Source organism: Steroidobacter sp. (assembly GCF_036406195.1).
GTDB lineage: Bacteria > Pseudomonadota > Gammaproteobacteria > Steroidobacterales > Steroidobacteraceae > Steroidobacter.
In genome coordinates, this window is the sequence record NZ_DASWVW010000001.1 from 1 (window position 1) to 57,671 (window position 57,671).

A 57,671-nucleotide genomic window follows, 5' to 3' on the forward strand; every position below is an offset into this window, starting at 1 on the left:
CCTTTTACTTTAAGAAGACCTTTGGCAATGACTACGCCGCGCAGCAGAAGTATTTGAAGGATGTTCTGTCAACGCAGAAGATATCATCAACAATCGGGCATCGCGCGCTTGCGGCACTGCTGCACATGGATCGCGCTCGGCTAGTCTTTACGACAAACTTTGACGAAGTCGTCGAGACTGCATATTCCGCAATGGCTGGAAAAAATCTGACGACCTTTCATCTTGAAGGTTCTTATGCCGCTCTTGCGGCTCTGAATGGAGATCAGTTTCCATTCTATGCAAAAGTGCATGGCGATTTCCGATTTCAAAGCGTTAAAAACCTTAGCGAAGACTTGCTAAGCAATGACCAGGAGATTCAGAAGTGCCTCGTCGCTGCCGCCACCCGATTTGGACTGATCGTGGCTGGATATAGCGGGCGTGATGGCAATGTGATGTCGATGCTCAAGCTCGCCATAGACCAGAACAATGCTTTACCTCACGGCCTGTTTTGGACGGCACCAAAGATCTCCGGAGTTGCGCAGAACGTCCGTGAACTGATGGATTACGCACACAGCAGAGGAATCAAATGCGGCTTAGTGCAAACAGGCACTTTCGACGAGATGCTATCGAAGATTTGGAAGAATACCGAGAACAGACCCAAGGAGCTTGATGGGAAAGTCCAAAGCGCAATCGCAAAGCCAGTCTCGATCCCCTTGCCAGCCCCAGGAAATCGCTACCCGATGCTGCGCACCAATGCGTTGCGAGTATCGGGGCTTCCTGAATCATGCGGTACTATCGAATACGGTGGCGAAATAGTCATGGGGGACGTGAGATCCGCGGCCTTCACCGCCAAACCGAACTGCACACTTGCCTATACCGACCGCTTGCTGTTCTGGGGAGGAACTGGCGAACTCGCAAAGGTTCTCAATGCAGAGAAAATTCGTCAAGCAGAGAAGCATGACCTCGAAGATCTAATAGCATCGATTGACGACTCAGGGACAATGAAGTCCTTTGTCGAAGAAACCATCGCCGTAGCCGCCGTTGGTGACAAGCCAATACTCCTGCGCAAAAGTGACCGCACGTGGCACGCCGTCGTTAAACATGACGCGGTAACTCAGGACATCTATAAGCCCTTGCGACAAGCCCTCGGATACAGAGGATCACTTGCTCCAATATCCGGCAAGGTCTTCGGCCTTCAAGATGTCTATTGGGCCGAATCGGTTTCCATGCGCATTGAGGAAAGAAACGGAACTCTCTGGCTGATGTTGCGGCCTGACGTTTGGATCTCTCCGCTTAAGGAGCGTGAGAACGCAGAAGATTTCCTGCGCGCACGAAAGCTCAAAAGGTACAACTCTCAAGCATTCCAGGTGCTTAGCGCTTGGATACAGATCTTGCTTGGTAACATAGGCCAGGGTCAGTCCGTAACCATTACCGCTTTCCCTGCATCCGACTACAGCGCGAAGTTTGAGATCAGCACGCGCACGGCTTACAGCAGACGGAGGGCCGCGCATGGCTGATAACCCAAACGAACTTCCCGGCAACTTCTCGCTTCCAGAGCCCGATCTACTCTTCTCCAATGGCAAGACGCACAAGCACCCGCTGCGTGGTCTTAGTGACCTCGGCCCGTACAGCGCCAGTCTGGGCATCGTTTCTCAGGTCCGGCTTGCCTACCTCGCTCCCACTGACCTGCTTGGAAAGATCGACTCGATCGTGGACGAGCTTCGGAAAAAGCAGGAGCCGAAGGATGCTGTGAACTACTACATAGCATATGAAGGTTTCGACAAAGTGTTTAGAAGCACCCTTGTACCCGCAACGGCTGCGTTACGTGTGGCAACGCCGCCGGAGTGCAATGCGCTTGCAGCTGCGGGCAATGGCAATGGTCTTGTGAACGCAATCCTTCAGGCGCTTGGCGCTCTCATGCGTGTCAAGCACACGTTCGACGTGCTAATAGTCTACCTTCCAGAGGCTTGGAAGGCTTCCTATCAATACGAGGGATTCGATCTACATGATCGCATAAAAGCCAAGCTCGCCCCGCTCAACATACCGATTCAGATCGTGAACGAAACCGCATTCACGCGAGAATGTCGTGCGAACGTCATGTGGGGAATCAGCGTGGCGCTGTATGCGAAGGCTGGCGGTATCCCGTGGAAGCTGGCCGACTGGGACAAGGACGAGGCCTATATCGGGCTAAGCTATGCGATCAAGAAACAGCCGGGTGGTGTCGAGTACAGCACCTGTTGCAGTCAAGTGTTCGATCCGGACGGAACGGGATTCGAGTTCATCGCGTACGATACACGCGAATATGTTACCGACAAAAAGGGGAACCCCTATCTCAGCTATCAGGAGATGCAGTCGATCATGTCCAAGAGCTTGCTGCTCTACCAGAACGGGCATGGCGGACGCATGCCCAAAAAGATCTATGTGCACAAGACCACGCACTTCACAGACGACGAAATCCAAGGAGCCTTCGACGCCTTCGGGTCAAAAACCGATATTGAACTTATCCAGGTCGTCAGAACCAACAATTGGTACGGTCTGAAGGTCGATGCACCGTCGCGTCAAGGTGACCCTCCGGGGCCGGCAATGTACCCCGTTGGTCGCGGCCTCTATCAGCCGATATCAAAAGATGAGTGCTTACTGTGGACGCAAGGGAGTGTTGATGGCGTTAATCAGCAGCGGTCTAACCAGCCAGTGTTCAAGGAGGCGGCACTGAAGCCACTCCCTAGCCCGATCATGCTTCGCAGATTCACAGGCGAAGGCGGATGGCATGCCACGTGCTCCAGCGTACTCTCTTTAACCAAGGTCAACTGGAACAACAATACGCTGTACAGCACTTTGCCGGTGACAATACATTTTTCGCAGGTCTTTTCCCAAGTCGTCAAACAATCACCGGAAATCATCAATGATATCTACGATTACCGCTTCTTCATGTAGAGGATTGAGCGAAGAAGGACGTTGAATTTTGATGTCAGTTTCGCCCCGCTCGTGCAGCCCAAGACTGGTGATCGATACTTTTAGCGAGCCCTCGGCTGGTGTAGAGCCGACGTTCTCAACCGACGCATGATGTCAGCCGCTATCCATTCACGATCGACGTAAGCCGGCTGCATCTCCTTTGTGAACTGCCGTACCTGATTCGCGAGATCCGAGTCGCCATCGCGCCTTAGCAGCTCGCTTACGTAGCTCCATCCTCGCTCTACATCACACCTAGTCCTAAGCAGCTTTTGCTTGCCATCGCCCGGGTCGACTCGCCCACTCCGCAGCTCGCTCGCCACAGATTGCACTCGCTCCTCGAAGCGTGTCGACGCCCCTCGAAGTATCGCTCGGTAGATCCCATCTCTCTGGTGCGTTCTGGTTACTCCTCGCACCGCCCGCTCCGTCGCGTTGGCCGCGACACCCTGAGCTCGCAGCGCCTCCGCGAAGTCACGCCGCCACTGGCGCAACGTTTCCTTTCGTATGTTGAGACGCGTACCTTGCTCGCTCACAGCCTTCAGGACGAGATGCACGTGGGGATGATCCTGATCCGTGTGTAGAACCATCGCGTAACGGTGCTGAAGTGCGAAGGTCTCCTGCGCAAAGTGACGAACCGCGGCCAACAGCTTGTGTGGTGGCGTTCCCTTCGGCATCGAGAACATCAAGTTGTGTACCAACTTGGTCGGCTTTCTCCCCGGTAGACCGCTATAGCGGGCCTTACCTTCACGCTCCTGCAAAGCGAGCTCCCAATCCTCAAGCAGCGCCCTCTCGGCCCCCTTCGCCTGGAGTCGCTGTCCATCGTCCGTCTCAAGCTCGAGGCCACCACGGCGGTCGATGTAACGCAGGTGCCTCCAAACGGCGCCGACGCTTCGCCCACCGCCGGTCACCTTGATCATGACCTCGGGAACACGCGTCACCGTACGGCGGATTTGGTCCCGCTCAGTCGGAGTAAAAGTCCGCCCGTGTCCCGGCGCACGCCGTCCGTAGCTCGCGATATCGAGCAGCGGTTTCTGTTCACGAAGATCGACGATGCGTCTACCCATGACCCGCCTCCCAGCTGCGGAGATTAGCGTCCACAATCTGCCGGACGTGATTCCTCAGAGCTTCGCATGCGCGCAACAGTGCCCTCAGATCCTCTCGGCTCGGCCCAACATCCTTTCTGCCCTGGTTTGCCAGGCGAGCAAGCTGGTTGAGGTTTCGACCAATGGCGCCGAGTTGCCCGATAGCCTGGTTGAGTAGCGCGCGTTCCTCCGTAGGCAACGGAGCTACGCCTCGCAGATGACTCCGAATTACCACCGATGCATACGTCGCCATCGGCATTCCCCGCGCCCTAGCCCGTGCATGGAGTAGCGCCTGATCGTCCGCAAGCAGTCGGATCGTCAGTCTCGCCTGGCGTGGTGGCTCATCGTTCGAGCCGGCCTGGATCACGACACCCGAGGACTGAAGCGTCGTCTCGATCAGGCGCCTCAGCCACGCCGACTCTGTGAGCTGCTGCTGACGCGCGATCGCTTCGACGACAGCATGTGTCGTCGCCGGCAGGCGTGTGCGAAGGATGCGCGTGTTACTCATGGGACATGAATGTGGCCCATGAGCAGCCGAAAGGCTATCCTGCCTATTTCACCTCTTTGTGCAAAAAGGCCCGTGTGTTTTTGTCATCGTCGTCGTGTTGTTGTTGTCGTCGGCGTTCTGAGTTTCGGATATTCGGTTCCGAATTTGGATATTGGCGCCGAATTCAGATACCAGCGAATATACACTTCGACAGCGCGAATTTGCAGGGGGGTATCAGGAGGCAAGCGACGCCCTCGTTCCTCAATCCTGGGCTGCGATAAGCCCCCACATGAGGCGCGCGCCGACCGAAAGGAGCGTCCGTGCTCCCTTCGGTCGCCGCGACAGGCTACGGCCGGATTAGGGCCATCGCCTCCTGCCAGAGCGCGACATTGATACGGATGTCCTCGTCGACAGAGTTGATGCGTCGGTTGGTCGAGCGCCGCCCCGTCGCCGTGCGACCAGCGATGCCGCCACAGATGACGTTCTCCTGAACCTTGTTGTAGACGGTCCACAAGTCGTTGCCGCGATCTGCTTCCCGACGCGCTTCCAGCAACCGTCCGGCGTCGAACGGGAAGTGCTTTTGCCCTCGATACCGAAGTTCGAGTGCTCGTTGCGCCAACTGGCGTTGCGCGTGCCACTCGAGCTCCGTTCGCGCCATACGTTCGATAACCTGGCCGATCCCGTCCATGTGCTGGCTGATCTGCTGTGCACCCTCGACCACCCTGGCCAGCACATTGCCCCGGTGAGGCACCCGGATCATGCCGAAGTCCGCCAGGCTCAATATCAACCCGTTCTCACAGACGAACCGATACAGGCCACCGCGCAACTGGTAGGCGCTGGTCGCATCGTGCGAATTGATGAGGATGATCTCCGGCATACAGTCGACGACTCGCAGGGACTCGCCCACTTGCCGGAAACGGATCATGTGTCGGGCGTAGCCCCTACGCTCGCCCCGCGAGGACCGTTGCCGAGCTTCCGTCGGATGAAAGCCGGCATCCATCAGGGCCTCGACCAGTTGCTGGGTTGAGATGAAGACGTAGCTGTCGCGGGTACGCTCAAAGCGATGGGAAGCGAAAACCGCTGGCGCGCGATGTCGCAAATCGTCGAGAGACAGACCAAGACGTGTACTGGAGCCGATGATTTCTATTGCGGCAGACATGTGCGTGTCCTCGGAAGGATCTCGGGCGGGATTGCCCGCGACCTCCGCTGCACAGCGCGCGCAGCCGTCAAGAGCGGAGCCGCCGTCCCCGGCGGACGCGCGTCCGCGCGACTCTTGATCGTGAGCCCGCTGTGCTACTGTCGAGCGACTCAGGCAAGCCCGCCCTCTTTCTGTTTCGCTGGCGTGTCGGCGCGGCTGTGTCGCACTGGCGCGATTTTTTTGAGAGATTGTAGTTGACGCCACCTGCGAGGCCTCCCGATGTCTAGGCGTCGGAACGTTGGTTTGTCCCGAAGCCATGGGCCATTCGCCAGGATGGCCTGCATACCAACCCTGGCAGCATCGCTGCCGCCAGGGTGGCGTATGGACTCGTCAGTTCAGAGTTGGCTCAACCATGCGCCCGTCCTCGAAGTGCTGCACATAGCGGTTGCCTACACGGTAGAAGGCATCAGCGGCCACCTCACGAAACACCGTGCTTGGCACCTTGATACCGTACTTCGCGAGCACGCCGGCGAAGTAGCTCAGCTTCGTCGTATCCGCGCTGGGATCGTTGATCGAGGCATAGAGCATCGTGTTCTCATCATCCGCACCCGAGTCCCTGAACTCGATGTGGAGGAAGTATTCATCCAGCGGCCGGTCATACCCCAGTCGGACTCGCACTGAACGTCCCTCGTGTTCGCAATCGAAGAAATGTCGGCTCATGGCACGCATCCACGGTACACAGGCGGATTGCCTGCGCTCGCGTTGCTTCACGTCGTTGCGGGACAGTCCAGACTCGCGGCTTTGCGCGACTCGGCGCAGCGTCTGGACTGGTCCGCGACGACGTGGCCCGATCGGCACGCGGGCAATCGCAACCCTGCGCGAACCGTCCAGCATGGGAAATTCGGGGAGCGCATCGAGGCTCATAAGCCCCGAAACGCTCCCGCGTAGAGGCTACCCAACAAGCAACTTGCGCATGGTCCCGTCGCTGAGGTGTCGAATCACACGACATCCCTGCTTGGCGGTGGCGTCGTAGGCGACTTCGGTCCACACGGATGCCGGAGCGGTGACACCTAACTTGTCGAGGAAGCGGCGGATGGATCGCCAGTCGCTCTGGTCATAGGCTAGGTGCAAGTCGGACGCGTAGGCAAAGACATTGTCGGTCTTGGAATCGACCCAACCGATGATGAGAAAGAAATGGCTGGTCGACCTGTCGTAGCCCACCGTGACACGAATTGGGTTATTGCCCAGGACAGCATCAAATACATGGCGGCTCATGACACACTCCGTGATATGCAGGCGGGATTGCCTGCGGGAGTGCGCCGGCCGGATCGTGCGTCTGGAGTCCAGGCCGCTTGCGCCTTGCGAGCCCGTCTGGACTCGGCCTGGACTCCGGACGCGCGATCTGGTTCGATGAGATAAGCAGGCATCCTCCGTTCTCATGTACTTCGATTTTCTCAGTCGGGCGCACCGAGCCTGGTGGCTGGCATCCGTCATTCCGTCACCTACCCCATCTGTCCCTCCCAACGAATCATGAAAAGCGAGAGGACGCGGAGCCGTCCTCTCATAGTGGCCACAGCGTGCGTTACTAGGCATGCTGTGTGATCTGCTGCAGCTTCTGAACGAACCCGGGCGCAACGCACATGCACGGCTGATTTGGCGCCACAGGCTTATGGAAGATCGCCGAAGCCCGCTCCCGTTTCAGATACGCCACCGGCTCCGTACTATGTACGTTCTCGGGCCGGACCGCGGCGCCAGTATCAGGATTACCGCTCTCCGTATCACATTCGACCAGCGCCACATAGCCTTGTCGGTAGAGCATTAGGTGCTGAGGACAAAGTCCCCAGGCCGTTATGGCTTGGCGCTCCATCGACTTACGTAAAATCGGGACATGCAACAGGATGGTGCCAGTGTCGTATGGATGGCCGCACACAATGCATACGCCTTGCTCCACTGAGACATCAGGTTTGTCACTCATGGCCCTTCTCCCCTGGATCTACGGGCGGGATTGCCCGAAGGGCTGTCATCGCGCCGCGCTCGCTAGTCAGGGATCGAAGACCGCCGCAGGCGGCGAGTGCGTCTCCGCACTCGTCCTTGACGGCGAGCGCCGCGCGATAAAATAGGATGAATCCGCAACCCGCCATCTCCTGTCTCTCGAAGGAAAGCCTGAGAGCCGGGGCAACTCTCAGGCCAGTCGCGAGATCACCACGAATCCGGCGACTCGTCGCTGAATCCAGTGTGCCGCGTCATGTCGTACTGCGTTGCGCGGTACCGATGACGATGTACGTGCACAACGCTACCGAACTTGAAATCAATCCCGAAGTCGCCGCAGGCGCCCATGCCAACGGTCCAGTCACCATAGCGGGCCTCCAACAGCTCACCGAAGAACGCTGTGAGTTGCACCACGAAATCATCCTTGAGGCTCGCGGTGATTTCACGGAACTCGTTGTCCATCAAACGGGGGGGGCAGGAACTCTCCCGCGCCGTCGCGGCCGTCATACTCCAGACGCATCATTCGGACGCCGAGTGCGTTCATCGACATGCGAAGCAGTCTCAGCTCTGCTGGCCATCGGTCCCGGCATCTGCCGGGTCTGGGATTGCAGTAGACGAGATGTGGTCCGCGTGTGCTCTCGCTCCTCATGATCTGACTCCCGTCTTGGGCTGGATTGCCCAAGGGGGCACCATCACGTCGCGCGCAGCACTCAAGACTCGTGGGCCCTGTCGGGGAGTAGTGGGAGGGCCCCAAGTGCTGTCGATTACGTCTCGAATGCAGCACCCACGAGTCTTGAATGCGAGCACGATGTGATCAACTAGTTGGGGGCAATCTCCCTATTCCTTCGTTCCGCGTCCTCGGGTCTCCACTTCAGGAAGTTTGCAAACAGGCGCCGGAGAGCATCGGCAAGCGCCGGCGCCCGCATACATCAGTCAATTGCTGCACTGATCAAGGATTGCTCCGGATGCAACCAGGAGTATTCACGTAGCCACGTGTAGTGACGAGCGCAAGTCTCTCCGGCATGACCAGTGAGAACGAATGAGCCATGGCTGAATGCGAACAGGCAGACCGTTATTCCGATGGCATCGGCGGTTAGCTCGCCCTCAAAGCCGTTGCCCTCTACGCACACGCGGGCAGACGCCATCTCGGGGGCCATGTAGAAGCCGCCATTGCTCAACTCGTAGAATCTCCAGTAGCCTCCTCGGTAGGTAGGCACTAGCGTCCGAGCGAAGACGAAGACCAGGTTCTCGACGTATAAATGATGGGCACCGAAGTGCTTCGGAAGTATCTGCAAACGCGCATTGTCCGCGACAAGTTGAGACGCAATAACGCTGTTCGCAGCGGAGTCGTTGTGGTTCATGAGAGTCGACCTCGATGTCCGGGCGAGATTGCCCGAGCCTTGGCCGGCACGCCGCAGCGCAGGGGTCGAGATTCGCGCGTCCGCGCGACTTGCCGAGCACGCGTCTTCGCGCGCGCAGGATCTCGACACCGAGCACGGCGTGGCAAACTGATCGGCAGGCAATCCGTCCCTCTCGTTCTCGTTGCTCCTTCAATCGTTCGGTCGAACGAGCCAGCCTTCATTTGCGAGGAAAAATCGGGAAGGATGCCACTTGCATCCCTCCCGACCGGCATCACGCCATTTCGAGCATCGCGCGTTCCCATAACGCGCTATTGATCCTCACGTCCTCGCGAATCGCACGAACGCCGCGCATTCTCACCTGGCGTTTCGTTGCGGTAACGCGTGGAGCGCCGCCCTGGAGGAGATACTCCTGCACAACATTGAGGGTACGCCACAAGTCGGCGCCAGCATCCTCCGGCCGTCGAGCTTTGAGTAGCTCAGCCGGCGAAACCGCCTGGCCTGCGAGCTCGTTGGGATATCGGATCGCCAATGCGTCGCTAGCGAACGTGAGACGCTGTGCTTCGGTGAGATAGATGTGCCGCATACGCTCGATCACAGCGCCCACCTCACCAAACTGCTGCGCAAGGCGTAGCGCGGCCTCGAGCACCTCGACCGCCGCACTGCCCCTGTGCGGCACGCGCCAGCTCGGAAAGGCAGTGTCGCTCACGATCATGCCGTTGGAGCAGATCGCCCGAAACAACGCGATCCTGACGTGGTACGCACTCGTGCCGTCGTGCGAGTTGAGCACCAGGATCTCCGGTACGACCTCACCGACAAACACCTCGGACTTGACCTTGCGAAATCGCAGCGCATGGCGTGCAAAGGCGGGAAGCTGCTTACGCGAGCGAGATTGAACGGCTTGCACCACGTTGAACCCAGCCCTTCGCATCGTGTCGATCACAGCCGACGTAGGTACAAAGGCATAGCGCTGGGTAAGCTTCTCGTGCGGCTCCGTCGCGTATGCAGCTGGCGTAAGCTTCTCCAGTTGAACTCGATCGAGGCCGTCGACAAAAGCGCTGTCGGTATCGATATTGCCCAGCAGTGTCTGGATCGTATCCATGATGGATTCTCTTTGATGGTTTGGGCGGGATTGCCCACAGGCAAACCATCACGGCGCATCCCGTAGTCAAGGATGAAACCGCCGCAGGCGGCGAGTGCGTCTGCGCGCTCGTCCTTGACGGAGGGATCGCCGTGATAGCCTGGATCTTGGCAATCCCCCCTCGTGCGCTTCTCTAGTTGGAGCCAACACGCCGCTTACATGAAGCCCAGTTCTCTCATGGAAACAACCTCGCCGGCTCCCACGATCAGATGATCCAGGAGCTTTACATCAATCAGGTGCAGCGTCGCGCGGAGCCGAGAAGTAATCGACCAATCCTCCTTGCTTGGTTCCGTGCCGCCGCTCGGATGGTTGTGAGCAACGATCAACGCCGCGGCGTTGTAGCGAAGCGCCTGCTTCGCGACCTCTCGGGGATAGACATCGGCTCCGTCCAGCGAGCCCCTGAACAAATCTTCACAAGCGATTGCACGGTGCCCCGCGTCGAGATACAAACAACAGAATACCTCGTGCTCGATGGCTCCGAGGCGAACGGAAAGATACTCGCGGACTAATCTGCGGCCGGTGAGCTTTGGCCCACACGCCATCTTCCCTGCGAGCAGTTGTAGGGCGGTGCTGATGACGCGATCATCCTCGATTCGACGGTAGCGTCCGTTTACCTTCCGATACATCTCTGACGTAAATGTTCGGGCGCGTGGCATTACTGAGCCCGACGGCGGGCGAGCACTGAGTCGTTTGGCGAGATTCTTGTTTGTGCGCACGGCGGCGTCTCCACTGTCCCAGGCGGGATTGCCTGTGCGCCGGGTACAGCACGCGAAGGAACATCGCCAAGAGCATAGCCGCCGTCCGCGGCGGTCGTGCTCGGCACGACTCTTGGCGATGTTCCTTCGTGTGCTAGGCTTGCTAGGCTACGGCAATCTCTTCAAAACGTTCCGTGACGTTGCATTAACCTCATGCGAAAGACACGACTTTCCTTCGCGTCTCACTGGATTGATGACAGACGATTTCGAGCAGCGTGGCCGCGCGAGATACGTGGTGTGAATCGCGCGAGTGATTCAGCTGATCGGCCGAGGGTGCAGCTCACCGCGTCCGGTCAGGATCGCGAGATCGCCGAGCCCTAGACGCGTCCGATGGCGTATGGTTCTGGGATTGAGAGCGCAGCATCGAATCCGATGCGGGATGTTGCTGTGGCTCTGTTCGCGTGAGACGCGCCGCCACGCCCGCAATGAATTGCAATCGTTGCTTCGGATCGCTAAGGCGCCTTTGGGCGAGAGCCTTGGCCGCCTTCAACGGGAGCATTGCTCGCGCGAGTTCCGGATCGTCGCGGGCAGCGCGCTGCGCGGCGATCTGTTCGTCACGACGCCGCAAGGCGTCCTTGTCTTGAGCTGCAAACCATTCCGGCTTTTCGGCGCGCCATAGCACGCGGCCAGTTCTAGGATCGTGCTCCAAACGGCGAAAGGCCACGCGATCGCCGACGCGGACGTGCGTTGTAGAACGCTCAATGGCTTGCTCAATGCCGCGTCCCCACAGGTTGACTATTCCACCCGCGGTGAGGAGTCGCGCGAAGTAACTGATCCCTTCCGTTATCTGAAAGCGATAACGAGCCGGACCATGGGCAAGAAGCTTTCCTTCGAAGGTCTCCGTGCTGATGCGTTGATCACGGCGCGCAATGGTGCGTTCGGCTGCAATTTGTCGCGGGCCTGGCGCAGGTTCATTGGCACGTGCATCTACATCGGGAGCGCCAAGTTGCGCACGGCGCCTCTCATTCTTGTTGTGGGTGGCCCGTGGCGCCACTGGAGCGGCAGGCCAAACGTCCGCGAGCGTCGCCCCGGTGCGCCGACGGGTCGGTCCCTGACTCATGGAATGTCCTTCGCCACTGACTCGGCGCTCACGGTCACGACTCTTCGACTTCGAAGAACATGCCGTACGCGCGATCGAAATACTCCTGTGCAAGCCGGCGCTCGTCGCTGCCGAGTGAGCAATATCCGTCCTCGCGTGGACACCTCGCCAGGTTCCGGAGAGAGCACACATCCGCAATGAACGCACGCAACACGTCAGCGGGCTGTAGTCGATACACTCGACACAGCTCGCGAAACTCTCTCGGTAGATCAATCGCGACGGTCTCCGCATGCTGCGGGACGAAGGCGCCGTTGGCGCCCGGGATCACACCGACCTTTGTGAGAAGGTATTCATCGGTACATCCGGCGTCGTTGCGAATGAGTCGCCACGCCCAGCGGCCACTCGCTGGATCATCGCGCTCAGCCGCGCGACGCAATCGCTGATCGGGGTACGGTCGCCAGCCCCACCCATCGGGCGTTACGCCAAGGCGTAGAACGCCGATCTCTCCGACGTGCCACCACCGCAGTTCTTCACGTCCCGCGAGCGTGAGCAAGTGACCGCCGGCGAAGTACAGCGTGCCGCTGTGAGCATCGATGCGTAGCAACTCGATATCATAGAGATCATGCGTGACATGAGAGTCTGTGGGCATCGGCGGATCCTCAGCTCAAGACGCGCGCCGGTGTCCGTGCACGTTCCACCGCTCGCCCTCGCACCTGTGGCGCCGGCGGTGTTGCATCGTTCTCCAGCACCTGCGCCAAGTGCGCGCGCACGCCTTCGACGAACTGGGCGCGCTGATCGGCATCGGGAATCCGGGCCTCTGCCAGCAATTCGGCGGCGCGGAGCGCCGCCAATGCATTCGTGAGCGCCGGACTCGCGCGCGCTGACTCCCGAGCCAAGGCGGACGGCTCATGCAGTGCTTGGCTGCGTGAGGTGTCGTTCGTGCGCGAGCGGCCATTCGCGCCGCGTTCTTGCTGTCGCACGTCCCACTCATTACGGTGAGCAGGCACTTCCTCTTCGCCGAGTACACGTCCCTGCGCATCGCGTGCTGGGCGTTTCACGGCAACGCTTTTGCGCCCCGTGAGCTTCACTTCAATGAGGTCGCCCTCCTTCACTCCGGCTTGGTTTAAAGCGCGGGGAAAATCCACGCCCCAGAGATCCTTCGGTCCATCGGCCGTCTCGATGCGAACGAAATAGGACAGTTCCTTGTCGTCGCGGAACTTGTAACGTGCCTCGCCATGCTCGATCAGGCGACCGGCGTAGACACGCGCACGCTGAGATCCAGCGCGCTTCCCTCTGCGCGCCTCGCTGCGTCCTCCCTCTGCCTCCGGCAGCGAGAGCGCAGGCGTCGGATCGTCGCGGTGTGCTCGGACGCTGCGGCGATCCGATGCCACAACTGGCCGCTCGCGCTCGGAATCCGCTGCACGTTCGAACTCCATCTGCGATTGCCGGGGCGCCCCACGCGCTGCTTCACGAGCAGCGGCCGGCGCCGGCATTTCTCGATACGGTCGCGCGATCACCGGCCGCGGTGGATCAATCAGCGGTTCGGGCGTCTCCTGCGGAGCGCGCGCTTTAGCGAGGTCGCGCACGAACTGCCGCTTATCCTGTTCAGTGGGCTGATAGCCGCGCACGATGAGACCGGCATAAGTCGCCTGTCGCCACGCCTCGCGCCTGAAGCGTTCGGTGCCGGAGACGGTGATGTCCTGCCAGCCGCGCGCCTGAGCAATCTCGACGAGACTGCCCACGACCTCAGTGTTCTCGGACCGCGTAACCACCTTCTTGCCTTTGTCCTCGAACGCAACGTTGCCACCTGGAAAGTAGTAGTAGCGGCCCATGCGAACAAAGCGCTCACGCACATCCTCCGGGACCGAGCGCGTATCAAGCGGCGCCGTGCGCGGCAGCGAGGTTCCTGATGACGCTGCCTGTGACTGCGACGCTGCTCGTGGTGCGAATCCTTCCTGCTCCAGCTCGGACTCTGGCAAGCGCTGCGCGTCCATGCGCGACGCAGCTGGCGAGTCCGCTTGGTAGGTCCACGGGGGGGCCGAGGTAATGCGTTGAACAGCGCGATCGATCCAGCTCACGAGGGCGGGTGACGGTCGCAGCTCATTGATCGTTGCCGCGCCGCGTGCACGTTTGCTCGAAGGCGCCGCAGGGGATGACGGCGATGTTGGAGGCGTGACGTCTACCATGGGAATCTCCTTTGCGGCTAACGGGTGCGCGCACTCGGACGCGTGGTCACGCGGGGACCGACGGCCGTGGGATGCTGTGAGTTCGGCGAGGATGGCGACGGTGGAGAATTGCGCACCGGTGCGGCGGCAGACGCCGTCTGTGGTCCCTCCGCCAATCGCTTCTCCAAGGCTGGCAGCGGCATCCCCCGCTCAACGGCGTGCGCCAAGGTCTCGCGGACCAGCGAGACGAAGCGTTGTCGCTGCGTCGGGGAGACTCGTTCTTGAGCGACGCGGCGAGCTGAGTCGAGCGCGAGATAGGCAGGTAGTAATTGTGGATACGTCTTGACTGCCTCACGCGGATGCAACCGCTCGTTGCGCAAGGCTTCCGCAGCGAGCAGCGCCTCGTCGTAGAACGCGCGCTTTTCAATTGCCCAGTGGGTGCGCGGCGAATCGAAGCGACGTTGCTCGATCACCTTTCCGGCGCTGTCGCGCGTGCTGTAGAGCACCGTCGCCGGGAGAATGCTGTTCTCGCGCAAACCAACCTGCTCACCGAGCCTTGGCTGCGTGCGCGACTGCGCAAGTGCAGTTTTCAACGCCGGAGACCAGAACACGCGCACACCGCGCTCGGTCGCAATCTCCACGTAGTACGACGGCGGTGCGCCCGGCTTGTTCTCGTGCCGGCCGGGGCCATAAGCGATGAAGCGACCGAAGGTCACGCGATCGACCTCCGGCCGCGGCGGATCAAGCGCCGCGGCCGCACCGTCCGCCCCGTGTCGCCGTGCACCGAGGCCGCCGCCTGATGCGGCGGATGGCGAGCGGTCGCGCGGATCCGCCATGGTAGTTCACCTCGTTTCGAGCGCGGCCATGAAGCTGTCAACTGCGGTTTGCATCTCCGCGTCGCTCCACGGCCCATCGTGTGTGGGGAACTCCACCTGCGAGAAGTCACAGGCGAAATCTTCCAGCGTGAGTTCATCGAGCCGGTCGAGGTCGGCAGCCGAGGCCGGCCGTACGTTCGTATCGGCCGCTTCCGCGGAAAGAACGACGGATGCCTCCATAGGAGCACTCTCTGGTTGGGGATCAGAGAAACGACGCTGTGTCTCGCTTGACGATTGCGAAGCGGAGCTCGCGGGCACAGGCAGGGTCGGAGGTGGCAATAGCCGGGGTACAAAGCGCGGATCACACCAGTAGCGGATCTTTCGTGCGCGAATCGGTCGTAGTCCCTCGCAGAATACGATTTCCTCATCGCCGCCCAGTTCCTTCACTTCCTGCGGCAACAGCAGCGGCCGTTTCTGCTCGCTCACCGAGATCGTCGCACCACGCGACGACAAGCCCCATCCACCGAACTGTGGGCGCGAGCGCGAGCGAACGCGCACGGTCGTATTGCCGAGATCCTCCGGGGGTGAACCCGCCGAGCGCCATGTTGGGACGTTCGTTGTTGTACGTCCACAGCCAACGGGTGGCAGCTTCTTGGACTTCAGTGATGGAGTCGAAGATGTGCTGCGCAAGCCAGTCGTAGCGAACCGTACGATTGTATCGCTCGACGTACGCGTTCTGCTGCGGTTTCCCGGGTTGGATGTACTCGATGCGGATCTGCCGCTCGGCGGCCCACTGCAGCAGCGTGCCACTGATGTATTCCGGACCATTGTCACAGCGAATCACCCGCGGCCTGCCGCGCCAGTCGATGATTTGCTGCAGCGTGCGGATCACACGTGCCGAGGGTAGCGACAGGTCGGCCTCGATCGCCAGGCCCTCGCGGTTGAAGTCGTCCAGCACGTTGAACAATCGGAAGCTGCGACCATCGCCAAGAGCGTCGTGCATGAAGTCCATCGACCAGACTTCGTTCTTGGACGCAGGGATCGTCAGCGGCTGAGGTGCTTCGCGCAGCAGCCGCTTCTTCGGCCGAATCCGAAGGTTCAGCTCCAACTCGCGATAAATGCGGTATACGCGCTTGTGATTCCAGCCGTAGCCCTTCACATTGCGCAGGTACAGAAAGCACAGTCCGAAGCCCCAGTTGCGCTGGTTGTCGGTCAGGCGCGTTAGCCACTCGGCGATTTGATCGTTCTCGCTGGAGCGCTTCGCCCTGTAGCGGTAACAGGTCTCGCTGATCTGGAAATCCGCGCAGGCCCGTCGAATGCTCTGGCCCTTGCTGACGACCGCCCATCGGGCCATCTCTCGACGCTGAGATGGCCTCACCATTTTTTTGAGAGCGCCTCCTTCATGATGTCGGCGCTCATCTGCGCCTCGGCATACATCTTCTTCAAGCGCCGGTTCTCTTCCTCCAGCTCTTTCATGCGCGAGACCATGGAGGCCTCCATGCCGCCATACTTCGCGCGCCACTTGTAGAAGGTCGCCGAGCTGATGCCATGTTCGCGGCACAGCTCCGGCACTGGCGTGCCGGCCTCGGCTTGTTTGAGGATCGCAATGATCTGGCTGTCGGTAAATCGTGATTTCTTCAAGGGAATCTCCTCGGTTAAGGTTACGAGAAAATTCCACTTCTGGCCTCACCTAATTCCCGGGAGGATTACCGAATAAATCCTCGAACCCGCCCGGCTTCGGGACTCGTTGAGCATGTTTCTATAAAAATGTCAGGAGCTAAGTTCGCGATTTCTCCGATCGTTTACCCTGACTCTTAATCAGATACTCTACTGCTATCGCGTGGCGTCGACCCGCTGGGCGTCGCAAACTGTCGCATTCCGCTGCAATTGCTCGCATCCGATATTGGGACGTAGGGTACGGAGTTCATTCTGATGCTTACTTGATGTTTGTTTCGCTTGCCCCCCGATCGTCCCCACGCCTCTTTCAGCACGCGTAAGTGCACGTCACATCAAAACTAATTCAACTTACCGATCCCATCCATCATAGGCGCAATCGATATCTTCCTTGAGATCGACAGCTTCTGTCTATCAAACATCGTCATCAAGCCTCGAGCCCTTCTACCCAGTCTTTCACATGCATGATCCGGCCCTTGCTCTGTGCCGCGCGCAAGTAACGCTCGTCGGCCGTCACCAGCATCGCATCCGAGTTCTCTAGAGCGATGGCGTGGCAGAACGTATCGAACAGATGCTGCTTGAGCTCAACGGCAAGTTCCGTTCCCCGTCTAACGATCAGGGGATCATCTGTCGCAGGAAGTTCTAAAGCGGCCAGCAACGTCACATCGTCTAACGCAGTCTCTGGACTCACCCTGGCCAACACTGCTCCGACCTCCAAAATCCAGTGCCCCGGCTGAATGACGGGTTGCTCGCCATTCGTGACCTTTTCCATCAGGTCAGTCGCCTTTTCGGTGTCTGCTTCGCGCTCTGGGTCCTGCAGCAACCACTTGACCACCACGCTGGCATCGACCACTGCAATCACGGACGCCCCGCAGTGCGTGCCGCTCGAACTTCTTCATTGGACACAGCCGGCCGCTGCGCACGACGCTGCGTCAACTTGCGGAAGATCTCTTGCCGCTGCTTTCGTCGACTAGCATCAGCCACCGCCTTGCGCATCAAGTCGGCGATGATTGCACTTTTGTTCTGATCCCCAAACGTGCGATCGAACGCGACCTTAACGTCGTCGGGAACACTGAAATTGACGGTCGCCATGTGGGATCTCTCGGTTGTTGAAGGTTTCAACAACTGGAATGATAGGGGCATTCCGCGCATCGTCAAGTCCGGCGCCACGCCGAGGCTGTTGGGGGTGATGCCGCGAGATCAAGCGCTTGATTTCCCAGGACATGTCTCCGGGAATCGAGACGATTCTCATCCAATTGCTCGCCTGTTCATTAATCGAACAACCGGTTCTCCGCCTTCATGACGAGATCGTCCGCGTCCAAGCTGCCGAGAAATCTCCTGGCGCCAAATGCCGGAGCGCGTGCTTGCGAATGTTGAGCCGCGCGCCCCTGGTCTTGCACTCGTGGAACACATGCCGCGGAGCTGCGCCTTCCAAGCGTCTTCGGTTGAATGTGTCGTCTCATGCGACAATGCAGGCAACGCAGCCGATCAATGGTTCCCGGCCAAAGCTCATGTCCAATATCCCCATACTTGTGCTTGCCCAAGTGCTCACTGGCTCGGGTTTGACTGCGGTGGTGCTGTTCGGTGGAATGTTAAGCACGGACCTCGCACCCGACCCTTCGTGGGCGACAACACCAGTCTCCCTCGCGGTGGTCGGGATGGCGCTGTCAACCGTTCCAGCTTCACTCCTCATGCGCATCACTGGGCGACGACGGGGACTCATCGCGGGCGCGGGTATCGGTATCGCTGCGTCACTCCTTTGCGCGTACGCGATTGTTGAATCCAGCTTTCTGCTCTTCTGTGCTGGGTCCATGCTGTTCGGAGCCTCCACCGCCTTTACCATGCAGTATCGCTTTGTCGCCGCAGAAAGCGTCGCCCCAGAACACGCGAGCCAAGCGATTTCGTATGTACTGCTCGGCGGCCTCGGGTCAGCACTGATCGGCCCGCAAGCTGCCATGGCTGCTCGCGCGTGGTTGGCCGAGCACGAATATGCCGGTTCCTTCATGGTAGTGGGGCTCTTGTACACGCTCGGTGCGATGGTTCTGTGCAAGCTGCGCCCGACTGAATCGACGGCCGCATCGACCGCGAGCGGCGGATCGACCATCAGAGAGCTCGTCCGCGAACCAATGCTGCGCACGGCCGCACTTTCGGGTGCCGTCGCTTTCGGCGTAATGAGCTTTATCATGACAGCAGCGCCGGTCAGCATGCATTTGAACCATCACCACAGCGTCGAGGCGATCACCTGGACCATCCAAAGTCACATCCTTGCGATGTATCTGCCTTCTCTATTCACCGGCGCACTGATCGCCGGCGTTGGCGAGCGTGCCATGATGATCGTCGGGAGTCTCTTGCTTGCGGCAAGCGCGGTCGTGAGCCTGTTCGGGCACGACGTGCCACACTATTGGGTCGGTCTCGTGCTGCTTGGAGGCGGGTGGAACTTCCTGTTCACGGCTGGAACCGCACTGCTCGCCACGCACTACGCGGGCGCCGACCGGCATCGCGCACAAGGAATCAACGACCTCGTCGTGTTCACATCTCAAGCATGCGTGTCTTTTCTCGCCGGAATCGCCGTGATCAAACTCGGATGGCAATGGACGAACCTAAGCGTCTTACCGCTACTTGCACTGATGGTGTGGACTGCAAGTCGCGAAACCGCACGACCGGTGCGCGCGGTCGCGTGAACGCGGGCTCCGCTGCGGCGTTAGTCAACCAGCTGTTCCGCAAGCACACGGCCAGCTCGAAAGTCGACAGCTTCGAGACGATTTCTAAATAGCAGAGAAGCAAACAGGCGCAGCTTCTCTTTCTCGAAAAGCACCCTATCGGCGACGCCGATGCGGTATTCATGGATTCCGCAACGCTCTCCCGGCTTCGTGGATGTCCCTGTTCTGACGCCGGGCCGCCTCGATCGTAACTTGAATCTGGCTATCTACTAACAACAGATTCCGCGCCCGCTCAGGCGCCCCAGACTTCCATGGCATAGCTGAGGAAATTCCGTCCCAGAATCTTTTCGACGCGCGCACTGGAGTGCCCACGCTTTCGCAGCCGATCCGCCAATTGGTGAAACTGCTTCGTCCCACGTAGATCGATGACAAATGGGAGGGTGTGCGGTCCTTCACCCGTCGCGCCAATCCCCAGGGTGCGTCGTCGCTCGACTTCCTGAGCGAGCCATCGCTCATACGCCGGCAGATCGTCGATGGTCGTCACCGGTCCGTCCGTGCCAATCCCGACGTGATCCTCACCGCAGACGTTGATAGCGTGCTCGATATGTGAGACCACGTCCTCGGCGCTGGGACGCCCAGAAACGCTCAGGAATGGCATGAAATAGACGCCTACGAAACCGCCCTTCGTTGCAACCGCGCGCAACTCATCATCCGTCTTGTTACGCGGCAGGTCAGCCAGCGCTCGACACCCCGTGTGATTGATCGAAATGGGTAGGCGGGAAACCTGCGCCGCTTCGAGACACGTGCGCTCGCCACTGTGGGACAGGTCCACCATGATGCGACGGTCGTTCAAGCGCGCGATGAGCTCGCGACCGAGCGGAGTCAAGCCGCGGTTCTCGGGCGCCATTGCACCGTCGCCGACCTCGTTGGCTGGATTGTAGGTGAGCTGGATCACGCGCACCCCTAGATTGGCGAAGAGATCGACTCGCGGGACGTTCCTGCCGATCACGGCGGCGTTCTGAAAGCCGTAAATGACGCCGATTCTGCCGCTTCTTTTTGCCGCATGAATGTCCGCGGTCGTGAAGACCTTGAGCAGATCGCCGGGATGGGCGCGAATTCGCGCCTCCCACTCACCGATGTCTCGAATGGTGCGCTCGAAGGGATCCTCATCCCCGGCCACATAGCCGATCGTGATGTTTACGGCAGTGAGCCCGGAAGCATGCGCCTCACGCAAGACGCGATCGTCCAGAGTACTGCGAGCATGAGCATTGTTCGCAGGGTCGGGATCGTCGAGACTGCCCAGTGCATTGACGATGATCGCATTGTCCCATTCCTCCGCAATGCTGCCGGACGCGTTGGTGGCGCACTCGGCCGGGCCAGTCGCGGAGATCAGCGCGCCTCCTACGACCAGAGACATGAATGCGCGGCGATCGAGACTGGCGCCGATGTCACCATTGGCGCTGCAAGCGAGCTCACCGCCGCTTACCGAGGATGTCTGCCCTGAGTTCACCCGCCATCCCTCTCGCTCTCGGAACTGGACTGAGGCACGGTAGATTCGCGCGCTGGAACAAGCGGCGAGTAATCGGCCCGTCGATAGATCACACCGCGTTTGAGAGTAAATGCCACGCTGCGCAGGTTGCTGATGTCCTCCAGCGGGTTCTTCGACACAAACACGAGATTCGCGAGCTTCCCGGCCTGCACTGTGCCCATCTCATGTTGCCGGCCTATTGTCATCGCCGCAATCGACGTCGCCGCGCGTATCACATCCGCGTTCGTCATGCCGGCCAGGTCGGTCAGTATCTCGAGCTCATCGTGGAGGGCGGGATAAGGCTCCTGCAACGATGCGCTCCGGTCCGTTCCCGCCGAGATCAGCACGCCTTGGCGGTACGCCTGCGCGGTGAGCGCTACGGCAGTCGCAGACGCGCAACGCGGCGCCGAGGGCACTTCGAACGCATAGATGCCCAAAGTTGCGTCCAGGATCGTGCCGCGACGGCGCATCTCTCTGAAGATCGCCGCGATCTTCGCGTCCTGGGCGCCAGCAAGTTGCGCATCATCAACGGGTGCCTGTTGCTGATAGGAGTGCGGCATTCTGTTTGAAGCCTGATAACCCAGCATGCAGATGTGTGAGACCACATCCACATTCGCTTCGATCCCTTGCATCGGGCTGGCAGGAAACACCGCGCCGTGCGCCCACACCAGCATGCCCTGCCGATGCGCCTCCGCAGTGACCTTGGCAACTAGCGAACCCGACAGATTCGCGTAGATCTTGATTCCCGTGGCGGACGTACCGCGCGCCTGAGCTATGGCGAGCGGCAGATCGGTGTCCTCGGTGATGGCTTGCATCCAAGGCGCCTCACCGGGCTTCGCGCCCTGTGCAGAGGCAACCGTGCGTGGATCCTCGAAGAAACTCGCACCGCCCATGACTGCCGCATAGTAAATATCGGGCGCCGGTATTTCTCCCATACGGGATGCTCTGGCCAGGTCGGCGAGCGCACGGGCATCGCCAGCCATGTCGCGCGCGGCAGTGACACCGCTATAGAGTTGTCGACTCAGCATCGCCTCCGCCGCTTTCCGATGAGGAGAGGTAGCGAGATGTACATGCGTATCGATCAAGCCCGGGAGTGCGTAGAGCCCGGAGGCATCGACGACCTTCGCGCCCTCAGCGTGAGCGCCGAGATCGGCGGACGACACGACCGCTTTGATTCTGTCGTTCTCTACGACGATGGCCCGGTCCGACAGGGCCGGCCCACCGGCGCCATCGATCAACGTCACACCGGCGTACACCACGAGCTTGTCAGGCGTCTTGCCGACCTGCGCTGGCTGCGCCACTGACTGCTGGGCGAGCGCAAGGGCTGCGATCAGCGCAAGCCCGGCCATGCGACAGCGAGCGCTCACTTGCTCGACCGCGCGCCTGTGGGAACAGTGCGCTCGAGAAAGGCCCAGACGCGTTGCCAATAGTCGCTCTTGTTTGTCGCCGTTCGCAGCGCGTGCCCCTCGCCTTCATAGCGAAGGTAGGTCACGTCCTTGCCGAGCCCCGCCAAACCAAAGTACGTCGCGTCCATCTGAGCGGCGAAGGCCCGATCCTCCACGCCGGCGTACATCAGCAGCGGTGTCGTCACGCGGTCGAGCTTGTATATCGGCGAGTTCTTCAGGTAACGCTGCGGATTCTCCCAGGGAGGACTGCCCATGGCTCCGCCCTGTTCACTGAGCAGAAACATGTCGAGACCGGACAGATACGTCGTCGCCATGTCGGCATAGCCCGACTCGACGATGGCCGCCTTGAATCGATCCGTTTGCACCAGTAGCGCGAGCGTCGCGAACCCTCCATTGCTCTGTCCGTTGAGCGCGAGCCGATCGGGATCGGCGATGCCGAGCGCAATCGCGGCGTCGACCGCTGGCAACACCGTGTCCGCCACGTTCTGCAGCGGCGTGCCGAGCTGCACCGGCATGTCCGGCTTGAGCACCGCCCAGCCCCGATTGGCCAGCATCTGGTAGCTGAAGTTCGCCCCGCCGCCGATAGAGAAGTCGTTTACGAGCTCGGACTGATTGAAACTTGCGTACAACGACACCATCAGCGGATAGCGCTTGCCTGGCTGGTAATCGGCGGGCAGCAGCAATGCGGCCTTCAGCGGCGCGCCATCCCGACTCACGAATGAGATCAGACGGCTCTCGCCCAGACGCACTCGCTCCAGGCGCGGTGCCGTTTGCGTGACCTGCCGTGGCCCCTTCCTCGAACTCACGACCCACAGATTCCTCGGATCGGCAGCGCTCGATCGTGCAATCACGATCTCCTTCCCGCCGGGGACGACCACGCCTCGCTCGAAAACAGCCTGGTCTTCATGCACCATCAACAGCGCTCCCGTTGCCAGATTCACCGCGCCGATACCCTGGCGCAAAGTCTGTGGGTCCGTCGTCGTGACGTACACCGAGCGGCCCTTGTCGGGCGAGCCCGCCTCATAGCCGCTGCTCGTGGCAATGACTCCACTCACCTGCAGCGCTGTATCACGTAGCATGGATGTCAACACGCCGCTCACGGGGTCTGCCTGCCAGAGTTGCGAGCCACTGGCCCAATACACAGCCGCGCTCGACGCGGCCCAACGCGGCTGGCTGTCGAGATTGTTGAAACTGTATTCCGGTGCTCCGCTCAGACGACGCGCTCCACCGGAGCCCCCAACCTCGACGATCCATGCGTCGCCGGCACACTTCAGAACGGCGACCTTCCCGACGCCACAATCGAGATAGGCAATCCATCGTCCATCCGGCGACCAGGTGAAATCCAGGGGTTCGTACTGCGCGGTACGCGCGAGCACACGGCGTGCGCCGGTGGCAACGTCGAAGACCACGAGGTCAACGACGATCATTCGATCCTGCCGACGCAAGCCGACGACTTCGAGCGCCGCCAGTTGCTTGCCATCAGGCGACAGCCACCAACGCGCGATCTGGGTCGGTGGCGCAATCTCCCGCAGCTGCCCGGTCGAGAGTTCCACGACCCGCAGCTCGACCTGTGGAATGGCGAGCCGTCCGGCCGCCGGCAGAATATCCGGCAAAGCATCAGCCGCGGCCGCCCTGTTTGCTTCGGAGTTCGCTGCAGGCACGGCAGTGCGCGGCGCTGTATGAAAAACGTCGACCGTGACACCAGCCTCGCGCGACTGGCTTTGCGGACTGAACGTAGCGCCGTTGAGAAAACGCACTCTCGCTGCACCTGCAGCGGCAGGTGCGATGGGCATTTGCCGTGGCCCCGGAGCTCGTTTCTCCGAGTCCGCGGGATTGAACTGCGCGATCAGATACCGACCATCGGGTGTCCATGCCGGCAGTTGGTGATGTCGCCTGGTGCTCGCGACCTGCGCCGACAGCCGACGCGGTTTGTCGTCCCCGCGAGTCCAGAGCCATAGTCTCGCGGCGCCGTCCCGGTCGGAATAGAAAGCCAGCTGTCGCCCATCCGGCGCCCACGAAGCTCCCCAGTTATTGCCGACACCCTCGGTCGGACTCTGCACAGCACCGCCGGCGAGTGCCCGGACTTGAATATCGCAGCCTCGCGCGAATTGCGTTGCCGGGCCGCCAGCGCCCCCCGCTGGCTTGATACGTGCCGGATTACAGACTGTATAGGCAATCCACTGGCCATCGGAGGAGACCGCGGTGACCCCTTGTAATTTTCCTGCGCCATCGACATCGGCGATCTCCAGGGTTTCATGTGCGTGGCGTGGGGTCTTTTGCGCGGCTGTCGCAACGGGCGACGCGATGCAGCCCGTTACAGCAGCGAAGACGGCCGCTCGCAATACGCGCGACAGTTCTCCAGGCGACACCGTGCGCATGAGCTCTTTCAGCATGATCATGATTTCTATCGCGGCTCTCTAAATCGTGTTTCTTTGCGCTCCAGCGCCCTTACTTCGCGCTCTGCTGTGCAGCCGCGCCGAATCCCTTGCTCAACATCAAGTAGACCGTGCGGCCCTCGATGACAGAGTTGCGAACGTCGAGCCCTCTGCGTTGGGAGCCATCCACGAAGGGTGGCCGCTCATCGAAAAGATTAGTGGCGCCAAGCCGCGTGGTGAGACCGTGCCACCAATCCTTCCGTTCGCCCCTCGGCGAAAAGCTAAGTTGAATGTCCGCGGTGGTTTGACTGTCCACGTCGCGGAGTATGATGCGTGGATCGAGATCCGCATTCCACAAACCATCGGTGTGATTGACGGAGAAGGACGCACTCCACGGGCCGTTGAACCAGACGAGTTGGATCTTGCCGCGCCAGTCTGGCGTATTGCCGACCAGGCCCTTCAATTCCAAGGCCTCCGCGCCGGCGATCAGCTGATCTTTGTATTTGGTGTTCAGCGTGGCCGACGTACTGAGATCGAAGCCGCCCCAGCGCTGCGTCTTCCAGTGATAGCCGAGCGTGGCGTCGTAGCCGGAAATGACGGTCGTGGCGCTATTCACGTTAGTGATCGTGACCGACTGCAATGTCCCGTCCGGTGCACGCACGACGATGCCCGGCGGCAGGCTGGCTTCATACTGTAGAAGCGCGGCCAGACTGAGCCCATCCGAGATCCCACGAATCCGGTTGTCATAGTCGGTGCGATAGTACGTGAGCGCCACACGCGCGCCTTCGAGCCAGTCAGGCTGATACTCCGCCGCGATCGTGTAAGTGTCCGCGGTCTCCTCGTCGAGATTTGGATTGCCGCCATTGATCGTGCGAGTGAATACCGTTCTCGGCCCACCCGGCGCGTTTGGATCGAATACCTGGACCGAGGGACTGATCGAGGAAACCAGGCTCAACTCGTGCAGCGATGGCGCCCGAAACGACGTGCCCCAATTGGCCTTCAACGCAAGATCCGTCAGCGGGCGCCAGATGACGCCCAGTTTCGGGTTCACGGTGTCGCCGAAGTCGCTGTAATGCTCGTAGCGGGCAGCGGCGCTGATGGCGAGATCGTGCAATCCGAGTCTCGCATTCGCCTCGCTCACCAGCGGCACGTACAGCTCGCCGAAAACCGCACTCACCTCGCGTGAGCCGACCACCACCGGACGTTTCGGCGCTCCTTGACGCTGCTCCGTGGTTTTCAGCTCCTCCTCACGAAATTCCATCCCCAGCGCGAGCCGAACCGCTCCGCCCGGTACTTGCCACAACGTACCTTGCGTCTGCGCGGAAATGCTCTGCAGCGAGCTTTCACCGTAGTTGGTGAACAACTCTGGCAACGCCTCAGCCACACCCGCGGACTGACCGGAACCATCGCCGAAAGGATTGAAAGCAACGGCTGGATCCGCGGAGGCGAGGCGCCGGGTGAGCTCCGCCATGTCGATCAGCTGATTGCGGGTAGTGGACTCGTCTTCGGAAAGCGTGCCGACGAGCTCCCACGTCCAATCGCCGGCTCCCACCCTTCCTCGGGCACCCAGATTCGCGAACCATCCATTCCTTTCAACGTCGTAGGTCAGCGGTCCGAGTTCGTTGAACATATAGGCCGACAGAACCGGCTCATTGAAGGGCGAGAACGCGTTGGTCTCGGGCACGACGAGAAAATCGGCGTAGGGATAGAAACTGATGCGCGAGGTGCGCTGAGCGACCACGGCATCGGCGAACAGCGTGACCGATCCCAGGTTCTGTTCAACGGTCAGGTACCCCGAAACGTTCTCTTGCCGGGGTACGAGTTCTTCAGGCACGAGGTCACCGAGTGTCAGCTGGTTCAAGCCGAGCTCACTGAGCTGCAATGCCCGACCATCACCCGACGGTAACGCCGCGAAGAACACCGGCATGCCTGCCGGGCCAGTGAGAGTGGTGAACGGCAGACCCTGAAAAATGCCCAACGGCGCGACGGTTCCCGGCGTCCCGAGAAACTCTACGCGCTGATCGCTGCCGCCCCGGGACCTGAAGTCGAGAGTGTCGATGCCGATCGCGCGCGTCGCGAGGGATTTGTTTTCGACGTATTGCGCCGCTGCCAGGATCTGGCCCGTTCCCCAGTTCGTTCCCCACAGCTGCGAGGCGAGCAGGTCGTCGGATCCGGTGCTGTTATCGCCGTACTGCACCTTGGTTTCCGCGCCTGCAAAATCCTTGCGCAGAATGAAGTTCACCACGCCGCCGATGGCGTCCGAGCCGTACAGGGCGGAGGCGCCATCAGTGAGGACGTCGATGCGTTCGACGGCCGAGATCGGAATCATGCTGATATCGACAGCGCGCCCGACATCGCCGGCCGCAGCGCCGATGCGCCGTCCATTCACCAGGGAAAGCGTCGCTTCGGAGCCCAGGCCGCGCAGATCGATCTGAGTGGTCGCACCCAGATTGCCGCGGCCGAAGGCCGAGGACGCCGCATTCGTGCCGCTGAAATTCTGGGGCAGCTTCGCGATGACGTCCTCGACACTCGCATAGCCGCCGCGTTCAATGTCTTCTCGATGAAAACTGATCACCGGCGAGGTGGGCGTTGCGTTTCGCAGCAGGGTGCCGACGATGACCACTTCTTCGAGAACAATCTCTTCCGTCTTCGGTACTGCTTCCGGCCTGCGAGATTCAGAGGGGCCTGCGGCGCCATTCGTATTCGATGCACTTTGCGCATCTTGATCGTTCAGTGCCAGGCGTATGACGCCGTGATTGGCTTCGCCCGCGGCGTGGGAGGTCTTTGCGGCGGCTTTTGCCCTAGGGTCGACGATGGAGATGGTCCGAGCGTCGATGAATTCGTACTCAAGGCCAGTGCCTTTGAGCAGGACCTCGAGCGCCGCTTCGGTCGTGTACTGACCCCGAAGCGGTCTGGCCGGCAGATCGGCAACCTCATCTCCCGCCGGATAAATCAGCTGCATCCCGCTCTGCTCGGTGAGTTGAATCAAGGCACGCGCGAGCATCGGCGCGTCGATCTGAAAATTGACTTTCGGGGCTTCTTGGGTGGCCTGGGCAACCCTCACCCGCTCCGCGCTGCCTCCGTGTTCCGTCGCCTGTCGAGGGGTGTTCGCCTGCGCCAGCGCGCTTGCAAGGACGCTCGCGATTGCGCTCGTGATGAGAATGTTGGTTTTGCGCATGGTTATGTTGGCTCCCCGGTTTTTATCTTCACGCAACCGCCGTTGGACGCTTGCGTATCCCTGTCGGCAACTAAGAGTGACGGGTGGGGGCCAAAGGGGTAGTCAGAGGCAAAATTTTCTGAGCTTCTTGCTCCCTCATCTTTCGGGACATTCGACCACGGGTGAGAATATGATGGAAGCATGACCGTGCCCGAACTACCCCCTTGGGGGTCGACCGGCACTCTTGGTTGCCATGAGCTGACCCGAGCGATGAAACCCACCCTGCCCAATCCCGGGAACCCTGAGTCCAGCTTTGCTGCCGCGGTAGAGAAGCTGTACGGGGCGGATTTGTATTTCTTCCTGCTGTCGCGGCTGAAGAACGACCATGACGTGAAGGATGTGGTGCAGGAGATCTACCTGCGGTTGCTGCGGCTGGGTCAAGGTGAGCTGGTGCGTGATCCGCACGCTTACGTCTACTTCGTGGCAAGCCAGGTGTTGGCGCAATTCCACATGCGCGCGAAGTCCAGCCCGCTCGTGTATGACTCGATCTTGCTGCGAAACCGGGACCGTCATCCCGAGGAGCTCGGGCAGGACGCGGTCGCCAATCGCTGGATGGCTCTGGCGGAAGTGGAAGAACTATTGGGCGCCTTGCCTTCCATGCATCGCAAGGTCTTCACGATGAGAAGGTTGGATGGATTGTCCTGGGTGCAGATTGCCGACAGGTTGAAGATTTCAGTGCATACGGTGAAGAAATATCTGTGCGAAGCGAACGCGCGGATCAGCGTGGCTCGCCGGGAACAGGAGTAGCGCCATGACCCATCTCAAAGAGAGCGGACTCACCGACCGACCTCGCCAGGATGAGTTGCTGAAGGTCGCCGAGCAGGCCGCGGCCTGGCTGATCGAACTGGAAGACGGCGGCGTTCGCGAGCGCGCCGCGTGCGCGGCCTGGCTCGAGGAATCGCCGCTGCACGTGGAAATGTTCTTGCGGGCGGGCGCGGTAGATCGACTGCCAGAACTGATGGCGCCGAACGATGTGAAGGCATTGGTCCAGAAAAATTGGGGCGAAGACAGTTCGGTGGTGGAACTCCCTCGCACCCTCGCTCGTGATCCGCGTGCTTCCCGCCCCCCCGCTCGCCGGGAGATGAACCCCAAAGCGCGTTGGGGCGGAATCGCGGCCGCCGTGTTGCTGCTCGTTGCCGGCGGAGTCTGGTTTGGGCTGCTCGGGCCCGGATCGTGGGAGTCCTACGAAACGCAGGTCGGCGAACAGCGAGTCGTTTCGCTGGCGGATGGCTCCATGATCTACGTCAATACGGACAGTCAGGTCGATGTGCGCTATACCCAAACGGCGCGCGACGTGAGGCTGCGCAATGGCGAAGCACTGTTCAAGGTTGAACGCGATGTGCAGCGGCCATTCCAGGTGCAGGTGGGCGACACCGTAGTGCGGGCGGTGGGAACGGAATTCAACGTTTATCGGCGCTCCACCGGCACGAAGGTCGCCGTGGTCGAGGGCCTCGTACAAGTTTTCAAAAGCGACAGCGAATCCTCAGTGGCCCACACGGCATCCACGACTCGAGACGCGCCGATCGATTCGTCTCCAAACACAGAGCGCCTCGCCGCGGGTCAGGGCGTGAGCCTGGACAAAGATGGCACGCTCCAGAAACCAACCGCCGTCAACGTCGCGCAGGTCACCGCGTGGCGGCAGCGGCGACTGGTATTCGAGTGGCAGACGCTGGAAGAGATCACGGCGGAGTTCAATCGCTACAACCGCGCTCCGAAGATCAGAGTCGAGGGCGAGGAGATACGCAGGCGTCGCTATACCGCCGTGTTTGATGCCGACAACCCGCAGACGCTGCTGAAATTCCTGTCGAAGGACGACCATCTGAAGTTCTCGGCGGAGGGCGACGACTTCGTCATTCGGGCGCGTTGAGGCTTCGATCAAAGTGGCGCCGATCCGCGGCGCGAAAGCCACTGGAGCGCACTCCGGATGAGTTGCGCACTCGACCGTCGATACACCATATACATTAACAAAATAGATAATCCCCGTTTCGGGCCGACGATCCGGCCGAGATCCTGAAGAAGGCGGATCCCGACTTGAAAAGATGAGTGCCGGCGGCGCTTTGGACAAACCTGCATCCACGGGTGACGGCGCAAATGGTGGACTATGCGCGCCACGCATTGCGAAGCGTCGCGGATGCAATCGAGAAAAATGCATTCGACTCCTCTCTGAAGAGACTTCAGCCGTGACGGCCGCGGTGGAATGATTGCGCAGCCTGCCCGGCGTTTTTACGTTTGCGGGGTTCTGCAAGATCACCGGGTTCTCGAACAATGCGGCTGCAGTGTGTCTGCGCCGCTGGAAAACCCGGGGGCTGATCGAGTCCGCAGGCGAGCGCGCGGGCATCTACTTCAACAAGCTCAAGCGCCCCGAGATCGGCAGCTCGGATCGGATCAGCGCCTTGTTGTTCGAATATCCCACGGCAATTCTTTGCGGTGAATCGGTGTTGCACGCGGCGGGGTGGATCACGCAGATCCCGACGCGTCTTTCCGTTACGGTGATGGCCCGGCCCAGTTATGTGTCCCTGCATGGGTTCGAGATTCACGGGCGCTCGCGGTCCTGGTTCAGGAAAGTCCATCGGGCGGTAAGCGCTGCAGGGAACGCGCACGTTTACGGATTGCGGGCGTTGCCGCCGGCGCTGGCTTTGGTGGATCTCTACGGAGATCCCAAGGCCTGGCATCCCGACGTAGATGATCTGGACGTTCCGGAGGAAGAGAAGGCGACAGTGATGTCGGGGAGCGAGTTGTTGCGGGTCGAGCTGCCGGCAGCGTTGAAGGAATTGTGCTCGTAGGAAGCGCAGGAACTCGTTATCCGGCACCAAGTTAACGCTCAGCCTTCACATCACGGATCGAGCATGAATGCGACCTGCGACTGCTTGCCGTAGCCGCCGCCCCAAATCACTTCGAAAAGAATCCGGAACAGCTGAAACGGATCGGCCGCGCCGACGATCCGATCATCATCGGCATAGAAGCGAGAGGCCATTCCGGCCAGGCCGTGCAAGTGCTCCGCTCGAAGATCGGCGCTATCACGCGCGCGCCTTCGGCGTGAAATGTTTCAGCAATACTGCGTCCGATGCCCTGCCCCGCACCGGCGATCAGGCAACACTTGCCACTTAGTCGTCCTCGATGTCCCCTCACCCATGTCTTGAGAGTATAGACTCGGCTGCGCGCCTTGCCCGCGTTGGTGAAGCCGTTGAAGCCGTCTTCCCGATTGACGTTGAGCTGGATGTCGCCCCAGTCGATCCAGAAGACAGAGCCATTCAATGTCAATGCATCCCCGAAGAGCTCCAATTTGAACCCCGCTTCGTAGCTCCACAGGGAATCCGAGCTGAACTGCGGCCGAGATCAGTCGGACGATCATAGAGAAGGCGCTCAGCACGCCGCGATCATGTCACAGTTGCAGCCGCTCGCCACTTCAGTGCCTGCGGGTCGACCTTTGCGGAAGACAACTGGCCGCGAGTGTCCTTCTATGGCAGAGTCGCTCGCGCCGTACTTCGGTTTCACGATGCGTACTCGCAAGATCGCGCCAACAAACTGCCGCACGCGACCTCGAAGATTCGCGGCGCGCGGTCGGTAGCGTCAGGAAGTTGGATCGTTGCCAGGTGTTCAGACTGGAGATCGCAATGGGGATGAATCTCGATGAGCGCGTGCGCAGGACTCCGTTGGCGCCGCCACCGGTCGATTTCGATGCGGTCGTCAAGAGGTCGAAGCGGTGGTACATCATCTGGTGGGGAGCGATGCCGAGCGTGGTGGCTGTCGCCGCGTTCACGATGTTGTGTGCCAAGGAGTGCATCGCCATGCCGTGGCTCACCTTACTTATCGCGCCGGTGGCCGGCATCTCCCTCGGCATACTCTGGGGCATCGTGTACTGGGTGAAGTCGTCCTCTCTTCCAGACGAGCACAGGGGGCACACCCGGCGGTTCATTCTCCTGTCCCTGCTGTGGGGCCCCATCCTGGGCCTGGGCGTTTTCAAAATAGCAATGATGGCCGCGACGACTGGCGCCGCAGTGCTGACCCTCTTCATCTAGCGGCTGGGGAGTGCAGGATGGAGTGAAGATCTCGGGGGAGCCTTTGCGCCGGAATTCGATCACGTTGAGTTTCGCCGTTTTCCCGGCGAAACTCCAAGCGCCGTACCCGTTCAGGAAACATCCTCGATTAGCACGGCGCCTCTGCATAACCGGCTGCGACAAAGTTGCTACACGCGTTTCATCGGGTGCATAAGCCGTTGATCCACTAAGTCACATCTCGACTGTCGGTGCGGTCCATCATGGGCGCCACACTGGCGCGTCGATCTAAGTCTTCCATTAGGAAGCAGTTTTTGAGGGAGGCCGATATTATCGCGGATTGGGTCGGTAATCACTCCTTCTCTCATCGGCAAATTGGAAATCATTGATTTCGCAGCACTTCGACACGTGCTGAGGTGACTTGGGCAGGCGTTCTCGAATACGAATTTCGGCGCGATGTCACCAAAATGTCTCCAACTGCGTTGGTGACATCGCCGTCACGAACGCTAGAACGCCTTTCCGCTTCTGACGCATCGGCCAGCCCGCCGGCACAATCGTCATTTCTGGGCATTCAGGGCAATCCTTGTTTCCGCCCACCGAGAACGGAGACGATTGCGCCGGCTCGGGCAACGCGTTTCTGGAACCCAGCACGGCCCAGCCTAGCACTAGCAAACACGCGCTGAACTGGTCACGCCTTGGTCATGAATCACCTTGTTCGAATTGTCGCGACTACATTCATACAGAACCATACGCTGTCCAGATCGCAGTGGGTTCCATGCGGATAGGACGCGATCCCTTCTCGCAGATCCACGGAGCCGTTGTTGCCGTCGCAAGCGTACAGCGTGTCCCCCGACCATGATGGGCGTCACCTGCAGCGCGTTCATCTCGCCGGGGCGCCGGCGCCACCATCTCGGCCTCCCAGACCCTGGCGAGCCGGGATTACGTGCGCCATTTAATCCGGTGCGTACAGCTATGGGTAGATGCCGTCCCGCGGAGGACGGCTGGGATTCCGTCTCATATCCAGCATGCGCGCGGGAATGAAAGCGGCCACCATGCACAACAGAATGCCGATGCTGCTGATACTGATGAGCAGCGAATAATTCTCCTCCTGCAGCAGCAGCGCACCGAGCATAGGCCCGCTCGCCAGTCCCATCTTGGAAGCAAACCCGCCGAAAGCCGCGGCTTGCCCGCCTTCATCGAACTCTGCACACATCCCCAGCAGGTACGGCATGACGAAGGCCCACGTGATACCGGTTCCGCAGTTGGCGATCACGTACATCGCCTTCGACGCCGAGTAGTGCAACAGCCAGAAGCCGATCACAGTGACGACGAGAGCTGTCACCAAAGGCACGACCCGCCCCCGGCGCGTCGAAAGACCGATCACGAGCATAGAACCGGCGATGCCGATCCAGGTAGCGGCGCCCACGGCTCGCGAAGCGAAATCCAGATCCAGTCCGAAATAACCTGCCAGCCCGAGGATGTAGGAGAACAAGGCCATGTTCGCCGCCTGAAAAAGAAAGACCGCGAGCAACGCCAGCACGAACAACGACGAATGCTTGCCGCGAAGACGAACGTTCTGTGTAGCCGCGCTGCGCTCAACCGCATAGTCGTCGAGCCATGGCGTCATCATCAAGGTGACTGCGCTGAACGCGAACAATGCGACGAACAGCACCCAGGTGCCGTGTGCGGCGGCAAGTCGGGGAAGAAACATCACGCCCAGGCCGCCGAGGCCGAATTGCACGATCAGAAGCATGCCGAACGTTCGCTCGGGACGCGCAGTTCTGGCGATGACGCTGAACGCAAATCCCACGAGCAAGCCGCCCACGATGCCGTGAACTGCGCGGACTCCGACCAGCACGCCGACGCTTTCCAGTACGATTGAAGTCAGGTCCACGAGCATCAATGCGACCAGCAGGGCTGCCGTCACCGCTCGCCAGGGCAAGTGGCGCACCAGGAACACGGACGCAAAGGCGCCGAATGCCGCGCCATAGATATTCGCCGAGCCGATCAGCCCCGCCTCACGTGTCGTCAAGCCGAGGCCGCGCGACAATCCCTCGATGATCGCGGGCATGATGTTGACGTAGAACAGTCCCGCTGTGGCGAGGAATGACAAGAGCGCAGCGGCGAGCAGTCCGTTGGGTGTCGCGCGCAACCGGGCTTTGAGTGTGATCACCGGGCCGCCTTGCACATATTGCGGATACGATTGGATTCGAGCGCGGCCCCGCTCCACCGGAACGTGCCGCCGTCGCTGAAGTAGTAATACACGGTGTTGTTTGGGAATAGCAGTACATTGATGCCGCCGTAGCCCGCCATGTACGGCACCCAGACGGGATTTGCGCAGCCGAGGTAGCGACTGATGTCGTGCGCCCAGAAGCCGTTGTTATATCGAAAGCTCGCGTCGATGGCAGGCAGCCCGGTGTCGGCAGGGTTGCGCTGCATAGCTGCCTCGAGTGCATTTGCGTCGAAGAAGGCAGTGCCATTCAGACGGCCGCGATCCCGCGTCAGGAACTGACCGATGCGGGCGATGTCGTCGCGATGAAAGATCAAGCCCCAGCCCGTGAACGGTTGTCGCCGACCGTCACGGGTGCGCCGGGTCGTGCTCATCAGCGGACTGAGTTGCAGCGGTTGCCACAGGCCGCGAACGAGGATGTCGTCATAGAAGTCAGCGCCCTCGCCCACGCGATCGCGAACGTATGCGCTGAGCGCGCTGCCCAGAATATAAGTGTCGGTGGTGTGATAGACCCACTTCGTGCCCGGTGTCGCCCTACGATCATGTTGTCCGCAGGCCATGTGAATCTTTGCTGCGTGATCTTCGACCAGAAAGAAGTCGATGGTGGCAGGCGCGCTTTCGTCGACCTCGTAAGCCGGATCGGTGAAGTTGCCAGTCGCCATGTCCAGCGCATCGCCGAATGTCACCGACTGCCACTCGTGTCGCTGCGAACACTCCGGAACATACGCGGAGATCTGCCGCTGCAAGGTGCCCGAATAAAGCCGTTCGAGTCGCAACGCTGCGAACCCCGCGACGATGGTCTTGGCGAGCGAATACGACGGCAGGTCCAGCACATCGCAGAAGGGATAGGGACCGTAGCGTGTTGCGCAGCCGCCCGTGTAGTGGACGCCATCGATGACGAAGCCGAAAGCCGTCATGTCCGCGGGCGCTATCTCATCGCGACTCCCGAAGCGCCCGGCATTCGCCCCCGGAAAATCGCTGCCCAACGCCTCGATGGGTTTGACGGGCAGGCGCGCCGCGACTTCGCGCCGAAAAGCAGCGACGACGGCCTCTCGCTCTTCCGGCATGAAGCGCACGGCGGATGCCGGCAGTACTCCCCAGAAATCGGCCTGAAAGTAGGCGCAGGTTTCCGATCCGATCTGATAGGCGACGCGGGAAACGGAACGCTCGTCGAAAAGGAAGGTCAGCACTCCGTTGTGCACGCAGTTGGCGTTGCGCTCCTGCAAGGCGAACGGTAACGCCGTGCGCGACATGCCGTCGTCGCCGGATTCGCGCCAGGCGACCCCCGGTTCGACGATGAACTCCCAGTAGGCATCGTCGCTCTGAACGTGGCCGCGCCGCACCGGAATGATGACGTCGCCATCCTGAACGAACTCGAAATCGAGCTGCGGCAGATGGCCGATGGCGCCCCGCGACTTACGCGCGGCGCCGAAGACATCGCGATGAACCTTCAGCGCACCGAGACTCTTCTCGCGCGACAGGCGCAGCCATCCCTCGAACTTCGCCGGCGCCGCTACGCCACTGGATGGCGGCGTAAACTCGCTCATCGATAGCGGCGACGAGAGTTGGTCCGTTCCAAGCAGAAATTCTCGCGTCAGCACGCGAGCGTCGCTGGCCACATTGACCGACAGCAGTACGACGGCCGTGAGCCATACAAACAAGCGATTCATGCAGGGAAGACGTTTGCGTGACGCAGGATGCGCGCGAGGGGCTCGAGCTCGCGCTCGTGCCGGCGCCAGCTGCCGACCGAGCGGCTGTGGATGGGTTCCCTCACCTGTGCGGCGCTCGCAGTGGCAGCGGGAGTATCGTTCTTATAAAAATCGGCGCAGCGCGGCTCCCACGCCACGCCGCACCAGTCGAGAATCGATCGGCTCACGCGGAGTTGATCCTGAACCAGTGACTCGTAGTCGACATCGAGAAAGCCATCCGTCAAGTGCGTGCGCCAGTGCTCCATCAGCTGACGATGGGCGATGTAGTAGCGGCCAAGATCCTCGAGGTCGTACGAGAAGGGATACCCCATGCGGAACAGCGTTTTATACATGGCGAAGCCGCTGTCGAGAGGATCGCGCCGCAGATGAATGATCTTTGCCGACGGCAAGGCCAGGCGGATCAGTCCAAGATACAAGAAGTTCAGTGGCGCCTTGTCGATGATGTACGCGCGCTGTGAGTCATAGCCTGCAATTCGCCGCGAGTATTCGCGTCCGAGTGCAGCGAAGTCCATGCTCGCCGCACGGCGGATCAGATCGCCCTTGCTGGAAGCCGCGCCGGCAACGTGCATGACCGAAAGCGGCAGATCGTTGAGTTCGCCGAGACTTTCCACTGCCGAGTGCGAACTCAGGATGCGATCGACAAGAGTGGTCCCGCTGCGAGGCAATCCCATCACGAAGATTGGCCCAGGCTCGCCAACCGGCTTCGGTGCAAGCTGGAGCACCTCGGCAGTAAACGCATCCCGGATTTGTTCGATTGCCTCCAGATCCATCTCGACGCGATAGCTCAGCTGTCGTCGCCTGGTGTCCGCGCCGCGTCGCAGATATGCGAACGATCGCGCGTGATCGCCGAGATCCTCGAGCTCCTTGCCGAGGGCATAGCACAGCGGAACTTCGCCCGCACCGCCAGGCGTCACCTTTGCGAGCATGCGTATGAGCTCATCCACGTGGTTGTGCTGTTCGGTCTGCCGCCGCAGCGTCGAACGGTTCTGCCACGCATCGAAATCGTCGGGCCGGATCTCGATCACGAGCGAGAACAGTCGCTCCGCTGCGTCGATCCGTCCGATCGCAACACACGACGCTGCGAGGTTGTAAGTGCAACGGGCATCGCCAGGAGCAACCTGCGCGGCACGCTCGTGACATCGATGCGCATCGAGATGTTTCGCACAATGCGTGTAGCACTCGGCAACCGCCTGGAGCAGCAATGCATCGTTGCGAGCAATGTCCTCGAGCTGCCGCAGACGATCCAACGCGGCGGGGTAATCCCCGCCACGGATGAGGCCATGGATCGCACGCAGCACCTGCTGCGCCGAACGATCAGAACCGGTAGTTGAGAGTGAGGCCAAGGGTTCTGGGCAATGACAGGAACTGTTTCGAACCGTTGCCGTAGTAGCCGAGCTCGGGCGCGGTACCCATGTAGGCTTCGGTGAACAGGCCCGTCACGCCCTCCTCGTTGAACAAATTCTTGACGAAGAGTGTCGCATCCCAGTGCTCCGTGGAATACGTCGTAGATGCCCCCCAGAGCTGGAACGAGTCGAGTTCGACATTGAACACAGGGGACCGGCTGATGGCATTCATGCTGCTCGACTGATAGTAGCCGTTCAAGCGGGTCGTCCAGAGTGCGGCGCTACCCACCGGCATCGCATACTCCAACGATGCACTGAGCGTATTCTCCGGCGTGCCCGGCAAACGCGCCCCGGCGAGCGCGATGATGACATCGGGATCGTCGGGCCGCGCGACGTCATCGCGCAGTTCGGCGTTCGTATAGGCATAACCGAACGTGTAGCTCAGGCGATCGGTCAGACTGCCGGAGAGGTCGAACTCGATGCCGGCGGAGCGGGCTTTGCCGCCGTTCTGAGCCGCATAAAAGCCCCAGTTCGGCGTCGATGTGTTGACCTGCACGTCATCCCAGTCGACGTAATAGGCCGCGATGGAGTACTGGAACACCGTCCCAGCGCCCTTCACGCCCATTTCGTAATTGACCACCGAATCCGGCTCGTATCGCTGCCAGGCCGGATCTTCCGCGAACGTGCCGGCGAGCGGGACAGCGTTGCTGCCGCCACGGCGATAACCTTCCGAGATCGTGCCGTACAGCGTGTGCCTGCCGGCGAAACGCCACGACGCGTTGATCTTGAACAGCGCGCCGTCGTCGTCGGAATCGAAGGATGCGTTGGTCGGCGGTGCGAATCCCGCATAGAGCGGCAGCGCCATGTAGGTGTGGTTGGTGAAATCATTCTGGTAATAGCGCAGGCCGCCGGTGATCTGCGCAGTCTCCGACAGGTGCCACGTCAGCTCACCAAACGCGGCACGATCCTCGAAGGTCTCGCGACGCGAATAGTCGAAGTCCATGTCGCCTGTCACCGCCTCGGGGAAGCCGCTGAACTCGTCCCACCAGCGCTTGAATCCACGCAGCAGACTCTGCTGGGTCGAGCCGAGCTTCTGGTCCATGTAGTAGAGACCGACGACGTAGTCGAGCGTCTTGCCCGTATCGGACACCAGGCGCAGCTCCTGCACGAATGCCTCGTCACTGTATGTGCGCACGGCCGAGGCCATCGGTCGCGGATAGTTGTAATAGAAGGACAGGAATCCCGCTTGTGCATAGAAGCCGGTGTTTTCGCTGACGCTGTCGCCCTCGTGATCGTAATACGACGTGCTGGAAGTCAGCGTTGCGAAGCCGAAGTCGATACTCGCTTCCAGGCTGCTGAGCTCGACGTCGCGGCTCGACGGCTCGAGCTGAACCGCGCCGTTCTCGTAACGCCGGTACTCGCGGCCGTAGCCATCGAAGCCGACGGTCTGCTGGCGCCGGCCGCCGATATCATCGGATTGTCGCGCATACGACAGAGTCACATCGACCGCATCCGACGGAGTCCAACGCAGCGCCGCGCGGCCAAACTTGATGTCGACCGTATCCGCGTCCTTCTTCACTGAGTATTGCGCTTCCGAGTCGAGGACGCCGTTCGGCGCTACGGGAATGCCATTGTCGTCCAGCGCGTAGACGTTCACGTAATCGGTCACCCCAGGGAAGTCCATGACGGTACCGTTGACGCGCAATGCGAGGGTTTCTCCCAGCGGCAGATTGATCATTCCGTCTCCGCTGAAGCCCATACTATCGGAACCATCGACCTGCGAACCGGTGACGCCGACGCTGGCATCGAACTCGCCGAGCTTCGGGGCACGCGTGACGTAGCGGACGGTACCGCCCAGCGATCCTGACCCGTACAGCGTACCCTGCGGCCCTCGCAGCACCTCGACGCGCTCGATATCCTTGATCACGAAGTTGGCGTACAGCGGCGTGTCGTTCACATAGGTCGATACGGTCGGCACGGCGGAGAGCGCATAGTCGCCAAGCGCTGCGCCGTCGCTGTTGACGCCGCGGATCATCACACCGTTGATCACGCCGGAATTGCGGTAGCCGCGATCGACCACACCCACGCCAGTGACGTTGCGCATCAGATCGGACTGGTCCGTGATCTGCCCCGCTTCGAGCGCATCGCCCGAGACGGCTGAGATGTTGTACGGTACATCGAGCACTGACTGCTCGCGGCGGGTTGCGGTGACAACGACTTCTTCCACTTCCAGCTGCTGCGCGCCAGCTGCCTGGGCGGCGGCGAGCGCGCCCGTGATCGCGATAGCAAGCGGCGAAGGCGCGAGCGCTCGCCGGTAGATGCTGCCAGAGATCTTCATAGTTGTTTTCCCCATGTAACGATGATTGTCCGCCGGGTCAGGTCTCGTCCAATCGCAGTGTCGGCCGCGGCGGCAACTCGAGCGGCCCGAGAGAACGCAGATACCGCGACTGCCGCTCGCCCTGAACGTAAGCTGGAAATGCGACAGTGCTGTCCCGGAAGCTTTTCAGCGGCTGGACCTGCGAATGCCAACCGCGGCGGCGTGCGCGGCGAACCGTATCGAGATCCAGTTCGACGGCAACGATCTCGCGGCCGGCGCGCGCCTGATAGATGACTTCGCCGCCGGGCCCGTAGACACCGGAGCGACCGAAGCCGAGATCGCCGGCGACATTGATATCCACGAAGTAGCACTGGTTCATCGCCGCGTTGGCGCGCGCGATCGACAACTCGACATCACGATCGATCGTATTGGTCATCGTCGGGTGAAGGATGACCTCGGCGCCCATCCACGCAAGCGTGCGCGTCGTCTCCGGAAACCACATGTCATAACAGATCGACAGACCGAAACGGCCGACTCGAGGGATGTCGAACACCACGAACTCGCTGCCGGGCGTGATCCCCTTCTCGTACGGGAAGAAGGGAAACATCTTGCGATAGCGCGCCACGACCTGACCGTCGGGATCGATGACGGAGGCGGTATTGAAGATGCGATCGTCGACGCTCTCGAAGATGGAGCCGGCGACGAGCCACAGCCGGTTGCGCCGGGCTGCCGCGACGAACCGCTGTTCGGCCGCGCCCGGCAATGGTTGGGCATTGGCGGGATCGGGCCCGAACGCCGCCAACTCGCCGAGCACGATCATGTCGAGCCAGGGAAAGCGTTTGCAGGCCTGATCGATGGCGGCATCGATCCGGTCGAGGTTGTCGGCTTTGGGCAGATCGAGTTGCAGCCCAGCGATGGCAATCCGGCTCATAGGGTCCAGTGGTAGCGCGATGCGACAGCACCGCTTGCGTCGGATTCGACCATGACAGCCGCAGCCGGCCCTTGATAGAGCCAGATGCGAACTGGCCCTGGTGCCAGTTAGACTGGCACCACGTTCACGGAGGAACTGGTCCTATGCGGTGCGACCGACGCCAAGCAGGCTTGGTTGCTTCGCCAATTGCGGGAGACGAGTTGCCATGCATTCCACACCACTTGCCGCTCGGCTCGAGCCGGCCGCTGCGGCCGATCGGAACCAGCTGCTGAACGCGCGTCGCGAGCGAGCCGTGCCACGCGGCGTCGCCAGCGCCACGCAGGTTTTCATCGACTGCGCGCGGAACGCTGAAGTGTGGGATGTGACCCATCGGCGCTTCATCGACTTCGCCTCGGGCATCGCGGTGCTCAACACCGGTCACTGCCATCCCACTATCCTCGCCGCCGTCGAACGGCAGTTGCAGCGGTTCACGCATGCGGCGTTCCAGGTCACGGCTTACGAGCCGTATATCGCGCTGGCGGAGCGCCTCAATGCCATCGCGCCAGTGCGCGGACCGGCAAAAACCATCCTGTTCAGCACCGGCGCCGAAGCGGTCGAGAACGCGGTGAAGATCACTCGCGCCGCCACGGGTCGCGACGCACTCATTGCATTCAATGGAGCGTTCCACGGGCGCACGCTGCTCGCGCTCGCGCTGACCGGCAAGACTGCCCCCTACAAGCATGGCTTTGGGCGTCTGGGCGGGGAAGTTTATCGCGCGCAGTTCCCAATCGAGCATCACGGCATCAGTGTCGATGCCAGCCTTGCGTCGATCCGGCAGATCTTTCTGTCCGATGTGCCGCCGGAACGAGTGGCTGCCATCATCATCGAGCCGGTGCAAGGCGAAGGTGGTTTTCATCCCGCGCCGACGGCGCTGTTACAGGGCTTGCGCGAGTTGTGCGATACGCATGGCATCGCGCTGATCGCCGACGAAGTACAGACGGGTTTCGCACGTACCGGTCGCATGTTCGCGCTCGAACATTCTGGCGTTCAGGCCGACCTGCTCGTGACTGCAAAGTCGCTGGCGGGCGGTTTGCCGCTGTCCGCCGTCACCGGCAACGCCGCGCTGATGGATGCACCGGCGCCTGGGGGTCTCGGCGGAACCTATGCGGGTTCGCCGCTCGCGTGCGCAGCCGCACTCGCAGTGCTCGATGTCATCGAGCACGAAAGTTTGATCGAGCGTGCCAAGCTGCTCGGGGACAAGGCGCGGTCGCGGCTCGCCTCATTCGCGACGCGCACCGACCTGGCGCCCATCGGGCACATCCGCGGACTCGGATCGATGATCGGCTTCGATCTACTCGCTGGCCGGGGCACCGACGAAGTCCGCCAGGGTGGAGCTGCCGCGGTCGTACAGCGAGCGCATCGGCTCGGGCTGCTGTTGCTCAGCTGCGGCGGCCGCGGCGAAGGCATTCGCTTGCTGTTCCCGCTCACCGCACCGGAATCGATCGTCGATGAAGGGCTCGATCTGCTCGAGCGAGCGCTGCAGGCTGACTGAAGCGTATGGCTTCGCGCCGCAAATTCGATCTCGCCGTCGCTGTCGATCCGCGCAGCACGCTCAGCTTGCAGCATCAATTGCGACAGAAGCTCGTCGACGCCATCAACCGCGGCGTACTGCGGCCAGGCCGGCGGCTTCCCTCATCGAGGCAACTTGCGACGCAGGCTGGCGTATCCCGCAACACAGTGACACTCGCTTACGACGCGCTACTTGCGGAGGGACACCTCGTCAGCCGGCCACGCAGTGGCATCTACGTGGCAAAGGAAGTACCCGGCGAGCGCGTGACAACGGGACGTCGCGGATTGAGCCGCTTCGCTTCGGCCACGGCACGCCTGAGTCCCGCTGCAAGTGACGACAGCTTCCGCCGTCCGCCGAACTGGGATCAATATCCGTTCCCGTTCCTCGACGGCTGCATCGATTCGAGCTTGCTGGCGCTCGATGAATGGCGCGAAGCATTGCGGCTCGCGTTCGCTCGCCAAGCCGTTTCGCGCTGGAGCATCCAGGGCGAGCACGACGATCCACTCTTTGTCGAAGAGTTGCGCACCAAATGGTTGCCGGCTTGGGGAGTCGATGCCGCGCCTGACGAGGTCGTCGTTACCGCGTCCCCGCGGCACGCGCTTCATCTCGCTATCGAGGTACTTGTACAGCGCGGTACGCCGGTCTTGCTCGCATATGTGCCGGATGGCGATGTCCGTAGGCAATTGCTCGATCGGCACGCAACCTTGCTGCCGTTCGCTCGTGGCAGCGATGTATTGAAGGCAGCGCAGGATGTACCGCCGGGCGGTGTGATCATCCATTCCGCACACGCGTTCGCGGCCCACGACGCTGCGCATGACCGAGCCCAGGCACTGTTGCAGCTCGCGTCCGAGCGCGATGTGCTGATCATCGAGGTCGGCGCCGCGCCCGAGCTCCGGGATTCGCGTCGCTCAGCGCTCTCGCTGCGCGCGTTCGACACACTCGGCAGAGTGACGTTTGTCGGCGGCTTATCGCCGGTAGCGGCGCTGGGCACACCACCAGGCTTTATCAACGCCGACGCTCGCGTTGTGGACCGCGCACGGCGGGCGCGCACGCTTGCAGGAACGGAGTTCGCGCCCGGCGTGCAGCGGGCGTGGGCTTACTTCATCGGGCTCGGGCACTACGGAGCGTGCATGGCCCGTGCTCACCGAGCGCTGGCTTTGCGCCGCACTGCCCTGCGCGATGCACTCAATCACTATCTGCACAAGTTCGTAACAATCGAGAGCGTTCCCGGCAGCAGCGCCTACCATGTGCGCGGACCCGACGGCATGAACGCTCTCGAATTGGCGCGCGCCGCACAGTCGCTCGGTGTGTTGATCGATCCATCGAACGATCCGGAGCGCCCGGAAGCATTTTCGATGGGCGTGACCAGCCTGCCGAAGGAAAGCGTGCGCGGCGGTGTCGAAGTGTTGTCGCGCCTGATTCGCGGCGATCGCCGACTCGGCTCTCGCCTGTTGAGCGACGATCCTCTCCAGCCCATGTCGGGGCGAGCCCTGCAACGCGAGCTCGCCGGCAAGACGTTGCTCTACAACACCGTCTACGGCGAGCCGTGCACCATCGAGCTGCGCGCCGGCGGCGAGCTCATCGGCCGTGCCGGCTACGCCAACGAAGATTGCGATCGCGGCCGCTGGTGGATCGAGGACGATCGCTGGTTCCGCCAGTGGCAGAACTGGGCGTATGGCGAGGCGCTTGGCCTGTTCACCGTCATCGATGGCGATCAGGTGCGCTGGTTCAACACCGACGGACTTCTCATTGACACCGCACTCATCGTGCGCGGCAAACGACGCTGAGTTTCACATGACCCACCTTCCCTTGCGCGATCCCGAGTTGCTGCGTGATGCCTGTTACATCGACGGGCGATGGCAAGCCGCCCATAACGGCGCAGCCGCTGTCGTTCGCAATCCAGCCAACGGCGCCGTACTGGGCACTGTTCCTTTGGCCGGCGGCGAACGGACACGCGAGGCAATCGATGCGGCCACCGCAGCGTTTCCTGCCTGGTCCGCCCGCACTGCCAAGGGGCGCAGCGTGCTGCTGCGCCGTTGGTTCGACCTGATCGTGGCCAACGTCGACGATCTCACGCTACTGCTGAGCGCCGAACAGGGCAAACCGTTGTCCGAGGCACGGGGCGAGATTCTCTATGCGGCCTCGTTCATCGAATGGTTCGCCGAAGAGGGCCGCCGCGTCTACGGCGACGTTATTCCCTCGCACGCCGCGGACAAACGCATCGTCGTGCTGAAACAGCCCATTGGCGTCGTCGCCGCGATCACGCCCTGGAATTTTCCGGCGGCCATGATTACCCGCAAGTGCGGACCGGCGTTGGCTGCAGGTTGCACGTTCGTCTGCAAACCGGCGTTGGAAACACCGCTGTCCGCTCTGGCGCTCGCAGAACTCGCCGCACGCGCCGGCATTCCGCCGGGCGTCTTCAATGTCGTGACAGGCCATGCGCCGGAGATCGGCCTCGAGCTCACGTCGAATCCGCGAGTGCGCAAGCTCTCGTTCACCGGCTCGACCGCCGTGGGACGCAAGCTCATGGCTCAATGCGCCGAACAGATCAAGAAGGTTTCGCTCGAGCTCGGTGGCAATGCGCCGTTCATCGTGTTCGACGATGCGGACCTCGACGCTGCGGTCGCCGGCGCCATCGCCAGCAAGTTTCGAAACTCGGGTCAGACCTGCGTCTGCTCAAACCGTTTGCTGGTGCAGGCCGGGATCTACGATGAATTCGCCGCCCGCTTTTCGGACGCCGTGCGCAAACTCCGCGTCGGCGATGCCCTGGCCGGCGAGGTCGACCAGGGACCTCTGATCAGTGATGCGGCGGTATTGAAAGTGGAGGAATACCTGGCGGATGCCCGCAAGCGCGGTGGCCGTATCACCGTCGGAGGAGCACGGCATGCGCTTGGCGGCACGTTTTTCCAGCCGACCGTCGTGCTCGATGCGCAGCCCGACATGCTGCTCGCACAGAATGAAACATTCGGACCGGTGGCACCCTTGTTCCGTTTCGCGACGGAGCCCGAAGCGATTGCTCTGGCCAACGACACCGATGCCGGGCTTGCAGCCTATCTCTACACGAGGGATATCGCCCGTGCGTGGCGAGTGGCCGAAGCGCTCGAGACCGGGATGGTGGGATTGAACACCGGGCTGATCTCGACCGAAGTGGCGCCGTTCGGCGGTGTCAAATCTTCGGGGCTCGGCCGCGAAGGATCGCGCTATGGCATCGACGACTACGTGGAGATCAAGTATCTCTGCCTGGCGGTGTAGTCAAGCTCGGTGCTACCGTGGAACTGCGATGCACCGGCATCGCAGTTCCACGAAGTCCAGCGGTCAGTTGCAGAGTGTGCGGATCTTGGCCGACTCCTGTGCGGCCTCCATCCACAAGTAAGTGTCGTTGTCGCTGAAATAGTAGTAGACGGTGTCGTTGGGCAGCAGCAGCACAGTGATTCCTCCAAAGCCCGACATGAAGGGAATCCAGGCAGGATTGCTGCAACCCAGGTTGGTCTGCGCGTTCAGGGCCCAGAACCCGTTGTTGTAGTAAAAGTCGGAGAGTGGCACCACACCGCGGTCGCTCGGCGTGCGTTGCATGGCTGCACTCAACTGTGCCGTATCGAGCTGCGCTGTCCCGCCGATCACACCGTCGTCGATCCCGATGAACTTGCCGATCTTCGCCACGTCGTCGCGCAGCCAGGTGAGGCCCCAGCCGACGAACGGCTGTGCCGTCGAGTCATACGTGCGGCGCGTGTATTTTGCCGTCGGGCTGAGATTGAGCGGCGTCCACAGATCGGCGACGACCATATCGGTGAACAGATCCTTGGTGCTGCCCTCTGCGTTCTTCAGAATCGCATTCATCATCGTGCCGGCGATGTAGGTGTCCGAGGTGTGATACACCCATTGCGAGCCTGGAGTCGCCTTGCGCGTGTACTGGGTGCAGCTGTAACCGATCTTGCTGGCGTGCGAATCGACCTCAAACAGATTGCTGGTGTGAGCCGCGCCCTCGTCCGCCATATAGGTGGCCGAACCGTAGTTTCCCGTGGCCATGTCGAGCACGTTGTTCAGCGTCACGTCGTTCCAGTTGCCGTTGCTGGCGCAGTTGCCGACCCAGCTGGACACGAAGGCATTGCGCGTGCCCGGATATTTCTTCTCCAGCCGCATCATCGCAACGCCGGCGAAAGCGGATTTGGCCGTGGAATAGCTCGGCACGACCAGGGACTCGCAGTACGGATACGTGCCGTAGCGCGTGGTGCACCCGCCGGTGTAGTGATATCCGTCGGCGTAGAAGCCCACCAGAGAAATGTGACTCGCATCGGTGCCGTTCGGAGCCGCCAGCTTGGCGGCATCGACGCCGGAGTAATAGGTGCCGATGGATGACAGCGGTCGAACCGGAATGCGGTTGGCGACCTCAGTCTGATATGCCGTCTTGAGCGTCGCCGCATTGGCGATCAGGTACTGATTGTAGGTGGCAGGCAACAGACCCCAGAGGTCGACCTTGAAATACAGACAGGTTTCGGACGCAATCTGGTAGGCGACTTTCGACACCGAGCCGTCGTTCTTGAACAGGAAACTCAGCACGCCGTTGTGCACGCAGTTGGCATTGCGTTGCTGAAGCGCGAACGGAATGGCCGCCCGTGTATAGCCGTTGTCGCCATTCTCGTTCCACGCGCGACCCGGCGAAAGCACGTACTCCCAGTTGGCGTGCGTGCTCGGAATCGAGCCGCGCTGTAACGGAAAGATATGACTGCCGGTCTGGACGAACTCGAAATCAAATGGCGGCAGGTGCTTGCGCGTGTTATCCGTCGTCCCGGTGTAATTGTAAGTATCGACGATCTCGGCAAAGCCGCCGCCGGTGGCGGTGTTGCTCAGCGCGAGACGGCCTTGAAAGAAGTTCGTCGGTTCCGCGGCATTTGCCGGCAGTGCGTACCCGCTCAGGTTGATCCTCGAGCCGGGATCGCTGCCGGAAATCAGTGTCGCGTACGTGAGCAGGCTGCGGCTGACGGCGCCGCTGCCGGACAGCGGCTCGAATACATCCGGCGCAGGTGTGCCGCCGCCGCCCGAGGCCGTCCCCGTGACCACGATGTTGTCGCCATAACAGTAGTCGCTGGTGTGCCCCACACTGGTCCGAAACCGCACCACGACATTGGCATTGTTATCTGCATTCACCGGCACGGAGCTGGCCGAATACAGAGCGCTATTGTCCTGACCGTTCACCAGCGTGAGCGCGGTAGTCCACGTGGTGCCGCCATTGATCGAGACATCGGCAATGCAGGTCTCGCCGGCTTCGAGCGAATGCGCGGCCATCTGCAGCGAAATGTTGACGCCTGTGTAGCCGGCCGTGGAGATAGTGCGGCGTGCGTTGGCCGTGCCCTGCATGCCGATCGAGTAGTTGCCGCTGTATAAATTGGCGTAGACGGTTCCCGTAGTCGTCCAGCCATCGATCGTTCCGTCCTGGAAATTCTCTGAGAGAACCGTGGCGGCATGGGCTGCGCCTGAGAGGCAGAGCAGACCGGGAAGCGATGCCCACAACAATCGCGAACTAAAGAAGTTCTTCATGGTTCACCTGACAGTGGCTATACGTCCGGTGCGCGATCAGCAGCGCAAGGATCAAGCCTGTGTCAGCGTACGCGCCGCCGGTAGGGCCAGAGCGGGACCAGCAATGGGTCCAGTGCGCTACGTATTCTCCAGAATCAAACTGCCGACCGCCGTGTTACTCGCCGGCACGTGGTAGAAGCGATGCGCCTTGCTTGTCGAATCGCACCGCCGAGCGCGAAAAATCGTCGCCCCGACGGCACGGGATACTGCACGACGTTCACCGCAAACTGAGTCACGGGGCACGGCCACTGCGCCACCGGACCGCACATCAGCGATAGCGGCACGGTGAGCCCGTGATCCACATCCATCCGATTGACGATGGTGAGATCGAAGTCGTCCCGGATCACCGACTGCGCGATGTGCGCTGCCAGCTCGGGACATGTACTGAAAGCTCTTTGCCGTCGGTCGCGTCGCGCTTGGCAAGGAAATGGATATTGCCGCCCAGCTCGATGCAGCGATTCGGGTCGCGGGCCATCACAGCCTGCTTCTGCTCGATGGCTCATCGGCCATTCGTCCAGATAGGCACGCTCGTCGGCTTTGAATAAAAGGATCACGCAGCCCGTACGAACCCGGCGGAAAAACGAGTTCAACTTCGTCAAGGAAGCCGAGCGTCTCGAGTCCTTCGACGCGTTCCCGATTCTTCGTCCCGAGGTCGATCCGCAACTGCATGTCAGCCGCAATTTCGTGGACTTGTCCGCCGGAACTTCAGGAATGATCGCGCCGCTGCGACTTTCGCGCCGCTCGTATTCGCGACTTTGGTGACGGGGATCGCCCACCTCGGAGACGCCAAGGCGCTGGGACGGATCGGCCTGAAGACGATGTCGTGGTTCTTGATCGCAAGCTTCCTCTCGCTCGCTCTGGGTCTGCTCACGGTCAATCTGCTCGAGCCTGGCGCGGGCTTGAATCTGCCGCTGCCGGAGGAATCGGCGCCATCCTCTGGGGTCGCTTCCGCTCCGCCGGGCTTTGCTCAGTTCATCGTGCACACCTTTCCCGACTCGATGGTAGGCGCGATGGCGTCGAACGCGATGGCACGCTTGTAGTCCGCACTTGTCGTCACGCGTTGCACGGCACGATTGTCCGCTGGCGCAGCGCACGAGTACAGCGCGCTCGCCGCAAGAACGAGTAGACCGATACTTTTGCGCATTCTGTGTCCTATGGTTGTATTGATTGATGGCGGCGGGAGGTTGTCGTTCAGGAACCTAGTCATATCGGCTCGCGATCACGGACCGGAATCACTCGGTCCGACGCGCGCTCCGCCTCGGCATCACTCGCAATGTGCGGCCGATAACTTGTCACGAGGTTGTCGGCGACGATGGGCGCCCATCACCTGCGCATCGTCAGCTACCCTTGGAAAAACTCCCGGTGTCTCGGCATAGACTCAAAAGCGGGCGAAACGCGAACGAGGGTCGAAACAAAGATCAGATGTGAGATTCTCAGCCGGTGACGCTGAAACGAGTCTTGCGCGACTTTCTTGTTCTCACCGACTTGCTGAACTCAGACATCGGCTCAGATTCTCGGTTGATGCGACTGAAGTCGCGCACATCCGGTTGGATCGCCTACGCGTGCCTCACTATGTCGCAGTTCGTCGCATGGCATCTCGGGGCATTCCATCGTACAGTGTCGATGTTCCGGACGGCGTCACACGCGTTGGTGACGTTGAGCGGTGTCCCCAAAGTGTCACCAGCCCTTTCTCATCACTCGTAAGTACGCGTCACACCTGAACTAACGCCAACTACCGATCCCATCCATCATTGGTGCTACGCTCACCTTCCGAGCCCTTGAAAGGCTGGAAACTTCGCTCGAAATGCCTATTTTTCCAGGGTATTCCATTCGCGGCGTTGGTGCGGGATTTCTGCGGATTCGGGGGAGTATTTGGGTTGCCGGGGCGACAAAAAGGCGACATAAACGCTTGTCGCCCCGAGGTGAAGCCTACCATGCCCTATATCAAGTTGAGAAAGCAGGCCGACGGCTCTGTGCGCTATACGGCAATTGTCCGGATCAGACGCAGTGGGAAGATGCTTCACCAAGAGGCCAGAACCTTCACGCACCGATCGGCTGCCGAACGCTGGGCCAAACATCGCGAGGTCGCCCTGGAGAACCTGTCTGTGGCGAATTATCAGTCAAGCGGCAGCTGGGAGCTGATACAGGCCGCGGCAATGGGATCGCCACTGATAGTCTCTAAGGAGAAGCAAGCTGCGACTCGCAGCGGCGGCCTTGCAGATCGGAGTGCGGCCATTCAATGACGCGTGAACGCGATCGTCATTGTAATAGTCTTTGAACTGCAGCAGCTTGCGTTCTAGATCTGACGCGCCCCAGAATGGAACCTGATCCAGAAGTTCTCGCCGCACGGTTCCGATCAGTCGCTCAACGAACGGGTGCGACAATGGCACATGCGGAACGGTCTTGATCTCCATCACATCAAGGATACGCAGATTGGCCTGCCAGCGATGAAACTTGAAGAGCGGGTCGTGGTCGCTGCTGAGGCGTTGCGGCAGTGTCGGTGCGCCGGCGATCACCTGATTGAACATGCGGCAGAGGGCCGCACCATCGACGACGCCGGGTTGCACGGCGAAGCCGATGATGCGGCGAGTGAACTGATCCATGACGACCATCACCCAATTAGTTTTTAGGATTAGAGATTCACAACGAAAGAGATCGACGCTCCAGAGGCTGTCCTTGGCGTGTCCGAGGAAAGTCAGCCAGGACGGACCGTCGGAGCCGCCGGTCGGCCGGCAGTGCTTTGCGAGGACACGTCGCACAACATCCTTGTCGATCTCGACACCGAATACTAAGGCGATCTGTTGAGCGATGCGCCGGCAGCCGAAACGAGGGTTCCGACGTTTCATCTCAACGATCGCAGCGACCAGCTCTGGGCCAGGTCCTTTCGGGCCGGGCTTCCGCTGGCGCTTTGGCGTGAAAAGCCTGCGGTACTTTCGTTTCACCAGGGCATCATGAAACCTCATGAGGGTGGCGGGCCGAAGCACGATAGCCGCACGAATGAGGCGAGCACGACGTATCAGGTCCGTGCACAAGCCAGCAATGACTCGATCGAAGGGCCGTAGATTCGGGGCTCGGGCGCGCGATCGATTCAGAATCAAGAGCTGGTGTTGAGCAGCAGCGACTCGGTAATGATGGAATGAGCGCCACCCGGCAGCAGGAGTTTGGCGATCGTCGCTATGAGATTAATAAGCAAAAAACGCCAGATCTCGCATGAGCCATCGTAGCAGAGAGATTCCACGCGGCAAGACGTGGACGATTTGCACAATCTATGCGCAGAATTTGGAATTCGCCACACACACGCTTGCTCGCGAGGAAACATTCGGACCCATCGCTCCCCTGTTTCGCTTCGAGACCGAGGCTGACGCCATTCGCATGACCAACGATACCGAGTTCGGTCTCGCCGCCTATGTCTACACTCGCGACTTGGGCCGGTCCTGGCGTGTCACGGAAGCGCTCGAACACGGCATGGTTGGACTCAATACCGGCCTCATCTCGACCGAGCTTGCTCCTTTCGGGGTGTTCGCGCCGGTCCATCGCGCGACCACTCGGACATGCCCCTAACGATTAAGGACTCCCTGCGCGAACGACACACCGCCTGCAAACGTCCGAGAAAGTCTCACGCGCTTCAACTTAGCCGCTGCTGGAATCTCACGGTGGTTTGCGACCGGCGGGCTATTACGCTCGTACTCCATGGATATGGTCGCCGCGCCAGCAACGGCCGAGCGGGTGATCGAGATCGCACGTGCGACGCTCAGAGACCTGCGACACGAGCAGGCCGATTCGCTGCCACTGACCCTCGCCAGCACTCTCGACCACGATCTCGGCCTGGATAGTCTTTCGCGGGTGGAATTATTCACGCGCATCGAAGAGGACATGCGCGTTCGATTACCCGATGCGCTGTTCGAAAGCGCCGAAACGCTGGGCGATATCGCCGCCACGCTAGAGCGTGCTCCCGCCTCGGGGACCATCGAGCGGCGCCCCGCCATCGAACGCTCGGATGCGCCGCCACTTGCGGCCGCGCCACCGGCGAGCATGAAGACCTTGGAACAGGTGCTTCGCTGGCACGTGGAACGACACCCGGACTTTCCGCAGATCACGATCAGCCTGGACGATCGCGAGGAGATCGTCACCTACCGGGACCTGTGGCAAGACGCGTGCGCGATCGCCGGAGGTCTGCAGCAGCAACGAGTTCAACCTCGCGAGCCGGTCGCATTGATGCTTCCCACCAGCCGCGACTACTTTGGCGCGTTCTTCGGAATACTGCTCGCCGGCGCTGTGCCCGTGCCGCTCTACCCTCCCGTCCGACTGAGTCAGATCGAGGAGCACGTTCGCAGACACGCGGGAATTCTGGCGAACGCCCGGGCGGGCACGCTCGTCACGACACCCCAGATGCGTCGTCTTGCTACGGTTCTTCGCATGCATGCGCCGTCCTTGCAAAGAATCACGACCGCGGACGAGCTGCGCTCGCTACGTGCGGAACGAACCCAGGTCGGATCGGACGAAAGCGACACCGCCTTGCTTCAATACACCTCCGGCAGCACCGGCCAGCCCAAGGGCGTCGTGCTCACACACGGCAACATACTTGCAAACATCAGGGCACTCGGTACCGCGCTGGAAGTTCATCAGGACGATGTCTTCGTGAGCTGGCTGCCGCTGTATCACGACATGGGACTCATTGGCGCGTGGCTCGGCCCGCTGTACTTCGGCTTCAAGCTCGTGGTGATGTCGCCGCTTGCCTTCCTGGCCCGTCCATTGCGCTGGCTCGAAGCCATTCACAGGCATCGAGCAACGATGTCGACGGCCCCGAACTTCGCATACGAGCTGTGCCTCAGGCATGCGCGGGACGCGGACCTTGCCGGCCTGGACCTGAGCACCTGGCGAATTGCGATGAACGGCGCGGAAGCCGTGATGCCGGAGACTCTGCTGCGCTTCCAGGACAAGTTCGCCCGCTGCGGCCTGCGTCGCACCGCGCTGACGCCCGTGTATGGGCTTGCCGAATGTTCGGTGGGTCTCACCGTTCCACCGCTCGAGCGTGGCCCCCTGATCGATCGGATCGAACGCGATCCCTTCTTACAACGGGGCAGCGCGCAACCGGCGCCCCCTGACGCTAGCAACACACTGGCCTTCGTCTCATGCGGTCGGCCACTGCCCGGTCACGAGGTGCGTATCATGGATGATGCGGGCTGTGAGCTCGGCGAACGGCACGAAGGACGGCTGGAGTTTCGCGGCCCCTCGGCAACGCAACGCTATTATCGAAACCCGGAAGCCACGAGCGAGTTGATTCATGACGGCTGGCTGAACTCCGGCGATCGGGCTTATCTCGCGAATGGCGAGCTGTACGTCACCGGACGGATCAAGGACATCATCATTCGTGCCGGTCGTCACATCTATCCCGATCAGTTGGAAGCGGCGATCGGGTCCATTGCCGGCATCCGCAAAGGCTGCGTGGCGGTCTTCGGCAGCACCGACCGCACCTCGGGAACCGAGCGCGTGGTCGTGCTCGCCGAGACGCGGGAACAGAAGCCGAAGGAGCGCGAGCAGATTCGGCAGGCAATCAACACTGCCGTGGTGCGGACGATCGGCGAGCCGCCCGACGACGTGACGCTGGTGGCGCCACACACTGTACTCAAGACCTCCAGCGGAAAGATCCGCCGAGCGGCCACTCGCCAGCTTTACGAGGCCGGCAAGCATAAATCCATGCAGCAGCGTGCAACGTGGCTGCAACTGCTGAATCTCGCGCTGAGCGGCGTTGCTGCCGCGACGAGCCGTGCAGTGCGTCGCGTGGGCGATATTCTGTATGGTGCCTATTTCTGGAGCCTGTTCGTTTGCTTGGGCGTGCTGGCGTTCGTGTTGACTTCACTGCCTGTGTCCGTGCGAGCATGCTGGAGGATCTGTCACCACGTCAGTCGTCTGTTCCTGCGAATCGCCGGCGTGCGACTCACGATCATCGGTGAGCAGCCAGCGTCGAGCCCATCTGGCGAAGTGATCGTCGCCAATCATTCCAGCTACCTGGACGGCGTAGTGCTGGCGGCGGCATTGCCGCATTCGTGTCGCTTCGTCGCGAAGCGTGAGCTGGCGCGTACTCCGCTCGTCGGCAGGTTCCTTCGACGGCTAGGCACGGTGTTTGTCGAACGCTTCGACGTGCGCGCGGGCGTTGCAGATGCGCGTCGTCTCGCAAAGCTGGCCGAGGACGGCGAATCCTGCATTTTCTTTCCGGAGGGAACATTCGTTCGCGATCCGGGACTTCTGCCTTTTCACTTGGGTGCATTTTCCGCCGCGGCCGCGGCGAATCGGCCCATCGTGCCCATTGCCATCCAGGGCACTCGCTCTCTGCTTCCCGATGGGCAGTGGCTACCGCGGCGTTCGCCCATCACGATACACATCGGCTCACGTATCTTGCCGCCCCATGGAAAGAATGCCTTTGCCGCGACGATTCAGCTGCGCGACGCGGCCCGAGGTTACATCCTCGATCACTGCGGCGAAGTCGAACACGGCTGAATCCAGTATCGTTCGCCATTCACCAAGCAACGACTCGCTTCCGATCGATCGGACGCCGGGCGCGCTCAGGCAGAGGTCGATCGACACAATCGGAGCCTCGGCGCAGCTATGCTTCGAAGAGCGTGCCGATGGCAGCCGTCGCGGCCATCGCCAATGCACCCCAGAACGTCACTCTGGTTGCCCCCGGCACGATCGGTGCGCCGCCCGCTTTCGCAGCAACCGAACCAAGCCCCGCCAGACATATCAGCGATCCGATCGGAGTGACCCAGAGCAACCAGGAGACAGGAGCAAACAGGACCATCAACAGCGGCAGCGCGGCCCCGGTCGCGAACGTTGCCGCCGACGCCAATGCCGCCTGCACGGGCCGGGCGGCCAACGCGTCCGAGATTCCCAGCTCGTCGCGTGCGTGCGCTCCCAGAGCGTCGTGCTGCATGAGCTGCGCAGCCACCTGCGAGGCAAGCTCGGCTTGCAGCCCGCGCTTGACGTAAATTGCCGTCAATTCCGCCTGCTCCTGCTCGGGAGCGGCAGCAAGCTCCTGGCGCTCACGAGCCAGGTCGGCGCGCTCGGTATCAGCTTGCGAGCTGACCGAAACGTATTCGCCGGCCGCCATGGACATGGCGCCGCCAACCAGGCCCGCGATCCCGGAAATAAGAATACCGGAGGCGCCGGTTCCAGCAGCAGCAACCCCAACGATCAGACTGGCGGTCGATACGATTCCGTCGTTCGCGCCAAGCACCGCGGCTCGCAGCCAGCCCGCGCGGTGAGTTCGATGTCTCTCGGAATGTCTCATGACGATCCTCAGCGGCCTACGCTTACAAGGTAGCCCGAAAACCCGAGTCACGGTGCAATTGCGCATCGTGATATTGATCTCAGGGCCCCTACGGAATCACCTTCCAGTTCTCCGGATACGACTCGTGGATGCACTCAGCGTAGGGTCATTGAAAGCGACTCTACTTGGAGATCTCCATGAATGCCCCACGATGCTTCGCTGTTTCGCGAGCGCTGATCGCGACGATCCTTTTAGGCGCCCTCGCCACCGCCTTCGCAGCGGAAACCCCTCCGCCAGCATCCGCACCATCGAAGGAAATGCGGGAGAAGATGGCCACAGCCCACGAGAAGATGGCCGCCTGTCTGCGCTCGGAGCGGGAGTTCTCCGACTGCCGGCGACAGATGCACCAAACCTGTACCGAGATGATGGGCGAGCAAGGCTGTCCCATGATGGGTATGGGCATGGGCATGCGTGGGATGCCGCCGCGGCGGCAACAGTGAGTGCAGTCTCAGGATAGGGATTCCTACGCTTCGCGGGCATTCCTCGATCTCTCCGTCAGCAGAGCGCGCTCCGCTCACCTACTACACAGGCTCCGACCCTATCTTCTGATAGGTGTCCGCGCGCACGCCACAAGCGGTAATCGTGCAATATCACCCCGGCCCGTCACGTTGGGTTGGCGCATCGAGGATCGCCAGGGTTCGAGCGAAGTATGAGTCTGAAAGGCAAGACCTTGTTCATCACTGGCGCGAGTCGTGGCATTGGCCTGGCGATAGCTCTGCGCGCCGCACGAGATGGCGCGAATATCGTTGTTGCCGCCAAGACAGAGCAGCCGCATCCGAAACTTCCAGGGACGATCCATAGCGCTGCCGAACAGATCGAAGCTGCGGGCGGCCGCGCGTTGCCGGTCGTGGTGGATGTGCGCGATGAGGCATCGGTGCGAGCTGCAATCGGCCAGGCAGTAAACCGCTTCGGCGGCATCGACATCTGCGTGAACAATGCGTCCGCCATCAGCCTCTCCGGTACGCTCGAGACAGACATGAAGCGTTACGACCTGATGCATCAGGTCAACGCACGCGGCACTTTCCTGGTCTCCCAACTGTGCATTCCACACCTGCGGGCAGCGGCGAATCCGCACGTGCTCGCACTGTGCCCGCCGCTCGACCTGCGACCTCAGTGGTTCGCGGCGCATCCCGCCTATACGGCGGCAAAGTACGGAATGAGCCTGTACATGATGGCGATGGCGGCGGAGTTTCGGCATGAGGGCGTCGCATTCAATGGACTATGGCCCCGAACACCGATTGCAACGTCGGCGGTGAAGTTCGCACCGGGCGGCTCGGCGTTGATGAACCGTTGCCGTACGTCGCAAATCCTGGCTGACGCGGCTCATGCGATTCTCTGCCGTCCGGCACGTGCTGCGACGGGGCAGTTCTATTTGGACGACGAAGTCCTCTGGGCCGAGGGCGTCACCGATTTCAGTGGTTACTCCTGCAGCCCCGCCGAAGTGTTGGCCGTCGATCTATTCGTAGATCCGACCGCGCCGGCGCCCCCGGGCGTTCGCGTTGGCTGTCCGTGACGGCCGATCGCTCGCACCCGGCGACGCGCACTGCGGCTTCACCCAACGAGCGCTCGCAGTTTGCGAACTGTTTCCAGCAGTTCTCCCGGGGGGTTTGGAATGAAACCGGCAATGCTTGCAAGCACGCCGAGCTTCAGGAACGTGCCGAGCTTCTGCTCCGGCAACCGGCCATTCATCGCGTCGTCGATGATCGAATACTCGGCGTTGGCAATGAGCGTGTGCAGGTAATGCAACTCTGCCGGGGTCAGCAGATTGCGTTCCTGCGCGACCAGCTTGTCGAGGAACGGCGTTACGTGCGAGATCGCGATGTCACGCAGGATGGCATAGATGCCGGTGTCCAGGCTCGAAGAAAAATAGACCGGGGCGAGCTCCCGCGAGTATTGCCGCTTGCGCTTGATGATTCTGGTCAGCCGGTCGATACGGCTCAGGATCTCTTCGATCGTCTCCGGACCGGCGCCCGCACCTTCTTCGCCGATCGACTGGTAGAAAAATTCCTTGATCGCCGTGCCGATCATCGCTTCGCGGTTCTCGAACTGGAGATACAGGGTGCGCAGTGCGACGCCGGCGCGGTCGCTGACATTTCGAGTCGTTGCGCCGCTGATGCCGCTCTCTTCCAGGATCTCCAGCGTGGCCGCGATGATGCGCGCGCGCCGTTCCACCATCGCCTTCGATTGATATGTTCGCGGCGTATTCCGGCCGGCACTGGCGCGAGTGCTGTTGGTTTTCTTCACGAATGGCTTCCGCAGACTGGGCGAACTCATTTCAGAAAGGCAGGCTCATGAAACCAGTGATCGATCGACGACTTGCGGTGGTGACCGGCGGCTGCGGTGGCATGGGGATCGCCTGCGCCCGACAGTTTGGCAGCGCGCACGATCTGGTGCTCACCGACATCTCCGCGGAACGACTCTCGCAGACGCAAGCGCAGCTTCGCGACGAAGGATACATCGTGCGAGCCTGCGTCGCGGGAGACCTGGCCGAGCCCGCTGTCATCCACGATCTCATGAAGGCCATCGATGCGCACGGTCGCCTCGGCGTCTTGATCCATACGGCGGGCGTATCTTCCGGCATGGCGGAATGGCAACGTATTCTTCGCACGAACGTCCTTGGCACACGATTGCTGTTGGATGCGATCGAGCCGCGCCTGTGCATGGGCAGTGTCGCCGTACTGGTCGCTTCGGTTGCAGGCCATGTGGCCCCGGTCGATAAGCAGGTCGATGCCCTGCTCGCATCTGACACCCAGGCGGACGAACTGCTCGCCATGATGGAGCAACATCTGCAGAGGTTCGCGGCCGCGCAGGGCCAGAATGGCTCGTTCGTATACTCGAGCCTGAGCGGCCCCGCGTACGCCCAGTCGAAACGAGCCACGATCCGACAAGCCGCGCTGCGCTCGGGCGCATGGGCCAAGAAAGGTGCGCGTATCGTCTCG

44 protein-coding genes and 7 pseudogenes (1 of these 51 running past the window's edge) are annotated in these 57,671 nt (G+C 61.2%); 16 read left to right on the forward strand and 35 right to left on the reverse strand.

The genetic code is table 11. The features are described 5' to 3' along the window. Together VGE08_RS00005 and VGE08_RS00010 are read left to right on the forward strand one after the other, a co-directional pair. Positions 1-1,496 (forward strand): SIR2 family protein (locus VGE08_RS00005; protein ID WP_331065787.1); only part of this gene is annotated, 1,496 nt, incomplete at its 5' end. Next, positions 1,489-2,913, forward strand: coding sequence for a hypothetical protein (locus VGE08_RS00010; RefSeq protein WP_331065788.1), 1,425 nt, complete (start codon positions 1,489-1,491; stop codon positions 2,911-2,913). The genes VGE08_RS00005 and VGE08_RS00010, both read left to right, overlap by 8 nt. 80 nt (positions 2,914-2,993) lie before the next feature. Here the strand turns inward: VGE08_RS00010 and VGE08_RS26440 are convergent, their stop codons facing one another. The 19 genes and pseudogenes from VGE08_RS26440 to VGE08_RS00090 all read right to left on the reverse strand — a co-directional run bounded on the left by VGE08_RS26440 (position 2,994) and on the right by VGE08_RS00090 (position 17,663). After that, positions 2,994-3,992 (reverse strand): relaxase/mobilization nuclease domain-containing protein, encoded by a 999-nt coding sequence (locus VGE08_RS26440; RefSeq protein ID WP_414717431.1) that lies wholly within the window; start codon positions 3,990-3,992, stop codon positions 2,994-2,996. Next, entirely contained in the window at positions 3,985-4,518 is a 534-nt protein-coding gene (locus VGE08_RS26445) for a plasmid mobilization protein (RefSeq protein ID WP_414717432.1), read from the reverse strand. Before VGE08_RS26445 ends, VGE08_RS26440 begins: the two co-directional genes overlap by 8 nt. Before the next feature lie 325 nt (positions 4,519-4,843). Next, positions 4,844-5,596 (reverse strand): DUF932 domain-containing protein, encoded by a 753-nt coding sequence (locus VGE08_RS00015; RefSeq protein ID WP_331065789.1) that lies wholly within the window; start codon positions 5,594-5,596, stop codon positions 4,844-4,846. A 429-nt stretch (positions 5,597-6,025) separates the two neighbouring features. Next, positions 6,026-6,355: a hypothetical protein gene (locus tag VGE08_RS00020; RefSeq protein ID WP_331065790.1), complete on the reverse strand. Its 330-nt coding sequence runs from the start codon at positions 6,353-6,355 to the stop codon at positions 6,026-6,028. A 231-nt stretch (positions 6,356-6,586) separates the two neighbouring features. After that, positions 6,587-6,910: a hypothetical protein gene (locus tag VGE08_RS00025; protein ID WP_331065791.1), complete on the reverse strand. Its 324-nt coding sequence runs from the start codon at positions 6,908-6,910 to the stop codon at positions 6,587-6,589. Positions 6,911-7,220: 310 nt separating this feature from the next. Further along, positions 7,221-7,610, reverse strand: coding sequence for an ATPase (locus VGE08_RS00030; protein ID WP_331065792.1), 390 nt, complete (start codon positions 7,608-7,610; stop codon positions 7,221-7,223). 224 nt (positions 7,611-7,834) lie between these two features. Then, entirely contained in the window at positions 7,835-8,086 is a 252-nt protein-coding gene (locus VGE08_RS00035) for a hypothetical protein (RefSeq protein WP_331065793.1), read from the reverse strand. Positions 8,087-8,553: 467 nt separating this feature from the next. After that, on the reverse strand, positions 8,554-8,985 hold the full coding sequence (locus tag VGE08_RS00040; RefSeq protein ID WP_331065794.1) for an antirestriction protein: 432 nt from the start codon (positions 8,983-8,985) through the stop codon (positions 8,554-8,556). A 271-nt stretch (positions 8,986-9,256) separates the two neighbouring features. Next, positions 9,257-10,084 carry a DUF932 domain-containing protein gene (locus tag VGE08_RS00045; protein WP_331065795.1) on the reverse strand — a complete coding sequence of 276 codons (828 nt, stop codon included), beginning with the start codon at positions 10,082-10,084 and terminating at the stop codon, positions 9,257-9,259. 194 nt (positions 10,085-10,278) lie between these two features. Then, on the reverse strand, positions 10,279-10,839 hold the full coding sequence (locus tag VGE08_RS00050) for a JAB domain-containing protein (RefSeq protein WP_331065796.1): 561 nt from the start codon (positions 10,837-10,839) through the stop codon (positions 10,279-10,281). Between the two features lie 319 nt (positions 10,840-11,158). Then, on the reverse strand, positions 11,159-11,938 hold the full coding sequence (locus VGE08_RS00055; RefSeq protein WP_331065797.1) for a hypothetical protein: 780 nt from the start codon (positions 11,936-11,938) through the stop codon (positions 11,159-11,161). Between the two features lie 34 nt (positions 11,939-11,972). Continuing rightward, positions 11,973-12,566 carry a hypothetical protein gene (locus VGE08_RS00060; protein ID WP_331065798.1) on the reverse strand — a complete coding sequence of 198 codons (594 nt, stop codon included), beginning with the start codon at positions 12,564-12,566 and terminating at the stop codon, positions 11,973-11,975. 10 nt (positions 12,567-12,576) lie between these two features. Then, complete coding sequence (locus tag VGE08_RS00065; RefSeq protein ID WP_331065799.1) at positions 12,577-13,995, reverse strand: LPD7 domain-containing protein; 1,419 nt, start codon at positions 13,993-13,995, stop codon at positions 12,577-12,579. Positions 13,996-14,120: 125 nt separating this feature from the next. Then, positions 14,121-14,918, reverse strand: coding sequence for a hypothetical protein (locus tag VGE08_RS00070; RefSeq protein WP_331065800.1), 798 nt, complete (start codon positions 14,916-14,918; stop codon positions 14,121-14,123). Positions 14,919-14,924: 6 nt separating this feature from the next. After that, the gene (locus VGE08_RS00075) at positions 14,925-15,137 is read right to left on the reverse strand and encodes a hypothetical protein (protein ID WP_331065801.1); all 213 of its coding nucleotides are present in this window, start codon (positions 15,135-15,137) and stop codon (positions 14,925-14,927) included. Positions 15,138-15,287: 150 nt separating this feature from the next. Beyond that, a pseudogene (locus VGE08_RS26450) lies at positions 15,288-15,455 on the reverse strand (type IV secretory system conjugative DNA transfer family protein); the annotation flags it as partial. 22 nt (positions 15,456-15,477) lie between these two features. After that, positions 15,478-16,538, reverse strand: a pseudogene (locus VGE08_RS00080) (IS3 family transposase); the annotation flags it as partial. A gap of 460 nt (positions 16,539-16,998) precedes the next feature. Then, complete coding sequence (locus VGE08_RS00085; RefSeq protein ID WP_331065802.1) at positions 16,999-17,433, reverse strand: type II toxin-antitoxin system VapC family toxin; 435 nt, start codon at positions 17,431-17,433, stop codon at positions 16,999-17,001. Next, the gene (locus tag VGE08_RS00090) at positions 17,430-17,663 is read right to left on the reverse strand and encodes a hypothetical protein (protein ID WP_331065803.1); all 234 of its coding nucleotides are present in this window, start codon (positions 17,661-17,663) and stop codon (positions 17,430-17,432) included. The genes VGE08_RS00085 and VGE08_RS00090 overlap by 4 nt, the downstream gene beginning before the upstream one ends. 377 nt (positions 17,664-18,040) lie before the next feature. Between VGE08_RS00090 and VGE08_RS00095 the strand changes: the two genes are divergently transcribed. After that, a complete protein-coding gene (locus tag VGE08_RS00095) occupies positions 18,041-19,252 on the forward strand; it encodes an MFS transporter (protein WP_331065804.1) in 1,212 nt (403 codons plus the stop codon). Between the two features lie 271 nt (positions 19,253-19,523). Here VGE08_RS00095 and VGE08_RS00100 read toward each other — a convergent pair whose 3' ends face one another. The 4 genes from VGE08_RS00100 to VGE08_RS00115 form a co-directional block, all read right to left on the reverse strand. Further along, positions 19,524-20,648 (reverse strand): dipeptidase, encoded by a 1,125-nt coding sequence (locus VGE08_RS00100; protein ID WP_414717436.1) that lies wholly within the window; start codon positions 20,646-20,648, stop codon positions 19,524-19,526. 89 nt (positions 20,649-20,737) lie between these two features. Beyond that, entirely contained in the window at positions 20,738-22,126 is a 1,389-nt protein-coding gene (locus VGE08_RS00105) for an amidohydrolase family protein (RefSeq protein ID WP_331065806.1), read from the reverse strand. Then, the gene (locus VGE08_RS00110) at positions 22,123-24,564 is read right to left on the reverse strand and encodes a prolyl oligopeptidase family serine peptidase (RefSeq protein ID WP_331065807.1); all 2,442 of its coding nucleotides are present in this window, start codon (positions 24,562-24,564) and stop codon (positions 22,123-22,125) included. The genes VGE08_RS00105 and VGE08_RS00110 overlap by 4 nt, the downstream gene beginning before the upstream one ends. Before the next feature lie 49 nt (positions 24,565-24,613). Further along, the gene (locus VGE08_RS00115; protein ID WP_331065808.1) at positions 24,614-27,718 is read right to left on the reverse strand and encodes a TonB-dependent receptor; all 3,105 of its coding nucleotides are present in this window, start codon (positions 27,716-27,718) and stop codon (positions 24,614-24,616) included. Positions 27,719-27,967: 249 nt separating this feature from the next. Between VGE08_RS00115 and VGE08_RS00120 the strand changes: the two genes are divergently transcribed. The 3 genes from VGE08_RS00120 (at position 27,968) to VGE08_RS00130 (ending at position 30,540) form a co-directional block, all read left to right on the forward strand. Further along, entirely contained in the window at positions 27,968-28,504 is a 537-nt protein-coding gene (locus tag VGE08_RS00120) for an RNA polymerase sigma factor (RefSeq protein WP_331065809.1), read from the forward strand. 4 nt (positions 28,505-28,508) lie between these two features. Beyond that, positions 28,509-29,624 (forward strand): FecR family protein, encoded by a 1,116-nt coding sequence (locus VGE08_RS00125; protein ID WP_331065810.1) that lies wholly within the window; start codon positions 28,509-28,511, stop codon positions 29,622-29,624. Positions 29,625-29,958: 334 nt separating this feature from the next. Then, a complete protein-coding gene (locus VGE08_RS00130) occupies positions 29,959-30,540 on the forward strand; it encodes a hypothetical protein (protein WP_331065811.1) in 582 nt (193 codons plus the stop codon). 56 nt (positions 30,541-30,596) lie between these two features. On the opposite strand, the pseudogene VGE08_RS00135 reads toward VGE08_RS00130, so the two are convergent. Next, a pseudogene (locus VGE08_RS00135) lies at positions 30,597-30,725 on the reverse strand (rhamnose isomerase); the annotation flags it as partial. Between the two features lie 646 nt (positions 30,726-31,371). Between VGE08_RS00135 and VGE08_RS00140 the strand changes: the two are divergent. Then, on the forward strand, positions 31,372-31,776 hold the full coding sequence (locus VGE08_RS00140) for a hypothetical protein (RefSeq protein WP_331065813.1): 405 nt from the start codon (positions 31,372-31,374) through the stop codon (positions 31,774-31,776). A gap of 946 nt (positions 31,777-32,722) precedes the next feature. Here the strand turns inward: VGE08_RS00140 and VGE08_RS00145 are convergent. Genes VGE08_RS00145 through VGE08_RS00165 form a run of 5 tightly spaced genes read right to left on the reverse strand, consistent with a single transcriptional unit; the run spans position 32,723 to position 40,282 of the window. Then, positions 32,723-33,925: an MFS transporter gene (locus VGE08_RS00145; RefSeq protein ID WP_331065814.1), complete on the reverse strand. Its 1,203-nt coding sequence runs from the start codon at positions 33,923-33,925 to the stop codon at positions 32,723-32,725. Continuing rightward, positions 33,922-35,652, reverse strand: a complete 1,731-nt coding sequence (locus tag VGE08_RS00150) for a hypothetical protein (RefSeq protein ID WP_331065815.1) — start codon at positions 35,650-35,652, stop codon at positions 33,922-33,924. Before VGE08_RS00150 ends, VGE08_RS00145 begins: the two co-directional genes overlap by 4 nt. Next, a complete protein-coding gene (locus tag VGE08_RS00155; protein ID WP_331065816.1) occupies positions 35,649-37,034 on the reverse strand; it encodes a tetratricopeptide repeat-containing sulfotransferase family protein in 1,386 nt (461 codons plus the stop codon). The genes VGE08_RS00150 and VGE08_RS00155 overlap by 4 nt, the downstream gene beginning before the upstream one ends. Continuing rightward, positions 37,006-39,372 carry a TonB-dependent receptor gene (locus VGE08_RS00160; protein ID WP_331065817.1) on the reverse strand — a complete coding sequence of 789 codons (2,367 nt, stop codon included), beginning with the start codon at positions 39,370-39,372 and terminating at the stop codon, positions 37,006-37,008. Before VGE08_RS00160 ends, VGE08_RS00155 begins: the two co-directional genes overlap by 29 nt. Before the next feature lie 37 nt (positions 39,373-39,409). Next, positions 39,410-40,282: a carbon-nitrogen hydrolase family protein gene (locus VGE08_RS00165; protein WP_331065818.1), complete on the reverse strand. Its 873-nt coding sequence runs from the start codon at positions 40,280-40,282 to the stop codon at positions 39,410-39,412. Between the two features lie 205 nt (positions 40,283-40,487). Between VGE08_RS00165 and gabT the strand changes: the two genes are divergently transcribed. The 3 genes from gabT to VGE08_RS00180 are packed head-to-tail and all read left to right on the forward strand — an operon-like array spanning position 40,488 to position 45,083. Continuing rightward, entirely contained in the window at positions 40,488-41,813 is a 1,326-nt protein-coding gene (gabT, locus tag VGE08_RS00170; protein WP_331065819.1) for a 4-aminobutyrate--2-oxoglutarate transaminase, read from the forward strand. 5 nt (positions 41,814-41,818) lie between these two features. Continuing rightward, positions 41,819-43,618, forward strand: coding sequence for a PLP-dependent aminotransferase family protein (locus VGE08_RS00175; protein ID WP_331065820.1), 1,800 nt, complete (start codon positions 41,819-41,821; stop codon positions 43,616-43,618). Between the two features lie 7 nt (positions 43,619-43,625). Further along, positions 43,626-45,083: an NAD-dependent succinate-semialdehyde dehydrogenase gene (locus VGE08_RS00180; protein WP_331065821.1), complete on the forward strand. Its 1,458-nt coding sequence runs from the start codon at positions 43,626-43,628 to the stop codon at positions 45,081-45,083. Positions 45,084-45,146: 63 nt separating this feature from the next. Here the strand turns inward: VGE08_RS00180 and VGE08_RS00185 are convergent, their stop codons facing one another. The 3 genes and pseudogenes from VGE08_RS00185 to VGE08_RS00190 form a co-directional block, all read right to left on the reverse strand. Then, a complete protein-coding gene (locus VGE08_RS00185; RefSeq protein ID WP_331065822.1) occupies positions 45,147-47,366 on the reverse strand; it encodes a hypothetical protein in 2,220 nt (739 codons plus the stop codon). 188 nt (positions 47,367-47,554) lie between these two features. Beyond that, positions 47,555-47,782, reverse strand: a pseudogene (locus VGE08_RS26220) (protocatechuate 3,4-dioxygenase); the annotation flags it as partial. Between the two features lie 17 nt (positions 47,783-47,799). Continuing rightward, a pseudogene (locus VGE08_RS00190) lies at positions 47,800-47,947 on the reverse strand (protocatechuate 3,4-dioxygenase); the annotation flags it as partial. A gap of 201 nt (positions 47,948-48,148) precedes the next feature. Between VGE08_RS00190 and VGE08_RS00195 the strand changes: the two are divergent. Further along, positions 48,149-48,445 (forward strand): annotated as a pseudogene (locus VGE08_RS00195) (cation:dicarboxylate symporter family transporter); the annotation flags it as partial. Between the two features lie 1,080 nt (positions 48,446-49,525). Here the strand turns inward: VGE08_RS00195 and VGE08_RS00200 are convergent. Beyond that, complete coding sequence (locus tag VGE08_RS00200; protein WP_331065823.1) at positions 49,526-50,368, reverse strand: integrase core domain-containing protein; 843 nt, start codon at positions 50,366-50,368, stop codon at positions 49,526-49,528. A 337-nt stretch (positions 50,369-50,705) separates the two neighbouring features. Between VGE08_RS00200 and VGE08_RS26225 the strand changes: the two are divergent. Further along, positions 50,706-50,921: pseudogene (locus VGE08_RS26225) on the forward strand (aldehyde dehydrogenase family protein); the annotation flags it as partial. A gap of 174 nt (positions 50,922-51,095) precedes the next feature. Continuing rightward, positions 51,096-53,903: an AMP-binding protein gene (locus VGE08_RS00210; protein ID WP_331065825.1), complete on the forward strand. Its 2,808-nt coding sequence runs from the start codon at positions 51,096-51,098 to the stop codon at positions 53,901-53,903. 106 nt (positions 53,904-54,009) lie between these two features. Here the strand turns inward: VGE08_RS00210 and VGE08_RS00215 are convergent, their stop codons facing one another. After that, positions 54,010-54,693, reverse strand: a complete 684-nt coding sequence (locus VGE08_RS00215) for a VIT family protein (protein ID WP_331065826.1) — start codon at positions 54,691-54,693, stop codon at positions 54,010-54,012. A gap of 176 nt (positions 54,694-54,869) precedes the next feature. On the opposite strand from VGE08_RS00215, the gene VGE08_RS00220 reads away from it, so the two are divergent. Continuing rightward, positions 54,870-55,172, forward strand: a complete 303-nt coding sequence (locus VGE08_RS00220; protein ID WP_331065827.1) for a hypothetical protein — start codon at positions 54,870-54,872, stop codon at positions 55,170-55,172. Between the two features lie 209 nt (positions 55,173-55,381). Continuing rightward, positions 55,382-56,245: an NAD(P)-dependent oxidoreductase gene (locus VGE08_RS00225; protein ID WP_331065828.1), complete on the forward strand. Its 864-nt coding sequence runs from the start codon at positions 55,382-55,384 to the stop codon at positions 56,243-56,245. A gap of 38 nt (positions 56,246-56,283) precedes the next feature. On the opposite strand, the gene VGE08_RS00230 is transcribed toward VGE08_RS00225, so the two are convergent. Continuing rightward, entirely contained in the window at positions 56,284-56,976 is a 693-nt protein-coding gene (locus VGE08_RS00230; RefSeq protein ID WP_331065829.1) for a TetR/AcrR family transcriptional regulator, read from the reverse strand. A gap of 101 nt (positions 56,977-57,077) precedes the next feature. Here VGE08_RS00230 and VGE08_RS00235 point away from each other — a divergent pair, with 101 nt between their 5' ends. After that, positions 57,078-57,671, forward strand: partial view of an SDR family oxidoreductase gene (locus VGE08_RS00235; protein ID WP_331066072.1) — the 5' portion only. It continues 225 nt past the right edge of the window; the window shows 594 of its 819 coding nt (coding positions 1-594); it begins with the start codon at positions 57,078-57,080; the stop codon falls past the right edge of the window.

Excerpts from the sequence above, each read along its gene's own strand:
- VGE08_RS00090 (WP_331065803.1), bottom strand. The coding sequence starts at position 17,663 with ATGGCGACCGTCAATTTCAGTGTTCCCGACGACGTTAAGGTCGCGTTC.
- VGE08_RS00120 (WP_331065809.1), top strand. The coding sequence starts at position 27,968 with ATGAAACCCACCCTGCCCAATCCCGGGAACCCTGAGTCCAGCTTTGCT.
- VGE08_RS00200 (WP_331065823.1), bottom strand. The coding sequence starts at position 50,368 with ATGAGGTTTCATGATGCCCTGGTGAAACGAAAGTACCGCAGGCTTTTC.
- VGE08_RS00070 (WP_331065800.1), bottom strand. The coding sequence starts at position 14,918 with ATGGCGGATCCGCGCGACCGCTCGCCATCCGCCGCATCAGGCGGCGGC.
- VGE08_RS00165 (WP_331065818.1), bottom strand. The coding sequence starts at position 40,282 with ATGAGCCGGATTGCCATCGCTGGGCTGCAACTCGATCTGCCCAAAGCC.
- VGE08_RS00140 (WP_331065813.1), top strand. The coding sequence starts at position 31,372 with ATGGGGATGAATCTCGATGAGCGCGTGCGCAGGACTCCGTTGGCGCCG.
- VGE08_RS00060 (WP_331065798.1), bottom strand. The coding sequence starts at position 12,566 with ATGCCCACAGACTCTCATGTCACGCATGATCTCTATGATATCGAGTTG.
- VGE08_RS00180 (WP_331065821.1), top strand. The coding sequence starts at position 43,626 with ATGACCCACCTTCCCTTGCGCGATCCCGAGTTGCTGCGTGATGCCTGT.
- VGE08_RS26445 (WP_414717432.1), bottom strand. The coding sequence starts at position 4,518 with ATGAGTAACACGCGCATCCTTCGCACACGCCTGCCGGCGACGACACAT.
- VGE08_RS00095 (WP_331065804.1), top strand. The coding sequence starts at position 18,041 with ATGCAGGCAACGCAGCCGATCAATGGTTCCCGGCCAAAGCTCATGTCC.
- VGE08_RS00115 (WP_331065808.1), bottom strand. The coding sequence starts at position 27,718 with ATGCGCAAAACCAACATTCTCATCACGAGCGCAATCGCGAGCGTCCTT.
- VGE08_RS00125 (WP_331065810.1), top strand. The coding sequence starts at position 28,509 with ATGACCCATCTCAAAGAGAGCGGACTCACCGACCGACCTCGCCAGGAT.
- VGE08_RS00045 (WP_331065795.1), bottom strand. The coding sequence starts at position 10,084 with ATGGATACGATCCAGACACTGCTGGGCAATATCGATACCGACAGCGCT.
- VGE08_RS26440 (WP_414717431.1), bottom strand. The coding sequence starts at position 3,992 with ATGGGTAGACGCATCGTCGATCTTCGTGAACAGAAACCGCTGCTCGAT.
- VGE08_RS00030 (WP_331065792.1), bottom strand. The coding sequence starts at position 7,610 with ATGAGTGACAAACCTGATGTCTCAGTGGAGCAAGGCGTATGCATTGTG.
- VGE08_RS00110 (WP_331065807.1), bottom strand. The coding sequence starts at position 24,564 with ATGATCATGCTGAAAGAGCTCATGCGCACGGTGTCGCCTGGAGAACTG.
- VGE08_RS00150 (WP_331065815.1), bottom strand. The coding sequence starts at position 35,652 with ATGAATCGCTTGTTTGTATGGCTCACGGCCGTCGTACTGCTGTCGGTC.
- VGE08_RS00035 (WP_331065793.1), bottom strand. The coding sequence starts at position 8,086 with ATGGACAACGAGTTCCGTGAAATCACCGCGAGCCTCAAGGATGATTTC.
- gabT (WP_331065819.1), top strand. The coding sequence starts at position 40,488 with ATGCATTCCACACCACTTGCCGCTCGGCTCGAGCCGGCCGCTGCGGCC.
- VGE08_RS00210 (WP_331065825.1), top strand. The coding sequence starts at position 51,096 with ATGGATATGGTCGCCGCGCCAGCAACGGCCGAGCGGGTGATCGAGATC.
- VGE08_RS00225 (WP_331065828.1), top strand. The coding sequence starts at position 55,382 with ATGAGTCTGAAAGGCAAGACCTTGTTCATCACTGGCGCGAGTCGTGGC.
- VGE08_RS00220 (WP_331065827.1), top strand. The coding sequence starts at position 54,870 with ATGAATGCCCCACGATGCTTCGCTGTTTCGCGAGCGCTGATCGCGACG.
- VGE08_RS00055 (WP_331065797.1), bottom strand. The coding sequence starts at position 11,938 with ATGAGTCAGGGACCGACCCGTCGGCGCACCGGGGCGACGCTCGCGGAC.
- VGE08_RS00100 (WP_414717436.1), bottom strand. The coding sequence starts at position 20,648 with ATGTCTCTGGTCGTAGGAGGCGCGCTGATCTCCGCGACTGGCCCGGCC.
- VGE08_RS00215 (WP_331065826.1), bottom strand. The coding sequence starts at position 54,693 with ATGAGACATTCCGAGAGACATCGAACTCACCGCGCGGGCTGGCTGCGA.
- VGE08_RS00175 (WP_331065820.1), top strand. The coding sequence starts at position 41,819 with ATGGCTTCGCGCCGCAAATTCGATCTCGCCGTCGCTGTCGATCCGCGC.
- VGE08_RS00020 (WP_331065790.1), bottom strand. The coding sequence starts at position 6,355 with ATGAGCCGACATTTCTTCGATTGCGAACACGAGGGACGTTCAGTGCGA.
- VGE08_RS00185 (WP_331065822.1), bottom strand. The coding sequence starts at position 47,366 with ATGAAGAACTTCTTTAGTTCGCGATTGTTGTGGGCATCGCTTCCCGGT.
- VGE08_RS00040 (WP_331065794.1), bottom strand. The coding sequence starts at position 8,985 with ATGAACCACAACGACTCCGCTGCGAACAGCGTTATTGCGTCTCAACTT.
- VGE08_RS00075 (WP_331065801.1), bottom strand. The coding sequence starts at position 15,137 with ATGGAGGCATCCGTCGTTCTTTCCGCGGAAGCGGCCGATACGAACGTA.
- VGE08_RS00160 (WP_331065817.1), bottom strand. The coding sequence starts at position 39,372 with ATGAAGATCTCTGGCAGCATCTACCGGCGAGCGCTCGCGCCTTCGCCG.
- VGE08_RS00010 (WP_331065788.1), top strand. The coding sequence starts at position 1,489 with ATGGCTGATAACCCAAACGAACTTCCCGGCAACTTCTCGCTTCCAGAG.
- VGE08_RS00025 (WP_331065791.1), bottom strand. The coding sequence starts at position 6,910 with ATGAGCCGCCATGTATTTGATGCTGTCCTGGGCAATAACCCAATTCGT.